This window comes from Candidatus Margulisiibacteriota bacterium, from assembly GCA_028715625.1.
Classification (GTDB): Bacteria; Margulisbacteria; Riflemargulisbacteria; order GWF2-35-9; family GWF2-35-9; genus JAQURL01.
In genome coordinates this window covers 1-41,303 of sequence record JAQURL010000018.1, presented here as the reverse complement: position 1 = coordinate 41,303, position 41,303 = coordinate 1, and the positions used below count along the sequence as shown (strand labels likewise).

General features: G+C 39.2%; 37 protein-coding genes. 19 read left to right on the top strand and 18 right to left on the bottom strand.

All coding sequences use genetic code 11. From position 1 onward, the window contains the following. A partial coding sequence (locus PHV30_04360; protein ID MDD5456248.1) for a 2-isopropylmalate synthase occupies positions 1 to 1,440 on the top strand: 1,440 nt, incomplete at its 5' end. A 16-nt stretch (positions 1,441 to 1,456) separates the two neighbouring features. Here the strand turns inward: PHV30_04360 and PHV30_04355 are convergent. Then, positions 1,457 to 2,341 (bottom strand): tetratricopeptide repeat protein, encoded by an 885-nt coding sequence (locus PHV30_04355; protein ID MDD5456247.1) that lies wholly within the window; start codon positions 2,339 to 2,341, stop codon positions 1,457 to 1,459. 176 nt (positions 2,342 to 2,517) lie between these two features. Here PHV30_04355 and PHV30_04350 point away from each other — a divergent pair, with 176 nt between their 5' ends. Then, complete coding sequence (locus PHV30_04350) at positions 2,518 to 3,132, top strand: LUD domain-containing protein (protein MDD5456246.1); 615 nt, start codon at positions 2,518 to 2,520, stop codon at positions 3,130 to 3,132. Positions 3,133 to 3,183: 51 nt separating this feature from the next. Here PHV30_04350 and PHV30_04345 read toward each other — a convergent pair whose 3' ends face one another. The 3 genes from PHV30_04345 to PHV30_04335 all read right to left on the bottom strand — a co-directional run bounded on the left by PHV30_04345 (position 3,184) and on the right by PHV30_04335 (position 5,284). After that, complete coding sequence (locus tag PHV30_04345) at positions 3,184 to 3,453, bottom strand: hypothetical protein (protein MDD5456245.1); 270 nt, start codon at positions 3,451 to 3,453, stop codon at positions 3,184 to 3,186. 180 nt (positions 3,454 to 3,633) lie between these two features. After that, complete coding sequence (locus PHV30_04340) at positions 3,634 to 4,518, bottom strand: leucine-rich repeat domain-containing protein (GenBank protein MDD5456244.1); 885 nt, start codon at positions 4,516 to 4,518, stop codon at positions 3,634 to 3,636. Position 4,519: 1 nt separating this feature from the next. Further along, positions 4,520 to 5,284 carry a SprT family zinc-dependent metalloprotease gene (locus tag PHV30_04335; protein MDD5456243.1) on the bottom strand — a complete coding sequence of 255 codons (765 nt, stop codon included), beginning with the start codon at positions 5,282 to 5,284 and terminating at the stop codon, positions 4,520 to 4,522. 101 nt (positions 5,285 to 5,385) lie between these two features. Here PHV30_04335 and PHV30_04330 point away from each other — a divergent pair, with 101 nt between their 5' ends. From PHV30_04330 to PHV30_04320, 3 genes are read left to right on the top strand one after another with little or no spacing between them, the layout of a single operon-like run. Beyond that, positions 5,386 to 6,834, top strand: coding sequence for an alpha-amylase family glycosyl hydrolase (locus PHV30_04330; protein ID MDD5456242.1), 1,449 nt, complete (start codon positions 5,386 to 5,388; stop codon positions 6,832 to 6,834). Between the two features lie 43 nt (positions 6,835 to 6,877). Beyond that, entirely contained in the window at positions 6,878 to 7,525 is a 648-nt protein-coding gene (locus tag PHV30_04325) for a pyruvate kinase alpha/beta domain-containing protein (protein ID MDD5456241.1), read from the top strand. Positions 7,526 to 7,554: 29 nt separating this feature from the next. Continuing rightward, complete coding sequence (locus tag PHV30_04320; protein ID MDD5456240.1) at positions 7,555 to 8,076, top strand: peptidylprolyl isomerase; 522 nt, start codon at positions 7,555 to 7,557, stop codon at positions 8,074 to 8,076. An 8-nt stretch (positions 8,077 to 8,084) separates the two neighbouring features. Here PHV30_04320 and PHV30_04315 read toward each other — a convergent pair whose 3' ends face one another. The 3 genes from PHV30_04315 to PHV30_04305 form a co-directional block, all read right to left on the bottom strand. Next, positions 8,085 to 8,855: a tryptophan-rich sensory protein gene (locus PHV30_04315; protein ID MDD5456239.1), complete on the bottom strand. Its 771-nt coding sequence runs from the start codon at positions 8,853 to 8,855 to the stop codon at positions 8,085 to 8,087. A 10-nt stretch (positions 8,856 to 8,865) separates the two neighbouring features. Further along, complete coding sequence (locus tag PHV30_04310) at positions 8,866 to 9,942, bottom strand: glycosyltransferase family 4 protein (protein ID MDD5456238.1); 1,077 nt, start codon at positions 9,940 to 9,942, stop codon at positions 8,866 to 8,868. 99 nt (positions 9,943 to 10,041) lie between these two features. Continuing rightward, positions 10,042 to 10,521: a beta-hydroxyacyl-ACP dehydratase gene (locus PHV30_04305; protein ID MDD5456237.1), complete on the bottom strand. Its 480-nt coding sequence runs from the start codon at positions 10,519 to 10,521 to the stop codon at positions 10,042 to 10,044. A 153-nt stretch (positions 10,522 to 10,674) separates the two neighbouring features. Between PHV30_04305 and PHV30_04300 the strand changes: the two genes are divergently transcribed. Further along, positions 10,675 to 11,613 carry a class I SAM-dependent methyltransferase gene (locus PHV30_04300; protein MDD5456236.1) on the top strand — a complete coding sequence of 313 codons (939 nt, stop codon included), beginning with the start codon at positions 10,675 to 10,677 and terminating at the stop codon, positions 11,611 to 11,613. A gap of 17 nt (positions 11,614 to 11,630) precedes the next feature. Here the strand turns inward: PHV30_04300 and PHV30_04295 are convergent, their stop codons facing one another. After that, entirely contained in the window at positions 11,631 to 11,855 is a 225-nt protein-coding gene (locus PHV30_04295; GenBank protein ID MDD5456235.1) for a hypothetical protein, read from the bottom strand. 87 nt (positions 11,856 to 11,942) lie between these two features. On the opposite strand from PHV30_04295, the gene PHV30_04290 reads away from it, so the two are divergent. Beyond that, complete coding sequence (locus PHV30_04290) at positions 11,943 to 12,860, top strand: FAD-dependent oxidoreductase (GenBank protein MDD5456234.1); 918 nt, start codon at positions 11,943 to 11,945, stop codon at positions 12,858 to 12,860. A gap of 171 nt (positions 12,861 to 13,031) precedes the next feature. On the opposite strand, the gene PHV30_04285 is transcribed toward PHV30_04290, so the two are convergent. From PHV30_04285 to PHV30_04275, 3 genes are read right to left on the bottom strand one after another with little or no spacing between them, the layout of a single operon-like run. Continuing rightward, complete coding sequence (locus PHV30_04285; protein ID MDD5456233.1) at positions 13,032 to 13,817, bottom strand: radical SAM protein; 786 nt, start codon at positions 13,815 to 13,817, stop codon at positions 13,032 to 13,034. Then, entirely contained in the window at positions 13,805 to 14,689 is an 885-nt protein-coding gene (locus PHV30_04280; GenBank protein ID MDD5456232.1) for a hypothetical protein, read from the bottom strand. The genes PHV30_04285 and PHV30_04280 overlap by 13 nt, the downstream gene beginning before the upstream one ends. Next, positions 14,676 to 16,040, bottom strand: a complete 1,365-nt coding sequence (locus PHV30_04275; protein ID MDD5456231.1) for a radical SAM protein — start codon at positions 16,038 to 16,040, stop codon at positions 14,676 to 14,678. The genes PHV30_04280 and PHV30_04275 overlap by 14 nt, the downstream gene beginning before the upstream one ends. A gap of 94 nt (positions 16,041 to 16,134) precedes the next feature. Between PHV30_04275 and PHV30_04270 the strand changes: the two genes are divergently transcribed. From PHV30_04270 to PHV30_04240, 7 genes are all read left to right on the top strand, one after another. After that, on the top strand, positions 16,135 to 17,202 hold the full coding sequence (locus PHV30_04270; protein MDD5456230.1) for a 4Fe-4S cluster-binding domain-containing protein: 1,068 nt from the start codon (positions 16,135 to 16,137) through the stop codon (positions 17,200 to 17,202). 146 nt (positions 17,203 to 17,348) lie between these two features. Beyond that, positions 17,349 to 19,100: a hypothetical protein gene (locus PHV30_04265; GenBank protein MDD5456229.1), complete on the top strand. Its 1,752-nt coding sequence runs from the start codon at positions 17,349 to 17,351 to the stop codon at positions 19,098 to 19,100. A gap of 5 nt (positions 19,101 to 19,105) precedes the next feature. Continuing rightward, positions 19,106 to 22,060: a VWA domain-containing protein gene (locus PHV30_04260; GenBank protein MDD5456228.1), complete on the top strand. Its 2,955-nt coding sequence runs from the start codon at positions 19,106 to 19,108 to the stop codon at positions 22,058 to 22,060. Next, positions 22,053 to 25,343 (top strand): hypothetical protein, encoded by a 3,291-nt coding sequence (locus PHV30_04255; protein MDD5456227.1) that lies wholly within the window; start codon positions 22,053 to 22,055, stop codon positions 25,341 to 25,343. The genes PHV30_04260 and PHV30_04255 overlap by 8 nt, the downstream gene beginning before the upstream one ends. A gap of 78 nt (positions 25,344 to 25,421) precedes the next feature. Next, positions 25,422 to 26,969 carry a macro domain-containing protein gene (locus tag PHV30_04250; protein MDD5456226.1) on the top strand — a complete coding sequence of 516 codons (1,548 nt, stop codon included), beginning with the start codon at positions 25,422 to 25,424 and terminating at the stop codon, positions 26,967 to 26,969. A 39-nt stretch (positions 26,970 to 27,008) separates the two neighbouring features. Beyond that, positions 27,009 to 28,019 carry a radical SAM protein gene (locus PHV30_04245; protein MDD5456225.1) on the top strand — a complete coding sequence of 337 codons (1,011 nt, stop codon included), beginning with the start codon at positions 27,009 to 27,011 and terminating at the stop codon, positions 28,017 to 28,019. After that, a complete protein-coding gene (locus PHV30_04240) occupies positions 28,000 to 28,998 on the top strand; it encodes a cyanophycin synthetase (protein MDD5456224.1) in 999 nt (332 codons plus the stop codon). The genes PHV30_04245 and PHV30_04240 overlap by 20 nt, the downstream gene beginning before the upstream one ends. Here the strand turns inward: PHV30_04240 and PHV30_04235 are convergent. The 3 genes from PHV30_04235 to PHV30_04225 form a co-directional block, all read right to left on the bottom strand. Beyond that, positions 28,991 to 29,611 (bottom strand): hemolysin III family protein, encoded by a 621-nt coding sequence (locus PHV30_04235; GenBank protein MDD5456223.1) that lies wholly within the window; start codon positions 29,609 to 29,611, stop codon positions 28,991 to 28,993. The two genes, PHV30_04240 and PHV30_04235, sit on opposite strands and share 8 nt — an antisense overlap. 113 nt (positions 29,612 to 29,724) lie before the next feature. Then, positions 29,725 to 30,471 carry a trehalose-phosphatase gene (gene otsB, locus PHV30_04230; protein ID MDD5456222.1) on the bottom strand — a complete coding sequence of 249 codons (747 nt, stop codon included), beginning with the start codon at positions 30,469 to 30,471 and terminating at the stop codon, positions 29,725 to 29,727. After that, positions 30,455 to 32,707, bottom strand: coding sequence for a trehalose-6-phosphate synthase (locus PHV30_04225; GenBank protein MDD5456221.1), 2,253 nt, complete (start codon positions 32,705 to 32,707; stop codon positions 30,455 to 30,457). The genes otsB and PHV30_04225 overlap by 17 nt, the downstream gene beginning before the upstream one ends. A 47-nt stretch (positions 32,708 to 32,754) precedes the next feature. On the opposite strand from PHV30_04225, the gene PHV30_04220 reads away from it, so the two are divergent. Continuing rightward, positions 32,755 to 34,509: a glycoside hydrolase family 15 protein gene (locus tag PHV30_04220; protein MDD5456220.1), complete on the top strand. Its 1,755-nt coding sequence runs from the start codon at positions 32,755 to 32,757 to the stop codon at positions 34,507 to 34,509. Between the two features lie 45 nt (positions 34,510 to 34,554). Here PHV30_04220 and PHV30_04215 read toward each other — a convergent pair whose 3' ends face one another. Then, the gene (locus PHV30_04215; GenBank protein ID MDD5456219.1) at positions 34,555 to 35,064 is read right to left on the bottom strand and encodes a nitroreductase family protein; all 510 of its coding nucleotides are present in this window, start codon (positions 35,062 to 35,064) and stop codon (positions 34,555 to 34,557) included. A gap of 260 nt (positions 35,065 to 35,324) precedes the next feature. Here PHV30_04215 and PHV30_04210 point away from each other — a divergent pair, with 260 nt between their 5' ends. Continuing rightward, the gene (locus tag PHV30_04210) at positions 35,325 to 35,477 is read left to right on the top strand and encodes a hypothetical protein (protein MDD5456218.1); all 153 of its coding nucleotides are present in this window, start codon (positions 35,325 to 35,327) and stop codon (positions 35,475 to 35,477) included. A gap of 56 nt (positions 35,478 to 35,533) precedes the next feature. Here the strand turns inward: PHV30_04210 and PHV30_04205 are convergent, their stop codons facing one another. Further along, positions 35,534 to 37,945, bottom strand: coding sequence for a hypothetical protein (locus tag PHV30_04205; protein ID MDD5456217.1), 2,412 nt, complete (start codon positions 37,943 to 37,945; stop codon positions 35,534 to 35,536). 125 nt (positions 37,946 to 38,070) lie between these two features. Then, the gene (locus PHV30_04200; protein MDD5456216.1) at positions 38,071 to 39,348 is read right to left on the bottom strand and encodes an NCS2 family permease; all 1,278 of its coding nucleotides are present in this window, start codon (positions 39,346 to 39,348) and stop codon (positions 38,071 to 38,073) included. A gap of 210 nt (positions 39,349 to 39,558) precedes the next feature. Between PHV30_04200 and PHV30_04195 the strand changes: the two genes are divergently transcribed. Continuing rightward, positions 39,559 to 40,311, top strand: a complete 753-nt coding sequence (locus PHV30_04195) for an SDR family NAD(P)-dependent oxidoreductase (protein ID MDD5456215.1) — start codon at positions 39,559 to 39,561, stop codon at positions 40,309 to 40,311. Positions 40,312 to 40,375: 64 nt separating this feature from the next. Further along, complete coding sequence (locus PHV30_04190; protein MDD5456214.1) at positions 40,376 to 40,702, top strand: hypothetical protein; 327 nt, start codon at positions 40,376 to 40,378, stop codon at positions 40,700 to 40,702. A 6-nt stretch (positions 40,703 to 40,708) separates the two neighbouring features. On the opposite strand, the gene grxC is transcribed toward PHV30_04190, so the two are convergent. Further along, positions 40,709 to 40,972 carry a glutaredoxin 3 gene (gene grxC / locus PHV30_04185; GenBank protein ID MDD5456213.1) on the bottom strand — a complete coding sequence of 88 codons (264 nt, stop codon included), beginning with the start codon at positions 40,970 to 40,972 and terminating at the stop codon, positions 40,709 to 40,711. A 141-nt stretch (positions 40,973 to 41,113) separates the two neighbouring features. Between grxC and PHV30_04180 the strand changes: the two genes are divergently transcribed. Further along, on the top strand, positions 41,114 to 41,303 hold a 190-nt coding region (locus PHV30_04180), incomplete at its 3' end, for a hypothetical protein (protein ID MDD5456212.1).

Here is a 41,303-nt window from a genome sequence, read left to right as displayed (position 1 = left end):
GTGGAATTTGATTTTATTCGCACATTGATTGAAAATCAGCATATACCTGAGGACGTAAGAATACAGCTACTGGTGCAGTCCAGGGAACATCTGATTGCCAGAACAATAGAGGCGCTTTCCGGTGCTCACAAACCGATAGTCCATCTTTATAATCCAACATCGGAAAACCAGCGTCGCATTGTATTTCGCAAGGATAAAAAAGAAATAATTGCCATTGCTCTGGAGGGTGTGCGCTGGATAAAAAAATACGCTGGCAAGTCCGGTCTGGACGTGCAACTGGAATATTCTCCGGAAAGTTTTACGGGTACGGAGCCTGAATTCGCTTTGCAAATTTGTGAAGCTGTGATAAATGAATGGCAGCCATCAGCTACAAACAAAATTATTATCAATTTGCCTTCCACGGTTGAGTTGTCCATGCCTAATATTTTTGCTGACCGTATTGAATGGATGTCCGGCAAATTGAAACCAAAAGACAGCATAATCTTGAGCGTGCATACGCATAATGACAGAGGTACTGCTGTGGCAGCTGCCGAATTGGCTCTTCTGGCCGGTGCACAACGCATTGAAGGTACTTTGTTTGGCAACGGCGAACGTACGGGTAATGCGGATATTATTACCATAGCTTTAAACATGTATACTCAGGGTGTTTATCCGCAACTGGATTTCTCAAATATTAACGATTTAAAGAAGATTGTGGAATCTGTAAATAAAATACCGGTACATGAACGCCAGCCTTACGTAGGAGAACTGGTATACACCGCTTTTTCCGGGTCGCATCAGGATGCCATAAAAAAAGGTATGGAGTATCGTGCCAATAAAGACGAAAGTCTGTGGGAGGTACCGTATTTACCCATAGATCCGGCTGATCTTGGCCGTTCATATGAGCAGATTATTCGTCTAAACAGTCAGTCTGGAAAAGGTGGTACAGCCTTTGTCCTGGAAAAGGAACTGGGTTATTGTCTGCCCAGGGAAATTTATTCCGAAGTAGGTGTGCTGATGCAATCCATAGCTGATCAGACAGGAGTGGAAGTCAGTTCCGAGAAAATGGTTGCTGCTTTTAAAAAAGAGTATCTGGAAGCAGATGGTCCCCTAACTCTGAAAAATGTCAAAATTGATACAACTCCGGCAGGTACTGTGCAATGTATATTAAGTATTGGATTTAACAGTACAGATAAAGAAATAAGCGGTTTGGGTAACGGTCCGCTGGATGCTTGTCACAGTGCCTTGAAAACTATTCGCGGGCTGGGAGATTTCAACATAGGTTTTTATTCTGAACACGCGCTCACTTCCGGTTCAGGTTCGCAGGCTATTGCTTATGTCCGGATTGAAAAGCCCGATAATGACAAAGGTTATTTTGGAGTGGGTATAGATGTCAGTATTACTCTAGCTGCTATAAAAGCTTTGGTATGCGCTTTAAACAGATATTTAAAAACAGTGTAAGCCGTAACGTAATGTATCAGTTAGTCGATTTGGTTTTTTTGGGTTGTTCGGCAGACATAACTTTTTTTATGGAAGTTAATAACTGCTGATATTCTTTGCGATTGATGACGGACTGGTCCTTAATGGAATTCAGCCATTTTAGGGCCAGTACCTCGTCTCTGGTAACAATTTTGCCGGTGTGATAAATAACAGCCAGCTGAAATTCTGCCCAGGGATTATTTTGTTTGGCAGCCATTTCCAGAAGTTGTTCAGCTTTCTCGTAGTTTTTGGAAATGCCGTTTTTTCCTTCCAGGTACAGCAACCCTAATTTGTATTGTGCCCAGTTATTTTTTTGCTCTGCAGCCATTTCATAATATTCTGCTGCTTTGGGAATATTTCGCTCTATACCTTTTCCGGACTCATAAAGCTCTGCCAGATTATATTGCGCCCAGTCATTATCCTGGTTTGCGGCTTTTTCATAGAGCTGTATGGCGGTGGCATAATCCTGTTTAACACCCTTTCCGCTTTCATAAAGAACTGCCAGCTTATATTGAGCCCAGGATATATTTAGTTTTGCGGCTTTTTCATAATATTGGGCAGCGGTTTTGTAATCTTGTTTTACACCTTTACCTTCTTCATACAATAATCCCAATTTATAAAAAGCCCAGGGGTTATTTTTTTTGATAGCCTTTTCATACCAGACGGCTGCTTCTTTGTAATCTTGTTTTACGCCTTTACCTTCTTCACTTGCTTCTCCCAGTTTATATTGAGCATCAGGGTCATTTTTCGCTGCAAGTGTTTTAAGTATGGGAATCGCTGTTTTATAATCCTCATTTTGGAAGGCATTCATGGCGTCATCTTTAATGTCTGAGAAACTTAACAAGGCGAGAATAAAAATCAGAAAAAAACGTAAAAATTTCATGACAAGCTATTATAGAATCGAATATATATATTTTCAACTGCTTAATTTCGATAATTTTTGGTGAAGTTTTTCTGGAGAAGCACTAAAATGTAACATAAAGTCAGTATAAAAAAGAAATACGTAGGAATATATGTTTATTATGTGGTATATAATAATAAATAAAAAGGGGATTTATTATGGTTGAATGGGACAAATTGGCGGATAATGAAAGTCTTCAAAATTCCATAGCAAATTTGGAAAAAAATGGTATAAGTGTTTTTGTTGTTAATAGCGGAGTAGAGGCCAAAGCCAAGGTTATGGAATTAATCCCGCAAGGCGCTGAAGTGATGAATATGTCTTCTACAACATTAGAGCAAATAGGGATAAATAAAGAGTTTGCCGAGACTTCAACTTATATATCTGTGCGGAAACAATTGCTGGCCATGGACAGGAAGACTCAATCCAGAGAAATGCTTAAAATAGGCGCGGCGCCGGAATGGGCTATAGGCAGCGTTCATGCCATTACGGAAAACGGTGAGATTATTATTGCGTCTCAGACCGGAAGCCAGTTGCCGGCATATGCCTATGGAGCTACTCATGTAATATGGGTCGCAGGAACACAGAAAATAGTTAGTCATTTGGAGCAGGGCTTTAAACGTGTATATGAATATTGTCTGATATTGGAAAGTGAAAGAGCTAAAAAAGCTTATGGTGCTTCTGGCAGTTCTGTAAATAAAATGCTGGTTATAAATAAAGAAATAACAGCCGGACGTATACAATTGGTCTTGGTAAAAGAAAAATTAGGGTTTTAAAGGTTAGATAATCTTAAAACCTCTTAAACTGTATATGAGCTTTAAATATTTTTATACTTTATTAACTGTTATACCTGTAGTTTTGTCAAAATCAACAATGTAAGCTTCGAGCTGCGGAAAAAGTCCTGAGTCTATCAACAGAACTATTTTCCCTTCTGCTGATTTTTCAATATGATCATGTTCTAACACTTTACTCAGCACCAATTCCAGTTTTCTGGTTTTATCATTAAATATCAAACGTATCGCCACATCTTTTTCTGCTTTATTTTCCAGTAATATTCTGGCGAATTCGGTTTTTGCGTTATCTGTAACTTGTAACATATTAATCACCCTCCTCAATGTTTGCACTGATATTATTAATAGCTATCAGTAGGGATGAACAGGATCATTCCGTGTGTAGCGATTAATAATACCTTAACATTAAAAAGCACATTATGACAAGAAAGGTGCCAATTTTTCAAGGAATAGGCTGTGATTCATAACCCTTGTGATGATTGACTGTTAGTAAATGACAGTTATACCCTTGCCATGCAGTTTATTTATTATATGCGGGTCATTAATGGGATTTCCGATTAAATTTACGTATTCCAGTTTTTTCAGAATCAGCAATATATTGATCTCTCTGATGTTATTAAAAGAAATATCCAGTTCCCGCAGATTGGTTAATTTGCGTAGGAATGAAATATCTTCAATGAGGTTTTCGGCCAGATATAAAATTTCCAGCTGTTTCAATTCCGATAGAATATTAACATCAACCAGCAGATTATGTGTAAGGTTCAGACTGGAGATGTTGCTGCAGTTTTCAATTCCGGAAAGATCATTGATGTTCTGAAATTGCAGTTCCAGTTCACCCTCCAATCTTTGCAGATCGACAATATTCCATGCATAGCCCAGGTTTCGGCAGAATTCCGTATTAACCGCATCTGTAAAACTTTGTCCGGGATGGTTTTGTATATCATCATCAGGATCACTGAAGATTTCTTCCTGATCAACCACGGAAATGCCGAATTTCAGAAAGTCATCGTCATCCAGTCCGTATTCTTCATCATATTCAAAATCAATAGCACTTGTCCTGGATATGTTATCGGAAGTGACAATATAAAGTTCAGCAAAATTCTTCAGCTTCAGGTGGTTTTTTTCATTATAGAGCTTTTTAATTTCTTTTATAATTCCGTTTAATTTATCCGGATGGTAAAGCTGGACCAGATTGGTAAAAATTTTTGATAAATTTGTCTTTTTAGGTTCTATACCCAATTTTTTGGCCTGTCGATTAAAAAACTGATAATCTTTTTCTTTGTAGGCCTTGATTATACCGGCTGTTTCCGCTGCCAGGAAATCAGGGGTTATTTTTTTTACCAGAGTTTCATAAGTAATTTTTATGTCCATATTACCAGATTTGGATCCTGAATTGTCTTAATTTTTTTCTGAGTTCTTTTGCGTTCGGGCATATTTTTTCCAGCTCCGACCAGAATCTCCGGCCATGGTTCTTAACTTTTGTATGTAGCAGTTCATGTAATATTATGTAGTCACTCAGTTCTTCAGGCAGACGCATTAAATGCAGAGACAAACTGATGTTATTTTGACCGGAACAGCTACCCCATCTTGTTTTAGCATTACGAATGGTAATTTTATTATATTTAAATCCATAGGTTTTGGCCAGCTGGCTTACGCGTTTAGGGATAACTTCAACAGCTTCCTTTTTAAAGGCTCTTTCAATAGTTCGTCTTATGTGTTGCTGCGCTTCATTATGCTTAATATCCAGAGCAGCTGGTATGTTGACAGATATTAAGCTGTCAGTAATTCGGGAATAAAGATTTTTTCCGCTGCGTTTAATTTTTAGAGTATGATTTTTTGTCTGGAACTGCATATTTTCATCAAAAATTGCTCTCGGTTCAAAAGATACTTTTAATTTCAGCAGGTTTTGTTTAATCCATTCTTTACGTTCTAACACAAGATTTTTTGCTCTGGAAATGCTTACAAATAAAGGGACAGTTACTTTTACCGTTTCTGAAGGTTTGATGGTAATCCTTAATCTCCGGGCTTTGAGGCTTTTTTTAAATAGCACTTCTCCGATATCTTCAAAAAAAAATATTTTATCGCTCATATAATTAATCAGGTAGTATATCAGTTCCACAAATATTAGTTTATTCAATTTTTATTCTTATAAAGTAGCGAGTAGTTTCTTTTAGTTGTTATGTCTGCTTTTGTGTTGTAAAATTTAAGGGCTGAATTGACTTTATTTGGGAGTTTTAAATGGCAAACAACTTATTGGAAATTAACACACGTATCTGGCTTAAAGTGCTTTCCAATAAATATCGGCAATCCATTACACTGGACAATATCCCTGATAATGAAATAGATATTTTTATAAAAAGCGGCTTTGATGCCATATGGCTTATGGGTGTTTGGAAAAAGAGTATAAAGAGCAGGGAAATTGCCTTGTCGAATCAGGAACTTTTTAAGGAACTGAAATCATTATTAACTGACATTAAAGCTGACGATATTGCCGCTTCCCCATATTCAATCGCCGCATACGAAGTAGACTCCAGCCTGGGAAGTAATCAAAGTATGTTATCCTTCAGGTTAAGACTGAATAAAGCAGGGATAAAGCTGATATTGGATTTTGTTCCGAACCATACCGGGTTGGATTTCCCCTGGACTGGTTCCAAACCTGACCATTACATTTTGGGAACAAAAGAAGACATACAAAAAAGCCCTGATGTGTTTTTTAAAGACACTGTCTCCGGACAGGTAATAGCTCATGGGAAAGATCCATATTTCCCAGCCTGGGACGATGTAGCGCAGTTGAATTATTACAACACCGAAACAAGAATGGACATGACTAGAGAACTCCTGAGGATTGCAGCTCTTTGCGACGGTGTGCGCTGTGATATGGCTATGCTGATTTTGAAGCGTGTACAAAAATCAATTTGGGGTGACAGAGTAAAATATTCAGAACCAAAACTTGAGTTCTGGCAGGAAGCTATACCGCAGATAAAAAAAAGTTTCCCGGATTTTATTTTCATCGCAGAAGCATACTGGAATACGGAAATAGAATTACTATCTTATGGTTTTGATTACGCTTATGACATAGATTTTCTTCATGCGCTTCAGAGAAACAATATCGAAAAAATTAGAATCTTTATGAAAGACAAGCAAAACGGTATTAACAGATTACGATTTTTAGAAAATCATGATGAACAACGCTCAGCTGTGTCCATTGGTTTGGAAAGAATCAAAGCAGCAGCTTTGATTCTTATGCTGTCACCCGGTATACATCTTTTTTATCAGGGCCAGGAAGAGGGTTTGAAAATACGTATACCCCTGCAGCTAATGAGACCAATACCTGAGGAAATAAATGAAGAATTGCAATCTTTCTATAACATTTTAATGACTGCTTTTAAAAAAATACAAACAAAGGACGGAGAATGGATATATATTCAACCTGAAGAAGACGGTAATACCGATTGTGTCCTTTCATTTTTTAAAGCACCTCATTATTTGGCAGTGATTAACTATGCTCATATTTCAACTGATGTTACTATTAAAATACCGCTGAATAGTAAAAGCGCTGATCTCGGATTTCAGGACCTGTTTAATTTAATTTCTTTCAAAAAACCGGTGAATCAAATCATAGAGAAAGGCCTGTACCTTGAGATGGGGCCATATAATTTTCATTTGTTCAAAATAACCGAAGAGTAATTTTATCAGCCTTGAATTAGTATTTAGTATATAGTAGGATTAATTGATTGATAATTTAAGAAATGAAAGATTAATAATGCAAAGCAAAATTGTTTATTTTGAAGATCATAATCCTGAAAATACTTTAAAAACTTTTCAGCTTGCCAAAGAAAGATTACATGAAAATAGTATAAAAAAAATTGTCTTGGCCTCAACCACAGGCAAAACAGCAGTGAGAGCTCTGGAGTTCTTTGCGGATAGTGAAGTCCAGCTTATTATTATTCCTCATCAGTTCGATTTTAAAAGAACAGAAAATCCATTCCCTCAGGATTTAATAAAAAATTTAAGAAGCAAAGGGCATGAAGTACACTTCGGTACAATGCTCTTTCATACGGATAATTTGTATGGCAATAATACTTCTACGACCATGGCCAGTCTGCTGCGTTGTTTTTGCCAGGGGATAAAAGTATGTTTTGAGATAGTGTTAATGGCCACAGACGCCGGTCATCTTCAAAGCGGCGAAAAAGTTGTCGCTATAGCCGGAACTGGTTATGGAGCCGATACAGCGCTTGTCATGCAGGCGTCATCATCTCAGAATTTGAAAAAACTGAGAGTTAACGAAATACTCTGTAAACCACTTAATCCGCTAAACTCTGACGAATTAAAAGAAAAACTGGCTCAGGAAAAATCAGGTTATGAAAAATTAAAATAAGGGAGAATGACTCCCGAAAAGGAGAAAAAATGGCAGGTAAAAAAGATATAATAGCAATAATAAAAACTAATAAAGGTAGCATAAAGCTTAAATTATTTAGTCAGCAAACACCTTACACTGTCGGTAATTTTGTAAATCTGGCTACCAGGGGATTTTATAACGGTTTGAGTTTTCACAGAGTAATTAACGATTTTATGATCCAGGGAGGATGTCCTCTGGGCAACGGAACCGGTGGGCCGGGTTATCAATTCCAGGATGAGTTTCTTAAAGAACTGAAACACAGTAAACCAGGCATACTTTCAATGGCCAATGCCGGGCCAGGAACTAATGGCAGCCAGTTTTTTATTACTCATGTCCCAACTGTTTGGCTGGATGGGCATCATACGGTTTTTGGCGAAGTTATGGGTCCTAAAGATCAGGCTGTTGTGAACAAAATTGTTCAGGGAGACCAAATTGTGTCCATTACAATTCAGGGAGATGTAAAACCTTTATTAAATTCAATAAAACCAGCTCTGGATGAATGGAATAAAATTCTCAACAGCAAAAACTGATCAGCTGATTAATTTTGGCGTGTCTGGTAATATTTTGTAAACATATAAAGGCAGATAATAATTATGGCTAGTATAGCCGTATAAATTATACTGTTTACCGGTTTAATGTCTGCTATACGTTTTACGATAATTCCATATAGCGACCAGATGATGACCAAAGTATAGAAAATATCCCTTTTTTTATTAATAACAATTAATGTTATTATAGTTGCGATTATAATCATTAAACATGTCCAAAATTGGCCACCAATACCTATGCTGTCTAAATGTATGGAAACCATAAACACTGTAATATTGGCAATGGCAGCAACAGTTATCCAGCCCAGATAAACGCTGAAAGGAACTTTAGTAAAAAAAGTGATTTGCAGAGTGTTTTTTATTAAACCGGAATTCAACTTTCTGTAAATAAACACCAATACCAGCAGCAATAATATCATTATGAACAAAGTCAAAAAAATTTGCTGATAATGCCAGGCTATTATCCATGAGCCATTGAGTATGCAGGACAGAAAAAAAAGCCAGCCGATTTTTTTTACCGCCTCAGGTGTTTTTTCAGGTCTGATCAAACCCTGGCTTTGAAATACAACAAAACATAGTAAAAGCAGGTAAATAATACCCCATATTGAAAAAGTAATCCCTGCAGGAGTGAAAAGATTGGGGTAGAGATCGGAAATTTCACCGGTATTTTTTCCGTTAATAGGCAGGGTATTAGCCAGAGAATTGATAATGATCATTCCGATAAAACTGATAATATTAAATATTTGAATCAGTTTTATCATAGAATATTACCTAAACGACATTTTCAGCCAATTCTGCTTGGCTGCATTCCTCAAGGACATTTTTATAAATATTTATCAGTTTATCTCCATAAATGTTCAGATTATATTTTTCTGCCAATATATCAGAGTGGTGCTGATACTTTTGATAGCAGGATTTATCCTCGGTCAGTCTGCGGATGCATAAACAGAATTCCTGAACAGTTGTACCTTTAAGATAATGGTTAAACAAAGTATCCAGGTATTCCGGTATATCCCTGGTAACCAATGGCAGTTTTACTGAAGCAGCCTCGATCGTTGCGTAGGCAAAATTTTCTTGGTAGGAGGGCATAAAATATATATCCGCGGCAGCATAAATATATGGTATTTCATCAAAAGCAATTATCCCGGTAAAAATAATATTTTTAGGCGCGGTGTTTATCAGCTTATTCATTTTTGAATATTGCTCGGTTAGTCTGCCATAAGGTCTTCCGCCGGCCCACAAGAAAATTAAATCAGGTAATAATCGGGCGCAGGCAATAAAATCTTCCAGTCCTTTACGCGGTTGCAGCTGTCCGACGCATAAAACTACAGTTTTTTTGAGAGGTATATTATAATTTTTACGAATTTTTTTACGCGCGGTCTCATCGGGTTTAAATTTTTTTCGGTCAACACCGTTACATAGGACCTCAATGTTTCTTTTTATGCCAATTTTTTGCAGCTCTACTTTAACTTTAGGCGAGACTGCGATTATCGTATCCGCTTGGTTATATATGAACCTCAAATATACCTTGGCCAATGGTTTCCACCACTTGCTGAAAATAAGACTGCCGATAAAAGAATCCGGTATTACGTGAGCGGAAATAATAGTTTTATGAGATTTTTCCAGACTTTTTAGTAAAAAGAAAGGTCCGATAGTATGTGAATGCAGAATATCTGCTTGTTTTTTACCGTTAAACTGTACTTCAACTTCCTTATGGTGTGTAAGCGCCTGAATAGTTTGTTTAACAGCGGTAAGAACTCCATTGGCTTCTCCTATAAAGGATTCAGCAAAAATGTTTACTTTGATTTTACAATTCAGCGCGTGTTTTTGTTTGATATTTTTTTTCATGAGAGGAAAATTTTTTCTGTTGTGTTCAAATCCAAAGAAACTCTATTTGAACGAACCGTCATACAACCATTATAAATAAGAAATGAATATAAATAAAGTTCAAAAAATAAGTCCGGTTACTTCACCTTCGAAAACCATTTTATTGTCCACGAAACCCTGCGCATCAAATGTGGCTATTCTGGGGCGAAATTTTGTGGCTTTAACAACCATTATAAAATTAGCTCCGGGCTCAACACTGCCTCGGAATTTTACATTATTTACTCCGCCAAAACCAAAAAAAGTTTTTCCCTCAGTATCAAGTTTTTTATGAAACAAAATAGAACCCAACTGGGCTGCCATCTCAATCATCAGCACACCCGGCATTAATGGTCTGGAGGGAATATGTCCTTTTGTCCAAAATTCGTCTGGAGTTTGTTTTTTTGTCCCTACAGCGAGATAGTTTTCCAGATCCATATATACTATTTTATCCAGCTGTTCAAATTCATAACGTTGAGGGTTGAGCTTTAATATTTCTTTTTTGGACACAATTTCTTTGCTGAGGTCAAGTGTATTTAAATCAATTAGCGGATTGGAAACCATAACATAACTCCTTTATCTTTAATTTGCTAGACTTAATAATATAAGATATTTAGTACTGATTGACAACTGAAATAAGAACGCAAAATTACTTTTAGAAAATCTTTGCCGGTTTTTTGTTGCGAAAAACTGTTTTTTTATGAATAATGAGCATATATGATGCTGGCCAACAGATTAATCAAACGTTTCAAAATCATGCGGAAATGGGCAGCTCAGAACAATATTACCTGTTTTCGGCTTTATGATAAGGATATTCCCGAATATCCGGTGCTCATAGATTGGTATGCCGGGCAGGCTGTTGTCTGGATTTATCACCGGAAAAAGGATGATACCGAAAAAAAGCAGCAACTGTTTACATTGGACTGTATAGATCAGATTAAGGCAGGTCTGGACCTAAAGGAACAGGATATTATTCTCAAAAAGCAGGCCCGGCAGCGCGGATCTCAAAATGATGATAGTAAAAAAATTGTAGAAAAAAGCCGTATAATCGACGAACAGGGCCTGAAATTTGAGGTAGACCTTTATAATTATCTGGATACCGGACTATTCCTGGACCATCGCAATACCAGAAACATGGTCAGGACCAAAGCCAGGGATAAGGATTTTCTAAACCTCTATGCCTATACCGGGTCGTTTACATGTTATGCTGCAGCCGGAGAGGCCAGGTCCACTGTAACGGTAGATTTAAGTAACACCTACAGTAAATGGGCAGTCCGGAACATGGCCATAAATGGTTTTGAGGTTTCGACAAGACACAGAATAGTAACCTCGGATTGTTTTAAATTTTTAAAGGAAAGTGTTTTAAAAGGAAAAAAATATGATCTGATTGTCTGCGACCCTCCATCTTTCAGCAATTCCAAGAAAATTGATTATACTTTTATTCTGGACAGGGATTATGTTGAATTGTTGAACCTGGTATTAAAATTATTGAAACCGGAAGGAGAACTTTTTTTCAGTACAAACTTTAGAAATTTCAATCTGGATGAAACCAGATTTCCCAGCCAATACAGGATTGCAGATATTTCCGAAAGGACCGTGCCCTTTGATTTTCGTAACAAAAAAATACATCAGTGCTGGATTATCAGTGAGAAATAGAATCGAAGTTTAATTACTTAAAATTTTACTGAAAGCCAGGTTGCCAGTGCATTATGGGCTTTTAATGCTGATTGACATAATTGATGAAAATAGGGTAGACCGCTAAGATGATGCTGTTTAACCAGGTCAATCGACAAAAAGCATTTTATCCAGTAACCGATTGATAACAAACCGAATACCAGCAAAAAAAACTTTGTTAATCCGCTGCTATTTTTTCCTGAAGAAATTTCTTGTTGTGCCATGAAACAATTATAGCAAACTATTTGCCGGACATCCATCAGAAACAGATTTCATTGCTTCCAAAAAAAAATGTACTATAATATTAAACTATGTTAAAGGAACTACAAACAGACGTTCTAATTTTGGGAGCCGGTCCGGCCGGACTTGCCGCGGCAATTTATTCGGCCAGGGCAGGCAAGGATACAATCATATTAAAAGGCAAAACCAGGTCCAGACTGGAAATGGCCCATCTCATAGAAAATTATCCGGGACTGCCGGCGCTAACCGGTAGTGAAATGTTGTCCGGATTTGAAAAACAGGCTCAGGAATTCGGGGCGAAAATTATTAATGGTGACGCGCTGGAACTGGCTTTGGGTTATGATCCTAAAATGGTAACAACCCGTAACGAATTGATAACTGCGAAAACAGTTATTCTTGCTTTAGGTAGGGGGCAGCATGAACAATCCATCCCCAATGAAGAAAGGTTGGTGGGTATGGGTGTTTCATATTGCGCCACATGCGACGGAGCTTTTTTCAAGGGAAAAAATGTTATTATCTATGGTAATGATGAAGAGGCTGTAGACGATGCGCTCATGCTTAAACAACTTGGCTGTAATACTACTCTGATAACTTATTGTAAAAAAGTTAAATGTCCGGATAAATTAATTGAAACTATTGAAAAAAAAGACATAAAATATATTTCAAACGCGCGTATTACAAATATTCAGGGAGAATCCATGCTGACAGCTGTTGAAATAGAAAAAGATGGTTCGGTCAGCACCTTGCCGGCTGATGGGCTTTTTATTATTCAGGAAGTTCCGGCGCAAACTTTGTTAAAAAAGTCCGGAGTTACCATTAGCAGCAAGGATTGTATCACCGTTGATCGAGAAATGAATACCAATCTCCCTGGTGTTTTCGCAGCCGGAGATGTAACCTGCGGCGGACTGCAGATAGCTATTGCTGTGGGTGAGGGTGCAACTGCGGCTTTAAACGCGCTTAAATATATTCGGGGGCTTGCTGGTAGTTGATTCCGGTCAAATTATGTTATTCTTCGATCAGGGATAATTGACCGCAAGCTGCTTCGGCAGCTATTTCAGCTTCGGTGGCAATAGCCACTGCGTAATCATAATTTTCTTTTTCCAGTTGTTCAATGATTTTTTCCATATAAATATTATACCCGGCCTTCCACATAATGCAAATCAAAGCAGATTTGTTTGTTTTATGATTCCTTTACCCAGTTTATGCTTTTCAGAGATGCTGTTTTTATTAATAGGCGAGAGTTTTATAAAAAAATATTCGGGATCAAAATATTCGCGCAGTATTTTTATATCAAAATCTTTTTTATCCACCAGGGTCAGGTTTAAAGTAGTTTTCAAAGCGCTTTTAGTGCGGACTTGACCCAGTTCTGAAATGGACATTTTGTTCGTATAGGGGATAAGTCCTTTTCGTCTTTGTTCATCAGTACTGTGCAGGCTTAATTGTAATGTCATGTTGTTTTTTATCCAGGCCATGTCACTTTTTTTAATACCGATGGTCGAGATATAATGATGGACATTTGTATGTAGTTTATTGACAAGTCTGATGGCTTTTTTGACATTTTCCGTGTTTAAAAAAGGTTCCCCCATTCGGGTATAATTAATCTTGAACTCTTTACTGTTTTTTGGATTATAATTATTCCTGGAAATTATAAATTCAACTTGTGCCGCAATTTCTTCAGCTGTCAGATTTCTCCATTTTTTCAGTTTACCGGTGGCACAGAATTTGCAATGTACAGGGCACCCGGACATTACAGAAACTCCTATCATCCAGCGTTCGGTTCTTGAGCCTGGATCATTTTTGTTTAATTTGTTGGAATGCTTGTTAATACAGAATTTTGTATAATATGGAAGAAACGTGTCCGTAACCTCCAGAGGATATCCGTCATCGGTTTCCAGCAAGTATACAATCCCGTTGGCAAATTTTCTGCTTTTTTTTATTTTGAACATTCTGTTGATTTTTCATAAAAATAAAAGACACTGTTCATATTTTTGTTTTCTGTTTTGCGTGAAAAAACAAATCCGTAATTACCCAGTTTCTCGAGCATTTCTTCCAGCATCATTTTGCAATAATCCGCCCAATAATGGATTTTCAAGCTTTCTTCAACCAGTCCGCTATAGTGACAAAAGATTGCAGTGCCTCCCGGTAACAAATACCTGGAAAGAGTTAGCGCTATGTGTTCGGCGTACTCAGTCCTCACGGAATCAGGTTCATCCGTTATTCTTTTTATAGTGTCCAGAAATAAGTCATTGGATTCATAAATATGTTCAAGTAAAACACCGGATGTTTTACAATATTTATCTATTAACAGATCGTCAATAACATGATTGGCAATTAGCATGTCCACTTTTTGTCCGTTATATTCAAAGAAATCCTGATTAATATATTTAAGAGTAAAACGAGACCTGAACATTTTAATAAAAGTAAGCAGTACATTTGAAGCAGCTTCGTCCTTGTCCAGATGGTAAAGTGTTCCCCTAAAGTCAAGATAATGCAGGGCAATAGCGGCTTTAGGACCGTTCCCCGGGCAGAGATCAAGTATACCGTTTATGTCTGTTAAATCTATTTTTTTCAGTACTTCTTCCCAGGCCAGGGCGTGATCATGATAGCGCTCGAAGCAATAGAAAAAATCCCTGATCCTTCTGGGCATGTCAAAGGGATTTCTTTCAATATAATCCGATTCGGTGTAAGCCTTGCTGTTTAATCTGATAAGCATATTGTCCAGATCTTTATAAAGGTTGTTTTTTTCAGTTGGCGAAAGCTTTTCGATATGGTTTTCGATTGTTTTCAGTTTGTTAAAAAGTTCTTCAGTTTGATGCATAAGTGTTATACTCTCCAATTATCTCTTTTATTTCCTCAAATTTAAAGTATTTTGTGCCGTACGACAGTTCTTTTCCGTCTTTGTGCAATTGATAATAGTCCATAAATGTTTTTGGAAAACCAGTCAAGTCACCGTCATTATCTGACATCAAAGCGTTTGCAAAAGGTTCAGGTTCAATCATTTCAGCAATTATCCTGAAGTTAGGAAATTTGTTTTTTATTTGCTGAATAAGTTTAATGGTTTTTTTTGTATCACTGATTTTTTCGCCGGCAAATCCTGCTGAAAAATAAATACTGCAAAGCAGGCTGTTTTTGGCTATCAAATCGCAAGTTTCAAAAATTTTTTCATTTGAGTACTTGCTCAACTTATTATTTACCCTGACTTGCTGCGACCCTGAGTTCGGGGAAAGGGTCAAAACAGAACCGCTGATAAAAGTTTGCCGTACTGCCCTGATAAATTCAGTGTGAGGCAGATCAAAACAATCGAAAACTAATTTTAAATAAATGTTATTTTTTCTTATTTTGTTAAATAATTCCAGATAATACTCATGATTATCAGGTGGATCCCAGCAGGTATTCCAACTGCTTATTTGATATTCCTTGAATTTTTTGAAATCGTTGAGAACAGAAGGTATGCTTTTCCATAAAGTAGCTCCGTTGACGGATAACTTTTTTTTAACATCGACCGATGCTCCGCAGAAACTGCAGTTTTTGTTGCAGTTACGTCCCGCCGAGTAATATGCCTGACGTTCTTTATACAGTATCGGCGTGCCCATACGCAGACGTAGGTATTCGTCGTAATGAGCGAGCAGACTATAGTTAGAAAATGAGATATTATTCAATATATCCGGCTTTATAGAGCCCGCAAGTTCGTTGTTAAATATCCTTTTGCCCTGTCGGTAACTGATCCCTTTTATAAGAACTGGAGATTGTTTGTTTTTTAACGCGGTAATAAGTCGCAGAAGTGGCTCTTCACTGTCTCCCCGAATAATAAAATCAAGTTCAGGAAAGTTTTCCAGGATTTCATTTGCGTAAAGAGAAGCCGTCATCCCTCCCAGACAAATATAAGTGTCGGTAAAACTGTGCTTTATTAGTTGGGCATATTTAATCACGCTGAAAGCTTGTGTGTGATAATTCAGGTCCATACAGACAATCCTGTATTTATTTTTTGCTATGTGCTCGGTAATAGAGAATCCCGGATTTAACAGCTCTTCCAGTTCTTTATGAATTATTTTCACATTTGCTCCGCTGTTCGATATATAATCGGCCAGCCCGAACATTCCGCAGGGAACCAGGTTAGTACGAAATTTATTATTAGTATGTTCGGATATGTGCAGGAACAGGATATTCATTAATTTGGTCCTTCTGATCGGCTTCGGTTGATTGCGTTCAAAGTTTATTATAATATGATAAACGGTCTGTTTTATTTTTAACAGGGGTCTCAGCGTGAATAAAAAATTTTCCTATTTTCTGCCCTATAGCCCTTTTCAGGATCTTTCCGGCTTTTGTAATGATCATCAAAGCAGGTATCCGGCGGACTGGGTTTACCGTCCGCTGGGCATGGAACTGGAAATAACGGCTGCCTGTAACCTTGGTTGCGCTGGATGTGCCGTGGAAAAATCTGCGAATGTATTGTCTACGGAAATTATAGAAAAAATTTTTGCGGGGGCAGCCGGAACGGGCATTGCTTTTTATACTCTGACCGGAGGCGAACCCTTCCAGAGTTTTGACAGGCTTTTGGAAATAATAAAAATCGCTCCTCTGGATTTATATAAAATTAATACTAACGGTTTTGCCTTTGACACCATACAGAATACTGAAAAATTGTTAACAAGACTGTATTTTTCAACCCATAACCGATTCTTAAAGCCCGGTTTGTATATTTCGCAGGGTCAGCAGAATATAGCCGGGATTCCGCTGTTGAATAGCATATATGCTCTGGTCAGCGCTTTAACCTTACTGGATCCGGAGCGTTTTTTCATAACCTTGGCTAATTTTGACTATAACCCTGAAAATATGGAAAAAATTGAAAAGGAATTTCAACTTCTTTTGGATAAGTATCAGCTACCTCTAAATTTATTTGATTTTCATTTTATCAAAATCGTTGACCCGGTTTTATGTTCAACAGCTATAAGAAAATCTACTAGGGATAATGAAGAAACCGGGCTGGAGATGCTGGTGGAGCGCTTCAATGAACGAATATTAAACTGTTCACCGCAAGCCGTTATTAATAATAATGACTATCTGGGGCCAAGATTATTTGTGCGTGCTAACGGAGATGTTTTTGCCTGTCCGGGATTTAGTCTTGTACACAGGATTGGCAATATAAGGACAGAATCTTTAGAAGGAATTTTATACAATGCGAATCAAAGCAAAATCATTAGACGACTTTTTTCAGGCGGTCTTCCGGCCTTGTATAAAGAGATGCAGCGCAGTAGTCCGACGCTGGCCAACCGCTCTCTAAATTCGTTGTCAGGGCCATGTAATATCTGCGCTTATTTAAAAAATTGTTGAAATTTTTCGCGCTTTTACCCGACATATTTAATGTAAGTTCATAATAAATTTGTCTTTGTCGACAATTCTGGGGATATTCTTGAAAAATTTAAAGATATCATCTTTCCAAACCTTGTCGATACTGATAGCAAAGGATGATGAATTTTATGAAAACCAAGTTAATTAATGAGGGAGCGGTCAGCAGAGTTCCTAAAAAATCAGAACAAGCCATGTATTTATGGGCTTTAAAAAAATTTAATGATTTGATTAACGGTTATATTACGGGCCCCAACAGTCCGGTGAAGTTTCAGAATCCTGTCAAAGGAAAATGGGTTGTAGAAATAAAGTTTGAGGATAAAATATTTGCTTATCAAATTGATGAACTGCCTAAAGAAGATTACGTGCATTTCATTAAGGCTTTAGTAAAATTTAATGACGCTCTGACTGATATTATTCTTAATCAAACCCGTTATAAGGGCTACAAGGAATATTCTGCGGCCATTGACTCGAAAACAAAAGAACTTTTACTAACAGTAAATAATAAAGGTCTAAAACCTGGAACAGAAGAGATTATTATAGGCAATGAATACTATGATCCCAAACAGGTTCGGGAATTGCTTGCCGGTTTAACAGACAGAATTTATATGGATGAAATACCTCCCGGTTTAGGCAGGTTTATGAATAAAACTTTGGGCCTGACCAGAAGAGGAATGAGCTTGCAGGAGTTCCGTGATATTTATACCGGAGGAGGATTAAAACTGGGTTTTGCCGGCCCGACCAATCCGGCCAAAATAAATTCTCAATCTCAGTCAAAAGCTGTTAAAACTATTATTGAAGGTTTAAATAACTGGACCGATGCTATAGTGCATGGCGGCACTATGTGGGCATTTATCAAAGACGCACATCTGCAGGCAGTTAAAAATAATAAATTATCCATAGGGATCATGCCTTGGAAAGGTATAGAGGATTTATTGCATTTGCAAGCCCAGGGGGCCTTTAGTAAAGATTTTCCCAAAATGGATTATCTGGCTATTGCCGGAGAAAATTACACTGATCACGTCAACATTTTTGGTCATACTGTGGATATGCTGTGTTTGCTGGGAGGCAGGAGCGGTTCTTTATCAGAAGCTTTGGCAACTTCCAGATTAAATAAACCGGTTGTTTCTTTGTATTTGAATCCTGATGATGAGGTTTTCAAAGTGTTTAATAACGGCATCTGGTACACGGAAGATCCGAACGAAGTTGTGGAGTTCACTAAAAATAATCTTTTACCGGACCAGAGACTTTTTAAAGGAACACATATTTCCTGGCACAGGTTTATGAAGGAAACCCATGATAAATTGCGTCTTGGTTTCGCCGGTAATTCCGGCAGAAAGACAGATGTAGGGCGTCATAAGCTGATTTTATCTTCCTTAATGTTAAACACCAATCCCAAATATCATGATCTTTTGGAAAATGTTTCAGGAATGACAGCTATCGGTGGAGTTAAAAGCTTTTATGAAGTCTCCAATGAAATGAATATTTCATCTTCGGGGATAATGAGTTCCAAAGGGATCGGTTATAAACTGGCTAATACTCAAAGAATGATAGTTTGGGGTTCGGAATGGGGTTCAGAATCTGAAGTTTTTCTGCAATCTATAGATATTCTTCTGATTTTAGGTGGGGGTGGTCAGACAGCTACTGAAGCGGCACTGGCCCTGTCAAAGGGCGGTAGAAGAGGAAATGGGATTCCAGTACTGGCCATTGTCGACCCATTGGTCGGAAATTGGTCTTTCAACAGCTATAACAAGATTAACGGCGCACAGCGTTTACCCGGTATAGAATATTTTTTAAGTTCCGATTTGCACAAAGCTTCCAAAAGATTGAACACATTGTTTGAGGATCATCTTAATGAGAGAGAAGCAATGGTAATTCGCTGACTCTCATGTTTAAAATAGTAGCAGAAGTTTTGAACAGTAAAAAGAAAGAAATCCAGGAATTATTAAAGGATTTTTATAAAAATCCCTATAACAAGTTCGGTAAAACGGTACTAAACCAGCTGCGAGTACTTATTAATCAGGTCAGGTCCGACCGCAAATTGCAGGTACAGTGGGGGCAGGCAGGCGGCGGCTCGTTTATGGATTTTGACAATAACCGCATAGTTTTTGATCCGATCATGATTAGCTTTGATACCTTGGATATTAAGCAGGAAATTTTAAAACTTAATTTTATCAGTCTGCACGAAATAATTCATAAACTGATAACTCGTTACCCGGAATTCGCGGCAGATATGGAAGAAAAAAAGGAAGTAGACGGATATTTTGAAATGATGGCCCTGGGAGCTTTGCTAAATGCTGTAGAGGACCCGCGGGATAATGATTATATGCTGCGCAAATTACCCGGAAGCAGTAAGTGGCAGGACCTCTCCTATGATTATTTGACAGGTGAAAATCCCGAATTATTCGGCCAACCCATGAAACTGCTTGCCCTCAAGCAGGCCCTTGGCCATACACCTGATTTTATCATTTATACCTCTGAATTAATCAAATTTTGGAAAACCGGGCAAACATCCAAAGTTTTACCGGACAGGGTTCGCAAGTTATTGGATGAAACTTTGGACGCCTTTAACAGGGCCTATAAGGAACAACCAAAGTCACTCGATGAATATGAAGTACAGCGCTCGGCAACAGAGTCCTTTAAGATTGTTATTGAGGAAATCTGGAAAAAAGGTTATAGCGATATGCTGGATGAGCTCAAAGACCTGGAAAGGGCCCGGCAGCAGATGCTTGATGAATCAAGCCGTAAAGATATTTTAGATCAGTTAACTCCGCAGGAGATGGACGAATTGATAAAAGCTATTATGAAGGCGATTCAAGATATGCAAAACGCGAACAATCAACAGCAGGGTGGACAGGGTATGCCCATGCCCGGAGCAGGCAGTGGTCAATCCGGACAACCATCATCAGCAGAAGGTGACAGAGGTCAGTCATCTGCTCCTACTGCAGCTCCGGAAAAAAAGACCGGATCTCAACAACCTGCTCAAAGATCAGATAAACAGGGAACCGGCAAAGCTCAGGGACAAGATGCCGGAAAAGCCGGAGACGAAAAACCTGAAGCTGCCGGTAAACCTGATGGAGCTGCTGAACCTGGAAAACAACCTGTTAAAGAAGGTAAAACACCTCAAGGTTTACCTGAGGGTGAGCTGGGACAACCAGATGGCGCTAAAATTGCGGATAAAGGTTCAGCTATGGGTAAGAAGGGAGATACCCGGAAACCTGAAGAAGGGCCTGAAACGTTACCGGACGATAAATCCGGGCAGGGCCAACCTGCAAAAGACGTTCAAGATGGTCAGGACGGAGCTCAAACTCCTGCTGAAATTCCCAAAGACTGGAAAGGTGAAATAGACTGGAACAAGGTTTCTGATGAATTGAAAGAAAAACTTAAACAGAAAGCTAAGGAGAATACTTTACCCGAAATAGAAAATAAGCTTGAAAATAACCTAAATGAAGCCGGTAAACAATTGCAGGATATTAACGAAGGTCAGCATAAATTTAATAAACCTGATAAAGGTAAGGCCTCCGCTGGAAAAGAAGCAACAGGTGAACAGACCGGCGATAAACCTTCTGAAGATCCGTCTGGTGTGCCTGGCAAATCAGCACAGGGCGGTACAGGTGGAGACGGATTTGCCATGCAACAGGATGCCGCTAAAACAGGCCCGGAACAAATATCAGGACCGGATATTGACGGAATACCTGACAATATAGATAAACAAGTCTCAAGTCCGGTATTAAATCAGCAGGCTCTGGCTCGGGATATAAAGACCGAACCGGAAATTTCACCGGATAAACTGCAGGAGGTCCAGCAAAAAAGTCGTGAGATTATCAATAAACTGGACGAAGCGGTTAATCAGGGAGATCTGCTGGTTTCTTTAAATCCGTATGAACAGGTGCTGGTAAAGTTCGCTGACCCTATAAACCGTCTGACAACCGGAATAGGAGACGTTTTATATAAGAATAAAAATCCTCAATTGCGCTATGGCTATGATAGCGGTAACTATATTTCCATGGAAATGGCCATGCAGATGCAGGCAAATCCTGCCTTGTACCAGATTTTCGGACGTGAAACCCTGCCGCAGGAATATGATTTCGAGTTTTTATTTTTTATCGATTTATCCATCTCCATGAAAGATAACCGCAAGATTATCCAGGCTTTTGTGGGCCTGACCATGGGAGTTGAAGCCCTGGAAAGAAATTCTATAAAAAACAGTGTAATCGGTTTTAATTACGGGCAGGTTATCCTGAAAGATTTTGAGGATAATTTGAGTCCCGCGATGAGGAACCGTCTGAGTACCATAGTAAAGTTGCCCAGTGGTGGAACAAATGACGCGGAAGCCCTGGAATTCGGCTATAACATATTTAAGCAGCGGCCAGGCACAATAAAATTCATGATTTTATTGACCGATGGCGGTACAGGTCAGCCTCAAAAATTACCTGAGGTACTCGGTGTTATTGCCAGAGAAGCTGTAATACCCCTGCCTATAGCCCTTGGCTTTGGGCCGGAAACAAGTGAACTGGACAAGCATTATCCTATTGCCTTGCCAAACCTGAGCCATGAGGAATTTGTGGAGGTATTTCCTCCGTTGCTCAGAGATATGATGGAGAATCCTCAACAATATTTATCGACAAATAGCAGTTCAAATTTGAAAAATTTATTGAGGACACATTTATTACATTCAGCGATAAATCATCCGATGTTTGATCGTTATGCGCTGAATACCAATAATCTGCCTTTTGCCGACGACTTTAAACAGAATTATCCGGAACAAAAAATTCCCATAGATTTGTTGGATTTTAAAGCAAAAGCTAACGATAAATTTAGCGGAAAGATAAAATATGAATAAAAAAGTAACAGCGATATGCCCGGAAGCCAGATTACTGCCTATAACCAATATCAAGGCTCCTTTTGCCATTACTCCGGATGGTATGTGGCTGCGTTACGGAGATAAACGTATACCCAGAAGAACAGATGTCCCGTACCAGGTACTGGACCGTGTTCCGGATTTAAGAAAGTGGCTGAACAATCTGGTCATGGACCAGTCGTTTGTGCAAACTGTTTTTTCTATCCTTGATGATTTCAAAGCGGATGCGGTTTCCCTGGCTGAGGGTGATACCGCTGCCGCTAAGACCACAGCTTTTGTGCTGGTCGCGGCTCTTTTAAATTTACCTATGTGGCGAGTAAATCACTCCGAACAAATTGACCCTGGCGATATCCTGGGCCGATACGTGCCCAATTCCGCCAAAGGTCAGAGCCAATTATTCAAGTTGCTGCACGATAAGGATATCAGCAGGCTTGACCCTGAAAGCCGCAAATTAATTAACAGTTACCGCTACGCAAATCAGGGTCGTGTATATATGAAACCAATAGCCGAAGATGATTTGCACCAAATAGCCGATCTGGAAAATATCGATATGCCCATGACACCTTTTACCTTAAACGACGGGCCTTTGCCTGAAAGCGCGACCTATGGAGGCTTATATCTGGCGGATGAACTGAACCTGGCGCCCGCGGACAGACAATCTATTTATAATCCTGTATTTGAAGCAGGCAGGAAAATCCGTATCCCGGGTGCTGCGCGCACTATGTCGCGTTATGCCGCAGGCAGGGATAAAGTCAGCGAATGGTTCAGGATCGGTGCCGCTCAGAACCAGGCCGGCACGGTTTACGGTATGCGGCATAAGCAGTCACAAGACTTGCGGGGCAGGGTGATGAAACGCACAGTAGAGGCTCCCACAATTCGGGAAATAAAAGACCTTATCGCTTTCTTAACTTTTGGTTTACAACCGGAGATTACGCATCGTGGTAAAGTTTATAAGGCCGACGACAGGGCTCCGCAGTTCCCAAGTCTGATGAAACCGGAGTTTCTGCCGTTTTACGGCTTGCTGGGCAATTTTCATCACAAATTACAGGAACTGTGTGTATCCAATATTCTTAACCGCAATCGTAAGCAGAAACTTACTTTTACCCGCCGCGATATAATCAGTTTTCTCCGCTTTTTGTCAGAATTCGAAAGTATTGACAGGGAAACCGGCAAGTCCTATACCTTTCAAAATAATCCTGTAGAAACTTTTTTACGAGGTATAGATTTATTTTATTCCAGCCGTTTCAAACTGGACCCTGATGACCGTCAGTCTATAGTGGAAATGAAGCTAAACTTGTTCGGGGTTATTGATAAGGAATATTATCTTACAACCAATGAAATGTTCGGTAAAAATTTTCATATTATCCGGCAGCTGTTTGTAAATCCTTATAGTGATAATCTGATAGTCAGAGAAGACGCTGTTGATTTATTGAAAGGTTTAAAGCTTCCAGGTAAATTAAATAAGCCGCTTGGGGAGCTTATTGCCAAAGCAGAGGAAGCAAAAATATCAGACGCTGAAAAGGCTCTGGATTATTTTCGCTTAAATCATAAACCCCGTGCTATCAGCAATGTAGCCAGACCGGTAATAGAAAAATCTCCGGACGGCAAGTATTTATATATTCATGATTTGAAAGTAGACATCCGTAATGATTTGACTCCAGAAGAGCAGGAGCTGGTGCCGAATCTAGACACGGAAGGCAGGCTTTGTCTGGACAGGCAGACTGTCAGGCTCCTGGTGAATATCGCTATAGCGCACAAATATGATATACCGCTTCTTATAGAAGGATTACCGGCTACTACCAAAACTTCCGGAATAACTTATTTCGATGGTCTGATAAATCAACCTGTACATCGTATAAATTTTAACGGCAGGACTAACCCTGCGGATGTTATCGGTAAATATGTACCTTCTGATAAAACACTGGCAGCAAGATATATGGAAATTATCTGTAATTATAATGATCTGGTACTGACCGAAGAAACTGTACAACTTATAGAATCCGCGCAAAATGAACAGCGGACGCTAACTGAAGATGAGTCCAAACGAATAGCCGTTCTGGAAGGTTTATATATACCGGCTACCAGCTGGATTTATCTGGAGGAAGATTTACTTGTGTCCAATCGCAAAGGGCACACTGCTATCTGGGACGAACTTAACCAGTCCGAAACCAATGTAGGCGAACGTTTCAATTCATTGCTGGAAAGGCCAAAAAGCTTTTTGGTATCGGAACACGACAGTGAAAATCTTACCGAACAGAATGGCGGTATACATAAAATGTCCAGAAATTATGCTACAGGAAATCCTGCTGAATTCCCTGGTAAAAAAGTGTTTAGCCCTGCGGCTATCAATCGCTGGTCCATGTATTTGCAGATAGATAATGTCAGTGATATTGAAATAGAGCAAATGCTCACTTACCTTATTTACGGGTCACAGCCGGAAATAGAAATACACGGTTACAGGTATGCTGCTGAAATAGATCCTGTCAAGTTTGATAATTTATCCAGATTGATGAAAACCGACCGTTTTCTGAAGGCTCTGGCCGAGTTCCATTATGGACTGTCCAATCAGGTGCATCCGGTAATTAGCTTGCGAAAACTGGCTAAAACAGATCAGGAGCTTCTTATCACCAGGCGGGAATTGATTGCTATTCTCAAAAAAATAGATACAGATGAAATTGTGGACACAGTTGAAGATAAACCCGGACACGCTGCTATGCGCGCGCAAAATGTTTGCAGCGGCAAAGAGATAAGAAAAAGAATAATTACAGATGCCATAGAGGACGTATATTTATCGAAATTCACCGGAACAGATAGAAATGAAGTGAAAAATTTACTGGATGCCGCGGGATTATCTTTTGCTAACTGGGCTTTCGATGAAATAGAAGAACTGCTGTCACCGGAAAAAGCCGCTCCTCTGCTGCAGGATAAGTTTAAGCCGGAATTGATAAAAATTGGGAAAGCCATAAAGTCGATAAACATTAATCCGGCTGCCGGCGAGCTGGAAAACCAGCTGAATAATGCGCGGTCTCTTATAGATCAGCTTATGGAAATAAAAAATGAGTTAAGCAGGGAAATGCATAAATTCAAGATAAGTGAGTCTATGATGAAAGACATTTTGATCCTTATAAGCGGTATGGACAAAGAATTTGAAATAATAACCAAACAGTTGAATATGGCCCTGGAAAGAATTTTTGCTGAGGAACGGGAAGAAGTATTGCACGAAGTGGACGACCTGTTTAAGGAGATTGATTCATTACTTGGATAAAGGCCTGAGATTTTTTTTGACAGCGGTCGATATATTTAAAGATTGTTTAAATGACCTGAAATTGAAGGGAGAATTGTTGTGTTTGAAAAGATAATCAACGATTATCAGGCAGGTAACCTGAAATATAGTTATCAGGAGCCCGGTGAACTGGCTAAAAGCCTGCAGAATATTAAAGCAGGTAGTAGAAAGTTTTATAACGTAACCTCGGAAAAACTGGATGGCGGTATGGAAATTGCCATTGCTATCGGGGATATTACGATTGCCGATACTATAGATGCCTGGGCTATTCCTGAATTTGATTATCAGGTTTCTAAAGGTGGTGTGGCCAAAGGGGTGCTGGACCGCGCCAAAAAATCAGGTGAAGAATCCGTGGTGCTTGCCGCCAGAGACAATTTTCAACAGATTTTAGACACTACCGGAACAAACTATGGTTATGCGCACATTTCCAGTGGATTTTCCACCCATCAGCCTAAAGCTTTTATTCATGTAGTAACCGCGCAGGCAGCTCCTGATATTGCCTATGATATTACAGTGGAGGCTGTATATAACGCTTTGGATACAGCAGACAGGGCAGGCTTGCAGTCTATAGCCTTTCCCGCCATTAATACCGGAGTTGAGGGCGCGCTTTCAGCGCAGGAATCTGCGGAAGCCATGCTTGCAGGTATTAGTCGGTTTATGAGCTCTAGGGACGGTCAGCAGACCCTGAAGAAGATCGCCATTATTGTTTTTCAGAAAGATAAAGACGGCAAGTTATTAAGTCCCAAAGAGATTATCGACCATTCCAGAAAAATGAAGGCAATAGAAGACAAGATCGCGACCACTGCCTATGGAGCAAAAGCACACTATTTGTTTATTGAAGCCCTTTATGGAAATTTTTGGAACATGATGCGTAAACAGGGCGATTTAAGACCGGAATTCACTGTAGCAAAAAAAGTAGTTCTGGATATGATGGAGGAAGTTGGCGGGGTATTTTTTGGCATGCTTGATGAAGAAGAAGCCAATAAGTTAAAAATAGACATTACCTCCAAACTTTTACAGGCGTCGCAGGCTAATCCCGATCTTGCTTTGTCTAAAGAATTTTTGAAGAATTTTATTAAATCCATATCTCAACTGGAAATTGATGACGGTGAATTTGAAACTGCGCTGAATGAAGCTGTGAGCAGATACAGGCATGAACTGGATGATCAGATCCGCAAGCTGGAAGCCGGTGTAGGTAAAATTGAGACGACCATTCATAAACAGGTTGAGGCTATTAATCAGCGTTCATCCAAAAAAATAGCAGCGGACAATCCCAAGTTCGGCAAGTTAAATGATCAAGTAGCTAAAGCTAAAGATTATATAGAAGATTGTAAAAAAATCCGTGCCTGCGTAGACCGGATAAATAAAAAACTTGTTGATCAAAGAGAATTTGATGCTTTACAGGTTAAATATGAGGAAGCTTTAAGGGCACTTCAGCAGGAGACCAGACAAAAAGATGATGAAATAAGCAGTTTGCAGCAGAGAATGCTCAAATTAAAACGGCAGGCAGAAGCTATGACAGATGAAGCAGAAAAACAACGGTTACGAGCAGAAAAGGCTGAAAAAAATACGCCTATCACCTCACCCACCTACAAAAAATCATATTAGCGTATTAAATCGGCGCGGTTATTATGATATTATTTAATAATGTTACAAAAAGTTAAACAACTGAACCTGGCCTGCGGTCAGACATATCTGGCAAATTTTACCGGTCATAATACACTGCTGGAGTTGGGGGATGTATTTATGAGCCGGGAAACAGCTCCCGGGACTCGCCCTTACAGGTTCGCTGATTTTCAAAATCCTTCGGATATCAAGAAGCGTGTGATGACAATCTGCACTATGGCCGGCTGCCCCATGACCTGTTCTTTCTGCGCTTCCCGACAATCCTTTATAAAGCATCTGTCCGCTGAGGAGATTGTTGAGCAGGTGGAGTTTCTCATCCAGGAAGGAGTAAGCAATAATCGTCACCCTGATCCTGTTTGTACTAATGAGTTCAGAATCTTATTTACCCGGATGGGTGAACCGTTATTAAATTCAGACAATGTCTTGAAAGCTATGTATGCCTTACAACAGCGCTTTCCCAATGTTATCTTCGGTCTAAGTACCTGCGGTATAAAACGAAATATTAACCGGTTGTTGGACCATCCGCAGGTGATGAATGCGACCGATTTGCAAATTAGCGTACATTCCACCAGCGACAGGCAGAGGGAAGCGTTATTTAGACAAAAAATGGGAGGAACATTATTAACTATTCCCGAGATCGCCGATTTTACCGGTTTATATTATAAGAAGTTTAAAAAAAAGCTTTCCTTAAATTTTATATTATTTAAAGGATTTGAATATAATTTTAAAGATTTGACTGACCGTTTATCAAAAGAACAATTCTGGGTCAGGTTGTCTCCGTGGAATATTGTAAAAGGTGTGCATATGTACGAGGGACTATTGAAAACCGAAGACATAATAGCCAAGAAACCTTTGAGCAGTAGTGAACTGAAAAAAATTATCGAACAACTGAATCATCTGGGAATTGCCTATGCATACGCACCGGCCATAGACGAAGAGATTAAATATAATGTCGCCTGTGGTCAGGCCCTGGAAGCATTCGAATTTGATAATCTGGAAAACAGGATGGAATATGCAGCCCATACCACCTAACCTGCATTTTAATTTTCAATTACTGCTGCGAGAGCTTCAGGAGCGTAATATACAGCTCAGTTATATTCCGGACACAGACATTGTCGAGGCCAGATTTGATAAACACATTGAGCTGCTGGTGAATTGCGACAGCCGTCTGGTACCCTCACAATATATCAATTTGTTCGGAGACAAGTATTTTACCAATGTGTTTTTAAAAGAAAAAAAATTCCCGGTGCCGGAAAGCAGAATATTTGAATCCGATCGCCAGGACCTGGCCCTCTATTATGCTCAGAATACCTTAAAATTTCCTGTGGTGGTAAAGCCCAACATCAGCGAAGGAGGCTATCATGTTTATTGCAATATCGAAAGCAGAGAGGATTTTATTATTTGTTTTGAGGAAATACGTAAAAATAATTTGCCTGTAATCCTGGTGGAAAAATATCTACGCGATCAGGATGATTACAGGTTTTTTGTTACATCCTCAGGCTACACAGCGGTTATTAAACGAACTTGCCCCAGAATTACAGGAGATGGCAAGCTCAGTATCATTGATTTAATTGAAAAAGAAAATTATAAACGTTTGAACCCCAGAAATACCTGCTTATGCGACATTTATATCAAGGACATTGAAGCAGTGCGGGCCCTAAGCAAACAAAAACATAAAATCAGTGATGTTCTGGCAGATGGCGAGGAGCTTGTGTTAAGATTTAATTCCAATGTCGGCTCTGGCGGCTGGTGTGAAGATGTTACTGACGAAATTCATCCTTCCTATATCAGTGTAGCTCATGATATTTTGCGTCTTTTTCCTGATTTGGGATTTACCGGTATTGATTTATTGATAAAAGACCCCGGAGCCCAGGCTGTCGCATCCAATTATTCGGTCCTGGAAATTAATCACAGGCCTGGATTTTCCTTGCATACTCTTCCGGGTAACGGGCAGTCCAGAAATGTGCTGAAACCGGTTGTAGACCTCTTGTTCCCTGAAACTGTTACCTAAGGGCCACGTAGAAAAACAAAGCTATGAAATGGCAGGCAGACCCACCCAGCACAAAAAAATGCCAGAGTTCATGAAACCCCAGCCAACTGAAGACCCGCGGCTTTTTTAAGGCGTAGATTACTCCACCTACAGAATAGATAATTCCTCCGGCCAGTAACCACAATAAACCTCCCAGAGGCAGGTTTTTGAGTAAGGCCGGCAGGTTCAGGACTACAAGCCAGCCCATCAATATATAACCTGTTGTTGTCAAACTGCGGGGCAGGTTGATAAAAACCGCCTGTACTGAGATTGCCGCTATGGCGATCAGCCAGATTACTGTAAAGATAATCCAGCCACCCAAGCCTTTCATTACGAGCAGGCAGAAGGGCGTGTATGTACCGGCTATCAATGCGTAAATGGCCAGGTGGTCAAGTTTACGAAAAACTTGCCCCTTGCCACCGGCAGCCCTGGGAAGGCAATGGTGCAGGGTACTGAAAAGGTAAAGCAGAAACAGTGATAAACCGTAAATAGCAAAGGATATTATTTTCAAAGCCGATCCCCGGCTGAAAAAAACCAGCAGTAATAAGGCCGGTATGGCCAGTGCCGCGCCGATCATGTGCAATATACCGTTCATAGGTTCTCTGAGACCCATAATATTTATTATAGCGCAGGTGTAAAAGTTGATAAACTGATAAAGAAATCCGGACTGTATTTTGATTTACAAGAGCAGAAGGGCTTTTTGGCCCATTAATGCAGGGAATTGATGATCATAGAGAGATATTTATTAATCTCCGATTGGTTTTTTAGATAATATTGTGCTTTTGAGGAGTTTTTTTTGCCAACTCTGATACTGATTACCTGGCTATCCGACAGGGCAAAAACGCTTTCATCCGTAATATCGTCACCTATAAAGAAAATATGCTTGTATCCCTGTTCTTTTTTAAGACTGAGCAGGGCGGTGCCTTTATTTACATTTTTTGTTGGCAGCATGTTAAATATTTTTTTCCCTTTAATGATATTTGGTTCCGGTTTAAGTTCATGTATTACTTTATTTATTAAACGTCGTTCTTTTTCCTTTATCCCGGAGTTCCTATAATGGATGGCCAGAGTAAAATCCTTTTTTTCGATTGTTATATTCTTAATTTCTTTAAGTTGTAAATTCAGTTCATGAAACCAATCTAATACTATAGAACGGTACTGATCAGCAGTTTCATCCGCCTGATGACCTGTCTCCAATCCATGATGTCCTATCAAATAACATGGTTTTACCGGTAGCAGTTGCTTCAATTCAGCGACCGATCTTCCTGAAATTACAGCTACAGGGAAATGTTTTACGAGCCTGGCGAATAGTTGACTGGTTTTTGGACTCATGAATGCCTTATCAATAGATGGATTAATTTTTGCTAACGTTCCGTCATAATCAAATGCATATAAAGTATTATTCAGGAACACTGGGTCCGGTATTTTTTTTTTCGGATTAAACAGATAGTACATGAGTTCGTTCTATATTCTCCAATCGTTTTACTGTACCGAATACACGATTACGTTGACGTATTCTGGCGGCATCCATGAGCATTCTTCCTGCCCAGCGGAAAACATTATTCTCCTGAATATAAGCCCTCATGCTTCTCATACGGTTACGTTGTTCTTCCTGGGACATGGTTAAGGCAATATAAAGTGCTCTGGCGCATTCATTAGAGTCATAGGGATTTACAATCAGCGCTTCCAGCAGTTCCCTTGAAGCGCCGGTAAAACTGCTTAAAATCAGTACACCTTGTTCATCATTGCGGGCAGACACATATTCCTTTGCCACCAGATTCATTCCGTCATGCAGGCTGCTGATGAAACAAATTTCAGAACCGCGGTAATAGGTATAAACCTGTTCCGGAGAATAATGCTCTATTTTTAGAATAATGGGCGGTTTTTTCGCGTTTGAAAATCTGGTGTTTATTCTTTCGGCATTATCTTTTATTTGCTTCTGGAATTGCGAATAGGAAGACAGAGAAGATCTGGAAGGTGCCGCAATCTGGATAAAACTAAAGCGCCCCAGCCATTCCGGGTGGATTTCAAAAAAACGTTCGATAGCGTTGAAACGTTCGTTAATTCCTTTTGTATAATCAAGCCTGTCCACTCCAAGGCCCACAATATGGTCCGGTGATAGCGATTCTTTCTCCCTTAACGTTTTTCGACAATCAGCAATTGAAGCCTGATTGGCAGCCCAGTGATTGGGCCATTCAATAGAGATGGGGTAGGCCTGTATGGCAGTGGCTTTTTTATTATATGTAACAGTGAGATGTTCACGATCGATGCGTGCTTCAAGATTCCGGTCGATAGTATCTATAAAGTTATTACAATGAAAATGAGTGTGAAACCCTATGATAGTGCTTCCCAAAAGACCTTCCAGTATTTCTTCCTTCCATGGACATATTCCAAAATCTTCCGGGTTCGGCCAGGGAATATGCCAGAAGGTTATAATAGTTGCTTTCGGTAACCTCTTACTGAGAAGCTGTGGTAATAAAGCAAAGTGGTAGTCTTGGATCAGAATAATGGGATCATCGGTTTTGGATTGTCTGATAACCGCTTTCGCAAACTTGATGTTAACCCGTTTGTACATTTCCCAGTCGTGCTGACGAAAATTGGGTCGTGTATGTGCTATATGACACAAGGGCCATAAACCGTCATTTGAAAACCCATAATAATAGCCCTGTTCTTCCTCTTCGGTTAACCATACCCGACGGAGAACATACTTGGGATTGTCAGGAGGTACACGAATACAATCATGTTTATCAACGAAGTCTTTGTCGGCATTACCGCTTCCATGGGCAACCCATATACCTGAGCAGGCCTGCATTACCGGGTCCAGTGCCGTAACCACACCGCTTGCCGGATAGCGTACCTCTACCTCATTGTTTTCATTACGATGATGTATAAAGGGTTCGCGGTTGGATACAACAATTACTTCATCTCCCTGTAATTCCCGGTTTAATATATCTTTGAGTACTTCCGGTGTCCAGCTCATAAGGTTCACATCCCGTATGCGCTGGTTAGTATCCAGACGTTTCACCATGTCCCACAATTCCTTGACAACCGGTTTAAGTTCATCGGTTTTAACCTGTCCCAGCGGTGATAAAAATAACTCACCTTTTAGAAATTCTCTGAATGTTTGCATCCAGCCTTTCCAGCTGAGATGAGCTATAAAAACAGTAATGAATGAAATCAGCAGGCCCAAACCGACAAGGAATATAATCATATACAGTTTTGTTTCATTTGAGCGAGTATAGATAAAGCTTATGTTATGTACCAACAACAAATGTCCCAGCAGGGTTTGTTCATACATAATCGGAATCATGGAAAGATAATAAGGTATGTTGTTTTCAATAATAATATGCGATTTGAAGGAACTTATTTGTTTATATGTTAGTTTTTTTAAGGGTTTGGAAAGATATTTTGTGCCTATTAAATATTTATCGTTAGAGGTGTATATCCCTAGCGCATAAAGTCTTTCATCCTGCGTAAGCCTTTCCAGATACTGTTGCAGATACCGGATGTCCTGATTATTTATTTGACTTATAATAGAGTTGGTTGCGGTATTTGTAATAAGCCGAGCGCGAATATCCAGATCTCGCTTAAACCAGTTGATCGTAAGAGAGTCAATAATAGGAGTTACAAGAATAGCCATTAAAATAATAGTTAAAATTAATGGTACGGAAAATCGAAAAAGATTTTTCATAAAAAATATTATAGCATTTAGATTTCATATGCAGTAGAATTAAAAAAATGTACAACTACGGATTAATCGGTAACTGTAATATATCCGCACTGGTAAGTACGTATGGATCATTAGATTGGCTTTGCCTGCCGAGGCCTGACAGCCCTCCTGTTTTCGGTTCTATCCTTGATCCGGACGGGGGGAGTTTTACCGTTGATGCAAACGAAGTTGTAGAAACAAGTCAACAATACATTTTAAATACCAATATTTTGGAAACAGTTGTAACACTCGGGGATGGCAGTCAATATAAAATTACTGATTTTTGTCCCAGATTTAATCAGTATGGACGTATATATCGTCCCCTGTCTTTTTTTCGCATAGTCACACCCATATCCGGAACACCGCGGATCAGCATAAAATGTAGCCCTGTAAATGGTTGGGACAAACAGCCGGCCGAAAGGATCAGGGGAAACAGCCATATTTATTTTGCTATAAGAGGAGAACAGCTGCGACTTACTTCGAACATGCCTATGACTTACCTGATTGAGTCAAAACCATATTATTTAAGAGAAACTCTTTATTTTGCCCTTACCTGGGGTCATGGACTGGAAGACGATCTGGCCAGGGTATCGGTCAGCTTTCTGGAACAAACCAGGCATTATTGGCTGATGTGGGTTAAACAAACAAGCATTCCAACATTATTTCAAGAGCAAACCATACGTTCTGCCTTGGCCCTGAAGCTACATTGTTTTGAGGACACCGGAGCGATTTTAGCCTCTGTAACAACCAGTTTGCCGGAAGAAATTGGAGGACAGCGTAATTGGGATTATCGATATTGCTGGCTGAGGGACGCTTATTTTACCATAACAGCTTTTCGTTCATTAGGACATTATGAAGAAATGGAAGGGTTCCTTAAATATTTTTTAGATATAGCTCAGTCCAATGATATTTTGAGCCCTGTTTACAAACTCGATCAAACACTTCCTTTGCCGGAATTCAGCCATGATAACTGGAGCGGTTATCAAAATTCCATACCGGTTCGTTCCAATAATGAAGCAGCTAATCAGATACAAAATGATGTATATGGTGAAATGATGCTGGTATTAACCCCTATTTTTTTTGACGAACGGTTTCATCATCTTCGTACAAAAGATCATTTGTCACTTATCAGAAAACTTGTAAATTCAATCGAAATCAATTTGGATAAACCTGACGCCGGTATCTGGGAATTACGCAATAACAAGCAGGTTCACACTTTCAGTCTGTTAATGAGTTGGGCCGGTCTGAGCCGGCTCTATCGTATCCAGCAGTCTGTTGGAGATATATCTTTAAAGATAGATGCCAAATTGGAGTATATTATTGAGCAGATCAGAAAGACTGTACATCAAGGTGTTGTTTATAATAGCGCCAGGGATCGTTCTCTGGACGCGTCACTTCTGCTTTTTCCGATTTTAGGTTATCCGGATAAGGAATTATGCCGGACTACAGTTTATGCAATAGAGAAAGAATTGAAGTTTTCCAGGACAAAGGAAAATCCTTATTTATATCGTTATCAGCGCATTGACGATTTTGGAAAACCTTCTTCCGCGTTCCTTATTTGTTCTTTCTGGCTTATACAGGCATTGGAAATAATTGGTGACCACGAACGCGCGGTACAATATATGCAGGAAGTTATTAAGTCCGGCAATCATCTTCAGCTGTATTCCGAGCATTACAATCCGGATATGCACAACCAGATAGGCAACTTTCCACAAGCGTATTCTCATGTTGGACTTATAAACTCGGCGTTTGCCGTAAGTCCTCAATGGGGTACTATTTTTTAATCAAATTTCGATTGGCGAAGATGATCCATACCTGAAGATCCGATTTTACCAGTTATCCCAATGAATTTTTTCTTCTGAGTATTCGCTATCCTGATGTACAGCTAATGTTTTTGGAACATAACCGATAGGGATTACATTGATTACTTCATAGGAATCGGGTATTCCCAGTAATTTTTTCAGATCATCGCGGTTTTCAATGCGCACATTTTTCCAGACACTTCCCAGTTCCAAAGCTGTCGCCTGCAACAAAATAAAAGAGGACGCTATAGACAGGTCCTGTATGGGTGTAACAGAAGAGCCTGTATCAATAACCGGAATGATAAGCGCCGGTGCCTGTTTGATAAATTCCTGGCCGATTAGCTTGAATATATTTTCTTTGGTCTGGTAATTACGAATAACCATAAATTCTACAGAACGGTTATTCATACCGGTAGGAGCGAATTGAGCGGATTTAATTATTTCATTAATAACATCTTCCTCAATCTCGTCAGGAAGGTATTCCCGGTTGCTTCGTCTTTTAATAATTTCTTTAATGATCACAAATTTATTATACATTAACAATGAATCGGATAAAACAACAGTTTTCCTGAATTTACGGATTTATTTCCTCAGGGTAAAAAGTCAGATATTTGTAGAATTAACCGATTTTTTAAGTGTTATGAAAAGCATTACAGTAGAGATGAAAAATTAAAAAGGGTGGTGATGCAATGAAAACAGCAATGAAGAAAAAGGAAGTTTATACATGTAAAAGTTGCGGGCGTCAGTCCTCGAAAGCGGAAATGTGCTGTAATCGTCAGATGAAATGAGAGAGCGAAATGAAATTGATAATAATTTACTTATTTGCTAATGAATCTGTGCTGATGTATACGTTTGACCTTGCCCGGATGGCCGATGAAATATATCAGGAAGAGATAAGTAGATTGCAATCGATTGTAGTTTTATCTACTGTAAAAAATATTTCGCTGTAGCCAGAGTTGACTACCTCGGGGCTTTCTGAAATCCTGATTTTCAGGTGAAAATTAATTCATTTGATATTTTCGGATAATTCCCTTAATTCCTGCAAAATTATTTTTTGTATCACATAATCTTCTGCCAGCTTTTTTTGCTGTGAAGCTTTTTCACAGAGATCGAGCATGAATTTGTTATCAAAGCGCTTGTGATGCATTTTAATAATGTCCAGCAGATGTGGGAAATTATAGATATCAATTCTTGGTAAGGTCAGATTTAATATCAAATCTTTAATAATACCCAGGGGAGCGGTTTTGTCGAATAAAAGGCGGGCCAGAATAAATGTTATCCAATGGTCATCATATACTTCTTCTATATATTCTCTATGACTTTTGCCGGTTACCTTTTCTATGGCCAGGAAAGCTTCGGCGCAATTTTTATGCTCAAACAGTTCCATGAGGAATGTAGAGTGTTCAAAACCCATATTATGTGAAATTTTATTAAATAAATCAGGTATCAGTTCATAATCCCCTCGCTGTACAACAGCTCTCAGCAGTTCCCGGTAGCATTCCTGTTTGAAACTGGTTGCTCTTTTAATCTTGGTTGCTCCCCAGGCAATTACTTCGTCTACTTTTTTATAATCTCCGATTATTCCGAATTCACGTATCAAAGGGAAGCAGATATTCATGGCTTTTGATTCATCCAGTACAAGTTTCCAGAAACCCTGATCACATTTATCATTTTTGATTTTTTGATATCTTTGTTGAATTTCTTCCCAGACTTTTTCCAGCAGTTTTTCATGGGTTAAAATAAAATCCAGTCCGGATTTTCTGAGAATAGGACCATAGTTTTCTAATTTTTCTTCAGGTTTAAATTTATCAAGATATTTCAGCGCCCGGTTATAATATGATTGTGCTCTTTCCGGCATTCCCTGATCATAAAAGAAATCTCCGAGTTGAGTCAGACTGCAACAATAAATTGAATAATCTCCGTCTTCTACCTCCATGTCCAGATAGGTTTCCAATTTAATAACCAGAGCCGATATAGCTCCAAATTGATCAGCTTTCAAATTTTTATTGGCTGGTGTAAGAAGTTGTTCATAGTAATGTCTCAGCAAGTTATCCAGCACAAAATAACCTGTGCCGCTGATTTTATTTACATTTTCTAATAAAATATTAGCGCTGATATCGAATTTCCCAAGGTTTTTAAGCCTTTCCGCTAGTTTTATATAACACTTTTCTTTTTCCGGGTAACGCGTCTCTATTTCGCTTTTTACAAGAGCGACAATTTTTTCATTGTTCAGTTGTTTTTCAATCAGACGCAGCATATCCATAAAATTGAAAGTGTCATTTAAGTTATATTTTTGCTGCAACCTGAAAAATTCCTTCAGATAATCAAGAGCTTTATTAAGGTCGGTTTCCACAAATCCGGGTATTACGTTGATGAGAAACTTCATGCGACGGTGCATCACTTCTTTTTCTTGCATAGGGTCTTTGCAGAGGCAGGCCAATTTTTCGCTTGTTTTTTCAAGTATGGTACCGTCAAACTGTTCACCGTTATTATTGGCGCTTTGACCGTTAATTATAATCGGGTAGAGTTCAGAATTATTAACAAGTTTGTTGATTTTTTCATGTAAATTTCCGGAGAAAGCCATTTCTTTTAACGAATCAGCCAGCGCGTTCATTACTTTATCCAGATATCGGATTATTTCTCTTTTTCTTTCTGTGTCCTCTATTTTCGCATAATCCTTTATAAAGGCAGAGGCTTCCTTCAGCATATTGTCAATTATTCTTTCGGCATGCTCTGAGAGTTCGGGGAACCTGATTAACTCAGAGGCGAAACAGATATTCATATAAATTGATTCGTCCAGACTGCATCTTTGTGAATATTTGATTACAGTGTCTAACATGTTTTTTATTATAGAGACTTGCAGTTTATTTATTTCCGCTTTTATCATTTTTGGATCTTTGGAATATTCATATTCAGCAATTCTTTGCGCAATATCCAGTACTTCAGCAAAATAATTAACAGAATTAACATATAAAACTTGTTCCAGACGTATAGTTTCAGGGTTAGTTGCAATTCTTTTTTTTATTGTTTTGGGATAATTAATTATATAGTTATTACCGCTGTTCACCAGTTTTTGTGAAACATAAGTAATAAGGGCTTCCTCGCTGGGATTCAAGTTGAACAGAACTTTTTCCGTCTTTTTAATATTTGGCAACAGCAGTTCTTCTTTTTCTGTAAAGTAGTCGACAAGAAGCAATAATACCGATGCTAGTGCGGTTAGCTCTGGTCTGATATTGAACTTAGTCGAAAAGGCCTTAATCTCAGGCAGGCTGATTAAAATCGGCAGTTTGCCATTTAATAAACCGGCATTCTCGCGGACTATAAAATAGATATCCGGAACAACAGTTTCGAAACTGTCAGCGATATATTGAATTGAAGCCAGGTCCAGCTTCCAGGAAATAAGCTTTTTTTTGATCATTTTGATAAATCCAATTATTTATCGAGAAGGAATTGTGAAAATCCCATAAAATCATAGGATAAACAAAAAATATACGGTCATACTGAGCGTGACGAAGTATGACTGCTTTAATGTTTATTTAATTATTATTGCATTACCAGAAAAAAGATACTCAGGAGCGTTATTACCCACATCGTAAGTTTTATTTCTCCAAACTTTAACTGCAGTATTTTAATCAGAGTAAAGGAAATGAAGCCCAGGGCCATTCCGGCGCTGATGCTGTAGCTCAGGGCAATCATAATAATTATAATAAAAGCCGGAAAAGCTTCTTCCAGATTATTAAAGTCTATTTTGACAATATCTTTAAGCATGTAAAGCCCGACCATTATCAGGGCTGGGGCTGTAGCATATGCCGGAACGATGCCGATCAGCGGAATAAAGATCAGGCCCAGCAGGAACAATATACCGGTCACAATGGCTGTGGTACCCTTTCTGCCGCCGGCTTCTATACCTGCGCCGGACTCTATATAGGCGGTCGTTGTGGATGTGCCGAGAACAGCTCCCAGCATAGTAGCCAAAGCGTCAATACCCAGTAAAGTATTAAGGTTTTTGTAATGTTCTTCTTTTTTCTTTTTTTGCTGTCCTTCCACTTTCTGCAGACAGGCAACCAGGGTGCCAACACTGTCAAACATGTCCATGAACATCAGGCTGAAAACAGCACCCATAAAGCTCCATTTAAATGCCCCGATGATATCAAGTTTGAGCGCAATCGGCAGGATATTTATATTGGTGGAAACAATTTGTCCCGGTAAAGATACGAAGTCGCTTAAAAGCGCGATTATTGTTGAGAAAAATATCCCTAGAAGTAAAGCACCCTGTATTCTGAAAATTTCCATAACTATCATGAGTATTAATCCGGCCAGCCCTATAAAGACTGTGGGAGTAAATTTGCCCAGACCGATAAGTGTGGCTTCGTTCTTCACCACCAGGCCCATGTTCACCAAACCGATAAGAGCAATAAACAGGCCTATGCCTACAGATATGGCAAATAGCAGAGATTGGGGAATGGCCTCCACGATCTTTTTTCTTAATCCCAGCAGGGTCAAAACAAAAAATAGTAAACCAGACAAAAAAACAATTCCCAGCGCGGTTTCCCAGCTGATCTTGTGGCCAAGCACCAGAGAGTAAGCAAAGAAAGCGTTTAAACCCATGCCCGGGGCCATGGCAATCGGACTGCGGGCAAATATTCCAACCAATATGCTGCCAATAGCTGAGGCTATGCAGGTGACGGCAATGAGGGCACTTTTATCCATACCGGTCACACCCAGTATTTGCGGGTTTACAAAGATAATATAAGCCATGGTTAAAAAAGTAGTGGTACCGGCAATTATTTCTGTCCTCAGATTATTAAAAAATTTCTGCATATTTAGCTCCTTTGTTAATGCTCCTCACCAAGTTCTTAGGACAGAACCCTCTCCATAAGTGGAGAGAGAATGTCGTGAAGCGACAGGATAGAGGCGATTAAGACTTTGTATATAAATATTAACATTAGAGAAATAAAAAGAAAACCAGGTGATCCTTAGCGCTGAATGAAAATATGATATAATAAGCCATCTGCTAAGGAGGATCGTTGTATGAACGTATCAAACAATACTATATTAATAACCGGCGGAGCGTCCGGTATTGGATATGCTTTGGCCGAAGCTTTTCTTGTGTCCGGTAATAAAGTAATTATCTGCGGAAGGCGCGAGCGTAAATTACAGGAAGCTCAAAGCCATCATCCCGAATTATTCATTAAAGTCTGCGATGTGTCCATACAGGAAGAAAGACAGGAGCTTGTCAATTGGGCAACCACGAAATTTCCGGAACTGAATGTGCTTGTTAATAATGCCGGTATACAGCGCGATATTGATATTACCAAGGGGGCAGATGATATAATCAGAGGAGAAGATGAGCTTAAGATAAATCTGGAAGCACCGATAATGTTGTCGGCCATGTTTGTCCCATATATGTCCGGTAAAAAGAATGCTGTCATTATCAATGTGTCCTCCGGCCTGGGATTTATACCGGCGGCCAGAATGCCTGTATACAGTGCTACAAAAGCCGGTTTGCATGCTTTTTCTATGTCTCTGCGTCATCAGCTGCAAAAAGTAGGTATAGAGGTTTATGAAATTGTCCCTCCTGGACTGGACACAGATTTGAATGCTGAGGGTCGAAAGAGGCGCAAAACTCCGTTTTTCGGAGTGGGGCCCAAAGAATTTGTGGTTTCTGTCATGAATGATCTGAAAAATAATGTCCAGGAGATAGGTTTTGGTTTTACAGCTGACATAAAAAAAATATCAAGAGAAGAACTGGACAAGCGTTTTCAGAATATGAACCGCTGGTAAAAAGAGTGGAACTTTTTTAACTAGCAATTGTTAAAATAGTATAGCTATTTCAAAGGAGGTATTTATGGGTGGAATTTCTGGAGTTTCTTCTTCTTCGGTTTTTGGTGCATCGTCAACTGATAATAATGATGACGGCACTGTTGATATCGCGAATCTTTCCGACAAAACTGACACAAAGGCAGTATTAACTGATGACAAAGTGACATTGTCTGCTCAAGCAGAGCAGGCTCAGCTTGTTTCAGATACAACTGCTAGCGCTGTTTCTGATAATATAAAAAAGACTGATAAACAAACATCTGAGAAACTGATGGCTCAGATTATTGCAAAAAAGTTATTTTCGGAAGATTCTTCTTTATTCGGCAATGAGCAGGATGATTCTTCTATTGTTTAAAATGATTCATTGCAGCAATTCATCCAGTTTTTTTTCGATCTCTAACTGATAAAGATCGTCACAGCCGCCGATAAACCTTGAACCGATCCATATTTGAGGTGTTGTCGAGAATCCGGTTTCCTGTTCCAGCTGTTCAAGTTTTTTGTAATCTCCGGTTATGTTTATTTCTCTGAAATTAACTTTTTTAGCTTTGAGCAGATTTTTTGCTCTGTTGCAGTATGGGCAGAAGTCGGTTGTATATATGATAACAGTTTCATTGTAAATTTCCATTTGTACTTATTATATCTCAAATGTTTAAGTAACCATATTATTGCAAATTATTCGACTCACTATCTCATCTATTTTGAAAAATAGCTAAGCGCGCAATAGTAATTTGCATTCTCAAATCTATGTTACTATAATGTAGCGGTAATGAAAAAGATTATTTTTTTGATAACAGCCGTATTAACAATTTTTTTTCTGAGCGGCTGCGTGCAGATAGAGGTTTATCAAAAGATAAAACGTACCAGTATGATCGATCTCTCAATCATGTTTAAAGCAAAATCTCCGGAGATTTTGAATGTTGTTAAACAAAATATTCAAATAAGCCCCAAAATTAAGG

Coding starts and splice junctions, on each gene's coding strand:
- PHV30_04355 (MDD5456247.1), bottom strand. CDS start 2,341: ATGAAATTTTTACGTTTTTTTCTGATTTTTATTCTCGCCTTGTTAAGT.
- PHV30_04350 (MDD5456246.1), top strand. CDS start 2,518: ATGGTTGAATGGGACAAATTGGCGGATAATGAAAGTCTTCAAAATTCC.
- PHV30_04345 (MDD5456245.1), bottom strand. CDS start 3,453: ATGTTACAAGTTACAGATAACGCAAAAACCGAATTCGCCAGAATATTA.
- PHV30_04340 (MDD5456244.1), bottom strand. CDS start 4,518: ATGGACATAAAAATTACTTATGAAACTCTGGTAAAAAAAATAACCCCT.
- PHV30_04330 (MDD5456242.1), top strand. CDS start 5,386: ATGGCAAACAACTTATTGGAAATTAACACACGTATCTGGCTTAAAGTG.
- PHV30_04320 (MDD5456240.1), top strand. CDS start 7,555: ATGGCAGGTAAAAAAGATATAATAGCAATAATAAAAACTAATAAAGGT.
- PHV30_04315 (MDD5456239.1), bottom strand. CDS start 8,855: ATGATAAAACTGATTCAAATATTTAATATTATCAGTTTTATCGGAATG.
- PHV30_04310 (MDD5456238.1), bottom strand. CDS start 9,942: ATGAAAAAAAATATCAAACAAAAACACGCGCTGAATTGTAAAATCAAA.
- PHV30_04305 (MDD5456237.1), bottom strand. CDS start 10,521: ATGGTTTCCAATCCGCTAATTGATTTAAATACACTTGACCTCAGCAAA.
- PHV30_04300 (MDD5456236.1), top strand. CDS start 10,675: ATGATGCTGGCCAACAGATTAATCAAACGTTTCAAAATCATGCGGAAA.
- PHV30_04295 (MDD5456235.1), bottom strand. CDS start 11,855: ATGGCACAACAAGAAATTTCTTCAGGAAAAAATAGCAGCGGATTAACA.
- PHV30_04290 (MDD5456234.1), top strand. CDS start 11,943: ATGTTAAAGGAACTACAAACAGACGTTCTAATTTTGGGAGCCGGTCCG.
- PHV30_04285 (MDD5456233.1), bottom strand. CDS start 13,817: ATGTTCAAAATAAAAAAAAGCAGAAAATTTGCCAACGGGATTGTATAC.
- PHV30_04280 (MDD5456232.1), bottom strand. CDS start 14,689: ATGCATCAAACTGAAGAACTTTTTAACAAACTGAAAACAATCGAAAAC.
- PHV30_04275 (MDD5456231.1), bottom strand. CDS start 16,040: ATGAATATCCTGTTCCTGCACATATCCGAACATACTAATAATAAATTT.
- PHV30_04265 (MDD5456229.1), top strand. CDS start 17,349: ATGAAAACCAAGTTAATTAATGAGGGAGCGGTCAGCAGAGTTCCTAAA.
- PHV30_04260 (MDD5456228.1), top strand. CDS start 19,106: ATGTTTAAAATAGTAGCAGAAGTTTTGAACAGTAAAAAGAAAGAAATC.
- PHV30_04255 (MDD5456227.1), top strand. CDS start 22,053: ATGAATAAAAAAGTAACAGCGATATGCCCGGAAGCCAGATTACTGCCT.
- PHV30_04245 (MDD5456225.1), top strand. CDS start 27,009: ATGTTACAAAAAGTTAAACAACTGAACCTGGCCTGCGGTCAGACATAT.
- PHV30_04240 (MDD5456224.1), top strand. CDS start 28,000: ATGCAGCCCATACCACCTAACCTGCATTTTAATTTTCAATTACTGCTG.
- PHV30_04235 (MDD5456223.1), bottom strand. CDS start 29,611: ATGAACGGTATATTGCACATGATCGGCGCGGCACTGGCCATACCGGCC.
- otsB (MDD5456222.1), bottom strand. CDS start 30,471: ATGTACTATCTGTTTAATCCGAAAAAAAAAATACCGGACCCAGTGTTC.
- PHV30_04225 (MDD5456221.1), bottom strand. CDS start 32,707: ATGAAAAATCTTTTTCGATTTTCCGTACCATTAATTTTAACTATTATT.
- PHV30_04220 (MDD5456220.1), top strand. CDS start 32,755: ATGTACAACTACGGATTAATCGGTAACTGTAATATATCCGCACTGGTA.
- PHV30_04215 (MDD5456219.1), bottom strand. CDS start 35,064: ATGTATAATAAATTTGTGATCATTAAAGAAATTATTAAAAGACGAAGC.
- PHV30_04210 (MDD5456218.1), top strand. CDS start 35,325: ATGAAATTGATAATAATTTACTTATTTGCTAATGAATCTGTGCTGATG.
- PHV30_04205 (MDD5456217.1), bottom strand. CDS start 37,945: ATGATCAAAAAAAAGCTTATTTCCTGGAAGCTGGACCTGGCTTCAATT.
- PHV30_04200 (MDD5456216.1), bottom strand. CDS start 39,348: ATGCAGAAATTTTTTAATAATCTGAGGACAGAAATAATTGCCGGTACC.
- PHV30_04195 (MDD5456215.1), top strand. CDS start 39,559: ATGAACGTATCAAACAATACTATATTAATAACCGGCGGAGCGTCCGGT.
- PHV30_04190 (MDD5456214.1), top strand. CDS start 40,376: ATGGGTGGAATTTCTGGAGTTTCTTCTTCTTCGGTTTTTGGTGCATCG.
- grxC (MDD5456213.1), bottom strand. CDS start 40,972: ATGGAAATTTACAATGAAACTGTTATCATATATACAACCGACTTCTGC.